42 protein-coding genes, 2 rRNA genes and 3 pseudogenes (1 of these 47 cut by a window edge) are annotated in these 57,671 nt (G+C 58.7%); 10 read left to right on the top strand and 37 right to left on the bottom strand.

The window, feature by feature from the left end; all coding sequences use genetic code 11:
- Window positions 1-245 precede the first annotated feature (245 nt).
- Window positions 246-563, top strand: a complete 318-nt coding sequence (locus tag AB4O45_RS17010; protein ID WP_460160346.1) for a hypothetical protein — start codon at window positions 246-248, stop codon at window positions 561-563.
- 89 nt (window positions 564-652) lie between these two features.
- Here the strand turns inward: AB4O45_RS17010 and AB4O45_RS17005 are convergent.
- From AB4O45_RS17005 to AB4O45_RS16940, 14 genes and pseudogenes are all read right to left on the bottom strand, one after another.
- Window positions 653-886, bottom strand: a pseudogene (locus tag AB4O45_RS17005) (transposase domain-containing protein); the annotation flags it as partial.
- Window positions 887-955: 69 nt separating this feature from the next.
- A complete protein-coding gene (locus AB4O45_RS17000) occupies window positions 956-2,938 on the bottom strand; it encodes a DUF3732 domain-containing protein (protein ID WP_460160345.1) in 1,983 nt (660 codons plus the stop codon).
- Entirely contained in the window at window positions 2,922-3,425 is a 504-nt protein-coding gene (locus tag AB4O45_RS16995) for a three component ABC system middle component (protein ID WP_460160344.1), read from the bottom strand. The genes AB4O45_RS17000 and AB4O45_RS16995 overlap by 17 nt, the downstream gene beginning before the upstream one ends.
- Window positions 3,422-4,612, bottom strand: a complete 1,191-nt coding sequence (locus AB4O45_RS16990; RefSeq protein WP_460160343.1) for an ABC-three component system protein — start codon at window positions 4,610-4,612, stop codon at window positions 3,422-3,424. The genes AB4O45_RS16995 and AB4O45_RS16990 overlap by 4 nt, the downstream gene beginning before the upstream one ends.
- A gap of 1,767 nt (window positions 4,613-6,379) precedes the next feature.
- Window positions 6,380-6,931 (bottom strand): annotated as a pseudogene (locus AB4O45_RS16985) (IS66 family transposase); the annotation flags it as partial.
- A 71-nt stretch (window positions 6,932-7,002) separates the two neighbouring features.
- The gene (locus tag AB4O45_RS16980) at window positions 7,003-8,370 is read right to left on the bottom strand and encodes a DNA-processing protein DprA (RefSeq protein WP_460161510.1); all 1,368 of its coding nucleotides are present in this window, start codon (window positions 8,368-8,370) and stop codon (window positions 7,003-7,005) included.
- Window positions 8,370-10,460: a DEAD/DEAH box helicase gene (locus AB4O45_RS16975; RefSeq protein ID WP_460160342.1), complete on the bottom strand. Its 2,091-nt coding sequence runs from the start codon at window positions 10,458-10,460 to the stop codon at window positions 8,370-8,372. Before AB4O45_RS16975 ends, AB4O45_RS16980 begins: the two co-directional genes overlap by 1 nt.
- Window positions 10,461-11,799: 1,339 nt before the next feature.
- Window positions 11,800-12,603, bottom strand: coding sequence for a glycine betaine ABC transporter substrate-binding protein (locus tag AB4O45_RS16970; RefSeq protein WP_460160341.1), 804 nt, complete (start codon window positions 12,601-12,603; stop codon window positions 11,800-11,802).
- Between the two features lie 54 nt (window positions 12,604-12,657).
- The gene (locus AB4O45_RS16965; RefSeq protein ID WP_041477903.1) at window positions 12,658-13,326 is read right to left on the bottom strand and encodes an ABC transporter permease; all 669 of its coding nucleotides are present in this window, start codon (window positions 13,324-13,326) and stop codon (window positions 12,658-12,660) included.
- A gap of 2 nt (window positions 13,327-13,328) precedes the next feature.
- Window positions 13,329-14,327 (bottom strand): ABC transporter ATP-binding protein, encoded by a 999-nt coding sequence (locus AB4O45_RS16960; RefSeq protein WP_236169278.1) that lies wholly within the window; start codon window positions 14,325-14,327, stop codon window positions 13,329-13,331.
- The gene (locus tag AB4O45_RS16955; RefSeq protein WP_236169277.1) at window positions 14,324-15,013 is read right to left on the bottom strand and encodes an ABC transporter permease; all 690 of its coding nucleotides are present in this window, start codon (window positions 15,011-15,013) and stop codon (window positions 14,324-14,326) included. Before AB4O45_RS16955 ends, AB4O45_RS16960 begins: the two co-directional genes overlap by 4 nt.
- 323 nt (window positions 15,014-15,336) lie before the next feature.
- Complete coding sequence (locus AB4O45_RS16950) at window positions 15,337-16,248, bottom strand: GlxA family transcriptional regulator (protein ID WP_460160340.1); 912 nt, start codon at window positions 16,246-16,248, stop codon at window positions 15,337-15,339.
- 246 nt (window positions 16,249-16,494) lie between these two features.
- A complete protein-coding gene (locus AB4O45_RS16945) occupies window positions 16,495-17,469 on the bottom strand; it encodes an alpha/beta hydrolase (RefSeq protein ID WP_236169276.1) in 975 nt (324 codons plus the stop codon).
- Window positions 17,470-17,506: 37 nt separating this feature from the next.
- Entirely contained in the window at window positions 17,507-18,442 is a 936-nt protein-coding gene (locus AB4O45_RS16940; protein WP_236169275.1) for an amidohydrolase family protein, read from the bottom strand.
- A gap of 357 nt (window positions 18,443-18,799) precedes the next feature.
- On the opposite strand from AB4O45_RS16940, the gene AB4O45_RS16935 reads away from it, so the two are divergent.
- The 3 genes and pseudogenes from AB4O45_RS16935 to AB4O45_RS16925 all read left to right on the top strand — a co-directional run bounded on the left by AB4O45_RS16935 (window position 18,800) and on the right by AB4O45_RS16925 (window position 21,454).
- Window positions 18,800-19,387 carry a GNAT family N-acetyltransferase gene (locus AB4O45_RS16935; protein WP_460160339.1) on the top strand — a complete coding sequence of 196 codons (588 nt, stop codon included), beginning with the start codon at window positions 18,800-18,802 and terminating at the stop codon, window positions 19,385-19,387.
- A gap of 147 nt (window positions 19,388-19,534) precedes the next feature.
- Window positions 19,535-20,548, top strand: a pseudogene (locus tag AB4O45_RS16930) (methyl-accepting chemotaxis protein); the annotation flags it as partial.
- A 42-nt stretch (window positions 20,549-20,590) separates the two neighbouring features.
- Window positions 20,591-21,454 carry a methyl-accepting chemotaxis protein gene (locus AB4O45_RS16925; RefSeq protein WP_370593494.1) on the top strand — a complete coding sequence of 288 codons (864 nt, stop codon included), beginning with the start codon at window positions 20,591-20,593 and terminating at the stop codon, window positions 21,452-21,454.
- Between the two features lie 415 nt (window positions 21,455-21,869).
- On the opposite strand, the gene AB4O45_RS16920 is transcribed toward AB4O45_RS16925, so the two are convergent.
- The 5 genes from AB4O45_RS16920 to AB4O45_RS16900 all read right to left on the bottom strand — a co-directional run bounded on the left by AB4O45_RS16920 (window position 21,870) and on the right by AB4O45_RS16900 (window position 27,494).
- Window positions 21,870-22,289 (bottom strand): type II toxin-antitoxin system VapC family toxin, encoded by a 420-nt coding sequence (locus tag AB4O45_RS16920; RefSeq protein ID WP_150635999.1) that lies wholly within the window; start codon window positions 22,287-22,289, stop codon window positions 21,870-21,872.
- Window positions 22,286-22,531: a FitA-like ribbon-helix-helix domain-containing protein gene (locus AB4O45_RS16915; RefSeq protein ID WP_150635997.1), complete on the bottom strand. Its 246-nt coding sequence runs from the start codon at window positions 22,529-22,531 to the stop codon at window positions 22,286-22,288. Before AB4O45_RS16915 ends, AB4O45_RS16920 begins: the two co-directional genes overlap by 4 nt.
- Window positions 22,532-22,750: 219 nt before the next feature.
- Complete coding sequence (locus AB4O45_RS16910) at window positions 22,751-24,301, bottom strand: FGGY-family carbohydrate kinase (protein WP_460160338.1); 1,551 nt, start codon at window positions 24,299-24,301, stop codon at window positions 22,751-22,753.
- Window positions 24,298-25,893: a glycerol-3-phosphate dehydrogenase/oxidase gene (locus AB4O45_RS16905; RefSeq protein WP_460160337.1), complete on the bottom strand. Its 1,596-nt coding sequence runs from the start codon at window positions 25,891-25,893 to the stop codon at window positions 24,298-24,300. Before AB4O45_RS16905 ends, AB4O45_RS16910 begins: the two co-directional genes overlap by 4 nt.
- Complete coding sequence (locus tag AB4O45_RS16900; RefSeq protein ID WP_460160336.1) at window positions 25,890-27,494, bottom strand: FAD-binding oxidoreductase; 1,605 nt, start codon at window positions 27,492-27,494, stop codon at window positions 25,890-25,892. Before AB4O45_RS16900 ends, AB4O45_RS16905 begins: the two co-directional genes overlap by 4 nt.
- A gap of 188 nt (window positions 27,495-27,682) precedes the next feature.
- Here AB4O45_RS16900 and gliR point away from each other — a divergent pair, with 188 nt between their 5' ends.
- Together gliR and AB4O45_RS16890 are read left to right on the top strand one after the other, a co-directional pair.
- Window positions 27,683-28,699, top strand: a complete 1,017-nt coding sequence (gliR, locus tag AB4O45_RS16895) for an AraC family transcriptional regulator GliR (RefSeq protein WP_460160335.1) — start codon at window positions 27,683-27,685, stop codon at window positions 28,697-28,699.
- A 476-nt stretch (window positions 28,700-29,175) separates the two neighbouring features.
- Entirely contained in the window at window positions 29,176-29,541 is a 366-nt protein-coding gene (locus tag AB4O45_RS16890) for a DUF6124 family protein (RefSeq protein ID WP_252883149.1), read from the top strand.
- Window positions 29,542-29,793: 252 nt separating this feature from the next.
- Here AB4O45_RS16890 and AB4O45_RS16885 read toward each other — a convergent pair whose 3' ends face one another.
- The 7 genes from AB4O45_RS16885 to AB4O45_RS16855 form a co-directional block, all read right to left on the bottom strand.
- Entirely contained in the window at window positions 29,794-30,162 is a 369-nt protein-coding gene (locus AB4O45_RS16885; protein WP_016771789.1) for a glyoxalase superfamily protein, read from the bottom strand.
- A 198-nt stretch (window positions 30,163-30,360) separates the two neighbouring features.
- Window positions 30,361-31,818: an N-acyl-D-amino-acid deacylase family protein gene (locus tag AB4O45_RS16880; RefSeq protein WP_460160334.1), complete on the bottom strand. Its 1,458-nt coding sequence runs from the start codon at window positions 31,816-31,818 to the stop codon at window positions 30,361-30,363.
- A 1-nt stretch (window position 31,819) separates the two neighbouring features.
- Complete coding sequence (locus tag AB4O45_RS16875) at window positions 31,820-32,680, bottom strand: MurR/RpiR family transcriptional regulator (RefSeq protein ID WP_024011492.1); 861 nt, start codon at window positions 32,678-32,680, stop codon at window positions 31,820-31,822.
- A gap of 16 nt (window positions 32,681-32,696) precedes the next feature.
- On the bottom strand, window positions 32,697-34,046 hold the full coding sequence (locus tag AB4O45_RS16870) for a GntP family permease (RefSeq protein ID WP_460160333.1): 1,350 nt from the start codon (window positions 34,044-34,046) through the stop codon (window positions 32,697-32,699).
- A 364-nt stretch (window positions 34,047-34,410) separates the two neighbouring features.
- The gene (locus AB4O45_RS16865; protein WP_460160332.1) at window positions 34,411-35,304 is read right to left on the bottom strand and encodes an NAD-dependent epimerase/dehydratase family protein; all 894 of its coding nucleotides are present in this window, start codon (window positions 35,302-35,304) and stop codon (window positions 34,411-34,413) included.
- Between the two features lie 103 nt (window positions 35,305-35,407).
- A complete protein-coding gene (locus tag AB4O45_RS16860) occupies window positions 35,408-36,319 on the bottom strand; it encodes a LysR family transcriptional regulator (RefSeq protein ID WP_252887289.1) in 912 nt (303 codons plus the stop codon).
- Window positions 36,320-36,427: 108 nt separating this feature from the next.
- On the bottom strand, window positions 36,428-37,018 hold the full coding sequence (locus AB4O45_RS16855) for an NADPH:quinone oxidoreductase MdaB (RefSeq protein WP_095180328.1): 591 nt from the start codon (window positions 37,016-37,018) through the stop codon (window positions 36,428-36,430).
- 181 nt (window positions 37,019-37,199) lie between these two features.
- Between AB4O45_RS16855 and AB4O45_RS16850 the strand changes: the two genes are divergently transcribed.
- Window positions 37,200-37,514 carry a putative quinol monooxygenase gene (locus AB4O45_RS16850; RefSeq protein ID WP_095180327.1) on the top strand — a complete coding sequence of 105 codons (315 nt, stop codon included), beginning with the start codon at window positions 37,200-37,202 and terminating at the stop codon, window positions 37,512-37,514.
- On the opposite strand, the gene AB4O45_RS16845 is transcribed toward AB4O45_RS16850, so the two are convergent.
- Window positions 37,504-38,268, bottom strand: a complete 765-nt coding sequence (locus AB4O45_RS16845) for a sulfite exporter TauE/SafE family protein (RefSeq protein WP_460160331.1) — start codon at window positions 38,266-38,268, stop codon at window positions 37,504-37,506. The genes AB4O45_RS16850 and AB4O45_RS16845 overlap by 11 nt on opposite strands.
- 216 nt (window positions 38,269-38,484) lie before the next feature.
- Here AB4O45_RS16845 and AB4O45_RS16840 point away from each other — a divergent pair, with 216 nt between their 5' ends.
- Window positions 38,485-39,423 carry a LysR substrate-binding domain-containing protein gene (locus AB4O45_RS16840; RefSeq protein ID WP_460160330.1) on the top strand — a complete coding sequence of 313 codons (939 nt, stop codon included), beginning with the start codon at window positions 38,485-38,487 and terminating at the stop codon, window positions 39,421-39,423.
- Between the two features lie 42 nt (window positions 39,424-39,465).
- A complete protein-coding gene (locus tag AB4O45_RS16835) occupies window positions 39,466-39,816 on the top strand; it encodes a cupin domain-containing protein (protein ID WP_016770579.1) in 351 nt (116 codons plus the stop codon).
- A gap of 201 nt (window positions 39,817-40,017) precedes the next feature.
- Here the strand turns inward: AB4O45_RS16835 and mmsB are convergent, their stop codons facing one another.
- Both mmsB and AB4O45_RS16825 read right to left on the bottom strand, forming a co-directional pair.
- On the bottom strand, window positions 40,018-40,905 hold the full coding sequence (mmsB, locus tag AB4O45_RS16830) for a 3-hydroxyisobutyrate dehydrogenase (protein WP_042608810.1): 888 nt from the start codon (window positions 40,903-40,905) through the stop codon (window positions 40,018-40,020).
- Window positions 40,906-40,915: 10 nt separating this feature from the next.
- A complete protein-coding gene (locus tag AB4O45_RS16825; RefSeq protein ID WP_460160329.1) occupies window positions 40,916-42,442 on the bottom strand; it encodes a CoA-acylating methylmalonate-semialdehyde dehydrogenase in 1,527 nt (508 codons plus the stop codon).
- Between the two features lie 149 nt (window positions 42,443-42,591).
- Between AB4O45_RS16825 and AB4O45_RS16820 the strand changes: the two genes are divergently transcribed.
- Window positions 42,592-43,539 (top strand): LysR family transcriptional regulator, encoded by a 948-nt coding sequence (locus AB4O45_RS16820; protein ID WP_016771799.1) that lies wholly within the window; start codon window positions 42,592-42,594, stop codon window positions 43,537-43,539.
- Here AB4O45_RS16820 and AB4O45_RS16815 read toward each other — a convergent pair.
- The 8 genes from AB4O45_RS16815 to AB4O45_RS16780 all read right to left on the bottom strand — a co-directional run.
- Window positions 43,536-44,036: an OmpA family protein gene (locus AB4O45_RS16815; protein WP_252879390.1), complete on the bottom strand. Its 501-nt coding sequence runs from the start codon at window positions 44,034-44,036 to the stop codon at window positions 43,536-43,538. The two genes, AB4O45_RS16820 and AB4O45_RS16815, sit on opposite strands and share 4 nt — an antisense overlap.
- Window positions 44,036-45,304, bottom strand: a complete 1,269-nt coding sequence (locus tag AB4O45_RS16810) for a diguanylate cyclase domain-containing protein (protein WP_236169248.1) — start codon at window positions 45,302-45,304, stop codon at window positions 44,036-44,038. The genes AB4O45_RS16815 and AB4O45_RS16810 overlap by 1 nt, the downstream gene beginning before the upstream one ends.
- Window positions 45,301-45,870 (bottom strand): YfiR family protein, encoded by a 570-nt coding sequence (locus AB4O45_RS16805; RefSeq protein WP_041477864.1) that lies wholly within the window; start codon window positions 45,868-45,870, stop codon window positions 45,301-45,303. Before AB4O45_RS16805 ends, AB4O45_RS16810 begins: the two co-directional genes overlap by 4 nt.
- 119 nt (window positions 45,871-45,989) lie before the next feature.
- A complete protein-coding gene (recD, locus tag AB4O45_RS16800; RefSeq protein WP_460160328.1) occupies window positions 45,990-48,098 on the bottom strand; it encodes an exodeoxyribonuclease V subunit alpha in 2,109 nt (702 codons plus the stop codon).
- Window positions 48,095-51,781 carry an exodeoxyribonuclease V subunit beta gene (gene recB / locus AB4O45_RS16795; protein ID WP_460160327.1) on the bottom strand — a complete coding sequence of 1,229 codons (3,687 nt, stop codon included), beginning with the start codon at window positions 51,779-51,781 and terminating at the stop codon, window positions 48,095-48,097. Before recB ends, recD begins: the two co-directional genes overlap by 4 nt.
- Window positions 51,778-55,230: an exodeoxyribonuclease V subunit gamma gene (recC, locus tag AB4O45_RS16790; protein WP_460160326.1), complete on the bottom strand. Its 3,453-nt coding sequence runs from the start codon at window positions 55,228-55,230 to the stop codon at window positions 51,778-51,780. Before recC ends, recB begins: the two co-directional genes overlap by 4 nt.
- Before the next feature lie 152 nt (window positions 55,231-55,382).
- A 5S ribosomal RNA gene (rrf, locus tag AB4O45_RS16785) occupies window positions 55,383-55,498 on the bottom strand.
- A 154-nt stretch (window positions 55,499-55,652) separates the two neighbouring features.
- Window positions 55,653-57,671, bottom strand: a 23S ribosomal RNA gene (locus tag AB4O45_RS16780) (it continues 875 nt past the right edge of the window).

Raw genomic sequence — 57,671 nt, 5'->3', positions numbered from 1 at the left:
ATTACCGGATTGACAGCAAAAGGCCTCAGGGGCATTTTTGCTATGCATCTGGCTGATTCGTTCAGCACCCCAGCCGTCAGGATCTTCAAGACGGCGCTGCGGTTCTCCGCAGGATCCACCAAATGACCGCATAGCTTCCGGCAGCGCGGACAGTCGACTTGAATGTCGATGGAAGCATGACTTTCCCACCCACGACGGGCCTTTCCCGTCGTGGGGAAGGCCTTTTTTTGTTTTAGGAGGCCTTAATGAAAATGGAACTGGCAATGTATCAGGCACTGCGCGCAATCGACGTACCTGAGCTCAAAGCCGAAGCTGTTATCCAAGCATTGGAATCTGACATGCTCACACTACTCGCAACGAAAAGTGATCTCATCAATTTAGAGCAGCGACTCACTACTGAGTTGGCCAAGACTGATCATCGGCTGACGTCCGAAATAGCCAAAATTGATCATCGGTTGACTGCAGAGATCGCTAAATCTGATCTCAAATTGTCCATTCGCATGGCTTCCATGCTCGCCGTAACTATCGGCATCTTGATCGGAGCGATGAAAGTTTTCGTATAGTTTCTTTACGATTACTGAGACCACGAAAATCACCTGTCCTTCGACAGGTGATTTTTTTGTAAGCGCATGTCCAACTCACCGTGACAAAATCAGGCCGGTAGCCACTGATGCGGTAACCATTGCCCCATTTTACTCGCTTTTTGTATCGGCAAACGAGTCAGCATATCTCTCAGATAGGAATACGGTTCATGCCCGTTCATGAGTCCCGACTCGATTAAACTCACGGTAGCCGCCTTTTTGACACTGCGAAACGCCCCGGCGAACAATCAGGTTGAGCGCTAATCTGCCCATGGCCGGATCTGGCGCTCCACTTGGTTGTTGTCGAATGAATCGAAGATCCAGGTCAAAATTAAAGGGATCAAAGTCTCTGAAATGAGGCTAGTCTGTGACGATTAAGTCCAGGAAGCCGGGATCAAACCATCACCTTTGACGCTCCAGTTCTCTACGGAGTGGGTGAGTGGGATGTCTTTCCAGATCTCCTTGCCAGCGTGTTCCAAAACAATGATCTGGAGGTGGGACTTTGAACGCGCGATCCCCTGGGACAGGACGTTGAAAATGCGCTGTGTCGCAATCACATCTGTAGGTCGTTTTCTCTTGAGCTCCTGAACATCCTCGTCAAGGCTGTTGTCTCCGCTGTGGCTGCTTGGGAAATACACCTGGCTTGGCTGGTCGATCACCAAGAAGCTGAAGGGCGGCAACTGTTTGTTCTCGTCAAGCGACAGGTACTCGTGGATCGCGAGGAAGGCTGCAATGTGATAGCCCATCCAGTTGGCGCCGCTACCTACCTCCCACAGGTAATCTTTCCGGTTCCCATGGCTGTCAAAGCGGAGCGTCAACTCCTTTCTGTCGAGCTTGATTTGTGATCCCTCGGGTGCTTCGAGACCTCCGAAGGAATCGGCGTAGTCCCCTATCAACTCTCCAATTGTATAGTCGACCCTGCGTTCTTGCTCGGTGCGGTCTGTCAGGCCCAGGGTGTTATCGAAACCCCGGATGATCCTATCCAGTTCCTTTAGACGCGCAAGGATATTGGCATCCGCGGAAGTTGAGCCGATGCGCTTGAGCAGTCCTGAGATATCACCGGCGAGAAAGTAGATCTGACCAATCGCGTTTTTCAGCCTTTCGTCCCTGTTCAGAATTTCATTTTTTTCAGTACGCAGCTTGGAGAGCGTTTTTTCCTCTGCAGAGAGTTTGCGTTTGAGGCTGGAGAGACGGTTGTCGACTACCGGGTTTTCCTGCAGTACATCCGATATCTGAGTGATCTTGTTGACCTTTGCCTCAAGCTTGTCAATGACAGCGGGAAGAACTGAAGTGGTCGAGCCGCACGCCACACACTCACCCTTGGACTGAACGTTCTTTTTAAGCCACTCAAGCCCGATTACGTGGGATTTTTCAGTGTCGATCGCATCAATAAATTTCTTGCTACTTTGCGAAAGGCTGCTGTAGCCGCTGATGTCGGTAGCGAGGTTTTCCACGATTTCCTGCTGAGCGACCTCCTTGGCCAACGCGGTCTCGAACGTTTGGTTAACGTGCAGGCGATGGGGTTGTAGGAGCGTATGTTCGAGCCTTTTCTCGTTATAGGCATCGACCACAGACTGCAGTTGAGCAATTTTCCCCTCAATGGATGCGGACATTTGGGCGGGCAGCAAACCGATTTCGATGCAGCTGTGCAGCATCCTGTTCACTTCGTAATGCCAGTTGTTTTTTGTTCGCTCAATAACTGCAAGCTCCTTCTGGAGGGCCTCCCTTTCCTTGGCTGCTTCCTCACGTCGACGCTCGGTCATGACGTAGTCTGCATTCACGATGCCAAGAGCGTAAGGCATCGCTCGCGTAAGGCGCTCCTTGTGCGTCCAGGAGTCAGTTTTGAAGAACAAAGTGTTTGGGTTGGCGACGATGTGCTGTGGAAGATAGTTAAAGGCAGCCATGTCCCGGAACGAGCTCCTACTGTCCAGTTGAGAAGGCTTGTCTTCATCCGAATGTGGCAGGTCGCTCATCCTGACCAGACCGTTAAATTTGTCCTTGAACGCAGTCACGTTCAAGTTGCAAGGCAAGATTTGTGGCAGCACTCCGATGAATGGGGCGAGGTAGTAATCGCTGGATGTTTGTTTTGCCCCTGGCGTTCTTCTCGCGACTATCCAGGTTTCGTTGCGAATAGTGATTTTCAGTCCAAACCATTCAACCTTGTTCCGGATGAAGCCGATCGGGATCTGGCACTTACTTGAGCCGAGCGCGTAGTCGATGATGTGGACAATTGATGACTTACCGGTGCCGCTCAGGCCATGAATGATGTTGATCTTGCCGGGCACGAATTCGATTTCCCGGATGGGATTCGTCTGGTTCTGTGGCCACAGCAGTACGGCATTAATCTCGAATTTCATTGGGAATCCCGAACAACAGCTTATAGATTTGGGGTGTAGAGACGCTGGCTAGCCAGCTGGATAGCTGCTTGGTGGTTTTGAGCATCTCAGCAGGTATCGACGCTTTGGTGCCCTTCGGCCATCGGATGACGAGACTGGTAAACACATCCCCGTCTTCACTAGGCTCCTTCTCTACCAGTTTGGCTGCGACTGCCAGGTTCAACCCCTGCAAGGTTGAGGCCGTGTATTCCTGAACACGACGTTCCAGATCAATCTTCAGAATCGGGGTGTCACGAAGGACGTTGTCTATGGCTGAGCTAGTGTTTCGCTTGGAGAGGGCAGCACTGCTCGCCGGGTTCCAAACGATAGGAAGCACGAGCAAAAGTTTGGGGAGATCGATAGGATGATCGTTCCCTGAAGATTCATATTCCGATATGAAGTAAGCGAGCAAAAAGCAGGCGAGTGAGCTGTTGTGGATCAGGTGTCGATCCATATAGGGGGCGCTCATTCATCACTCTCCTTAGCTGTGTGCCAATGAATCGGGTGATCCGTGTCGACTCCATTTGCCTGATGGTGGTAGGTGCCCATGAACAAATAGCGGAAGTTTGATTTGACGCGACCGATGCTCAGGGAAAAGCTTGGAGGGGTCGATGTCTGCAAGTAGATCGCCTTGAAGTCGTCCTCTCCAAACTCCTCAGGTTCTTTGCCTGACCTAATGCAATGCGCGTCGCAATTCGCCTTCCACCTGTCACTCAATTCGGACTCAACCTCACACAGGTCGCTGGGTAGGATCCGGTTGGCTTTCAGCAGTCGAGTACGCTCGGAGTAAGCGGCCCAATAGTGGCCCAGCTCCGTCTGGATAGGCCTTTGCGGAATATTTAGTTTTTCAAGCTGATCTATGAACGACAGCCCCAGCGATCCGTATTCTTCGATCAACTGTACAAAGTTAGTCTGCTCTTGAGTCAGCGGTCTCCAAGCTTCCTCAAAGAACGCTTCAAAAAGCATGTGTTTTCGGGTGAAGAACGGCTTTGAGGTTGTCCAGAAGGGGATACCTTGTTTCCACGAGGCTTGGCAGTCAGCGAACAGTTGACCCAAAAGACTTTGATAAATAGTTTCGTGGCAATGTTCCAGCCCGTCTGGAAACTGAAGAGCGGCGTAGATCTCCTCCTTGAGCGTCTCGTCATCCATTGCGTCGGCAACGTGGAAGCGGGTGATGACGAAGGCGAGGTCTTCATCACTGAAGCCGGTCACCTCTGCGGCTATTTCTGCGACCGAGCCGGACATTCCACTGGCATGCTGACGCAAAGACTTGATTGCCTCGGCGACCGATGTAGGAGTGGTAGCCTTGGAAAGAGTGCTGACCAACGTTCCATCGGGCACTGTGCGGTTTGTCACCAGTACAAACTCAAGAGAGGCAAATTCACTTTTTGCCGCCGCGAATCCTTTGAGCCAGTTTCGAAGGGTGTTCCAGACGTTCTTACTGCTGTCCTGGAGTGAATGATTTTCGCCGGTGGTCAGCTTGTCCTGTTCCAGAATGACTTTTGTCCCACTGGAGAGCGGTATCTGCTCTTCGACGTCGTCAGCTGTTTCAATGCCAAAGCGCGTCTCTGTGTGAGTGCTATGAAAAATCCTGTGTAGCGCTCGCTCATACTGGTAGCCGAAGCCCGCTGCGCTTGCGCTCGCGTTGCTATTCATCGTTCCTTCTCTTGACGTTGTTCGCATTTAGCGAGATCGATGGCGCAGGATCGAAAGAGGATCCAATCCGCAGGGGCAATGAATTTACCTGTAATGATGTCGGGTGGCTACTACTGGCTCCGTGCTGCCCGATAGGGGCCGGGGTGGGCAAGCGGCCCGATCACCCGTACACTCTCTTGATTAGTAACGTTGCCAATGGAATGCTAGAACGTTGCTTCAACCGGCCCGTGAGCTGAACCTAATTCCATGGCGCGCCGGCGTCGCTTTAGAAATAAATTGCCTACCCATGATGTCCGCTTGCCGGCATCCGTGACGTGGGAATATTATCCAGTTGAATGCCCCACCTTCTAAGTTGCGGATCCGAGTGCGGGCTGACCGCACAGCGGCGCGCGCTCCGGCGCGGACAAATCTAGCGTGTCGAGGAAAAGGCGTTTCCACTTGAGCTGGTCGGCTGAGACGATGCGTTCGATTTCGCCATAGCTGTCTTCGTTGGACTTAAGCTTTTATTCACCCCTCTTATGGGTTCTCCTCGCTTTGACCTCGACGCTGCATCTTCAGCACTATCACCACATCGAGCACAGCTAGGTTTTCCACGGGGTAACCACCTTTTTTCCGTTTCGCGTTCTCCAATGCCGCTCTAAGAAGGAGTGCTTCCTCCAGATACTTGTAACCGGCGCTTGCTCCCCAAGGGCTGCTCGATCCGGTGGAGCGAAGCCATTTGGATACAGGGTCATTTGCTACGTGGTAACGATCAGGAAAGAACTGACAAAGCATCTCTGTGAATACAGACCTGCGTGTCTCTACCCTCTTTTCTGTAAGGCGATTGATCTCAATCACTACCACCTCGTCTCGATCCTGTGAGGAGGCCTCCAAGACCCGAACGAGCGACCTAGCAAACTCACGAAAGTCGCTTTGTTTACCCCGGCGCTCCCATCCATTTGCTTGTAAGCGGCTCCCGTCACCGAAGTCCCAAAGCTGTCGGAACTCCTGATAAAACGTTTCATTTTTGCTGTCAGACCAAATCCGGGCCCGTGCGGCAGATTTGAGCAGGTGCACCAACTCGGCTTGGTGATGTTCGAAGGTGAGTATCTGACTTCTGCGGAAATCCAAAGCACTACCTAGCTGGGCTACCGCTTTTAGCGAAGGTAGCTGCAAGTTAAAGACCCGGCTCGACATGTCCGGATCCTCTTTGGCGGAGGCTGACTTAATGGACTGTTTCGATTCTCGGTATCCGTTCAACCAACTTTGGTTGAGAATGACGCATGAGTCCTTCAGCCTTAATACCCACTGCTTCGCTGCGTCATAGGTTTTCTTGGAGATTTTTGAATAACCGTTCACCTCATGATTAGTGGCAAACGCTGCTTTTGAGAGGTTTGACGATCCCACCAACGCATAGCATCTTCCATCCGATTCACGCCAAAAGATGGCTTTCGGATGGAAACCGTCAATTAACTCAGCAACCAAAAACTGAGTGTGCCGGTACCTCGGTAGCCATTGAATGACCTTTTCGCAGGCGGCTTTCCTAGTGATCCCGAAATCTTTCCCCACGATGAAGGCAAATGATTTGCAACGGCGACCCAGCTCTAGATCAACGTCCCACTCAGTCAGGTAAGCGCTCAGAATATAAAGCTCTTCAGCCTGGCGAAATGCGCGGTGATAGATATCTTTTAGATCGCTGCCGCCGCTTTGCGGCAAAAGAACGAGATCCATGTAGTACATTTCCCTTTTAGCCTTCGTATGCGTCCAGCATCCCATGTTGCGTAACTGAACCGGTTGCCACCTATGCGGCAACAGCTCCGCAATATCACCCGCCCGCTGCGTCGGCAGACGCGTGAGAACGTCCCTCAAATAAGCATACGGATCATGCTCGTTGAGCCGCGCCGACTGGATCAAGCTTATGTTCGCCGCCGCCCGTTTGCTGCTGCGCAGCGAACCGGCAAAAAGCCAGCTTTTTCGACCTGCCACGGTTGAATTTTGTTCTGGCACCAAACATTGTCATTGGGTACGGCCCCATGATCGAGATCGCGCCGTCCAGCGTTTGAGGCCGTAATCCGTAGCTTTGATTTTCGCCGAACCGTCGTGCACAATTTGGTGCTTGACGATCATAAAAGCATGCAGAGCATCCAACACAGGTACAGCTTTTTCTTGCCGTATTCGGCGGCATAAATCCGTTTCAAAGTCTTGGTCTTCGCTTTCGATTTCGTAAAGCAGCTGGATGTAGCGCAAGGCCTATTCGGCGGGCTGGCTGTCGTTGGTGGCGTGCAATTCGAAGAACTTGCGACACGCCTGGGCCACGCAGCAGATCTCGGTGACGCCGAGAGGCGTAGGCCTCTTTTCGATGAGTTTTGCCGCGCAGTCGGCCTTATCGGAACGATTGACCACCTACAGCGCTACTTAAACAACTCAGATCGCTTAACGACGTAGCCCACAGGCTTCTTTTTCTTTTCGACAACACCCTCTTCAACGAGGCGCTGAAGCCATGCTTTTGCCTGCCCGCTCGTTACGTCTAAAGCAGCAGCAATATCAGCATCTTTTGTCGGGGTTATCAGTAGTTTTTTAATCAGTTCTCTTACCGTCGCAAAAAGTAAATCAGCATGATCCACCTGTACCTCAGGGAAGAAATCCATTACTTCAGACACAACTTTTACCGTCGGTTCAACAGCATCTCTGCCGACACTAGTATTTATAGGAAGTAAAGGTTCATAAGACGCTTCTAGCGACTTCTGCGACTCCGTCATTGACTCAGATACCGACAAGCTCTCTATTTCATCAGAGGGCGATAATGAGAGTTCTGGTTGCTGAGGCACGTCGGTGCTAGAAACTTTGATCGCGAATATTTGGTTAAAGGCTTCGGCATCCTGAGGATTCGGCCAAAGTATCGCCCCTCGATTACCCAAAGCATCAAGGCCGGCAGAGGGCTCACCCGTCGATCGAACAAATACAGGCACATACTGGAGCTTATCCAACTGCTCCACAGCACCAGCCCATGTCCCGCCTTTGTTATGGTCCGTATTAACAACCAAAGATGCATCGGCCAGCGCATAAATGAGTTTATTACGCTGCATAGCATGACCAACGTTGAAGCCGGCATTAGGATCATAAGCAGAAACGAGAACTAAGTTTCCATCACGCAAGGAATTCCTTTCCTCACGACTCATGGCAGTTCGCTCTAAGTTTTCCGCTAGAACACCAATAACCTTGCCACCAGACTGCAATGCACCACGCATTGCAGCCAGATCAACCCCCCTGGCCCCTCCCGATATAAGTGTTCTGTTGGCACAAGCTGCCAGCCCGCCGATCGACATGGTGTAGTCGACCAATGCATCGTCGATTTTCCTCGACCCGACGACAGCGAGCCCACCCGATTCAAGCAGCGAAATATCTCCACACCCGTAGAGCACTGCTGGCGCATCAGCACGAAGGCGAGCTTTAAGACGTCGCGGATACTCAGGGTCAGCTCGACTAACGACCCAGATAGCCCGCGTCTGCCATCGCTCGACGACCTGGCTCAACAAGAAGCCCCGTCCCAGCAGCCGTTGTAGTCGACTTTCATCAGCTATTGGCCGACATAAACGAAGGATCTCAGTGGATTCCGCGGTAAGAAGGTCGGCAGGTTGTTTTTGGATCTGATGTAAATGACTAGCTAAACGCCTGTATTCGGCAGGCGATAGTAGGTCTGGCGATTGCACGCCACGTCCAACAATTAGCGGTGCCGTAAGCAACAGTATCGCCTGCGTATTGGGTGAAAGAGGTGACATCATTCATCGTGGCCAGTTAGTGAAAGGGCCATAGGCCAAACCTCATCGCAACCGGCTTCTCGTAACAGCCAAGCTGCGACAGTTAGAGTCCATCGAGAGTTGACGATGTCGTCAACTAAGAGCACCGGTCCCGCGTGAATTATCTGATCGATTTTAAGCGACCCATCAATGTTGCGGGCCTGCTGAGTAGAATTTGCCATGGTTTTTTGCTCTGGCCTGTCCTCCGTCTTCGCGAGGACATTGTAAAAGGGTAGACCTAACGCACTGGCTAGCCTTTTTGCAAAATTGGGTACGATATCTGGATGCTTCAAAGACGGAATCGCAGCAACCCATTCTGGAGCGGGATTTGGCCCCCAGTTTTTAATCATTTCGACACATGCCTGAACAAGCTCATCGGAAAAATAGCCGTCAATATATCTATTATCTCGCACAATGTTGCCCCAACCGGCGTCTCCCCATACACAAAGAGCCCTACCGGGCTGGGCTTGACAATTGGCCGGAATCAGCCCCCTTACGCCATATAGCGGCATTCCGCCATCAGGCCACTTTTTGCGAGGTTCGATGGGAAGACTCGTACGCCGCAGGAAGGCGACCGCATCTTTGACCAAGCCAAGATTCACTGCACTGGGCAATGGAGGTAAAGCTGGCTTCTTGACCGTACCAGGAACTCCGTCCAGTGCATCAATCAAAAACGCCATATGTTGGCCGAATGGTAACCCGACATAGTCCCTCATCTGTTGGTGTTCGCCCTGTCGCAGCGAGGTCAGCCGCTCTGCGCGATCCCAAAAGCTTTGATTAAGGTTTGCCGCGGTAAGTTGCCACTTAGCACCTTGTTTAGCGATAGGCGCTGGAGCCTCCAGTGAAAGCAACGCCACAGTTTTTTCGACCCGCCCCTTACTCAGATTTACTTTGCTGAGCAGCTCCGGAATAGATAAGCCATCAGGTGCATCTTCAAGCGCACTTAAAACCTCCCCGACCTCCTCTTGCGTCGGGAAAGCGCTACGGATAAACCAATCGGTGATTTCAGTCTCCTCCTCACCACTGAGTAGCACACCGTAGGCAGCATCCAACGCACGCCCCGCACGACCAACTTGCTGGTAGTAAGCGACCACGGAACCTGGCATTTGATAATGGATCACAAACGCTAGATCGGGCTTGTCATAACCCATGCCCAACGCCTGTGTGGCGACAAGAGCCTTGACCTCATTGTTAGACAGGGCCAGCTCAAATTCCTCCCGACGATCACCAGTCTGCCCCGTATAGGCTTCGACGTTAAAGCCTTGAAATTTCAACCATCCCGCTACTAGGAGGGCATCTCGCACGGTCAATGTGTAAATGATGCCGTGCCCATCCAATGCGGCCAACCTTTCAGCAAGCCATGCAAGACGCTCTTCTTGGCGAGGAAGACGGATGGTTTGCAACGAAAGTGATGCACGATTGAGATCTCCACAAACAACCTCAATGTTGGGACCAAGCACCGCCTTTAAGTCATCCATAACCCGATTGTTTGCCGTAGCGGTGGTAGCAAGCAAACGAAGGTTGGGAGGCATAATTTTGACCATCCGCTCCAGCAATCGATAGTGTGGGCGGAAGTCGTGCCCCCAATCGGAGATGCAATGCGCCTCATCGATAACTAGCAGGGAGATTTGTGCAGCGATCAGCGCCAAAACCTGGGTACGGAAACGATCATTAGCGAGGCGTTCGGGCGATATCAGGAGGATATCAATGCCACCGGCAATAAGCCGGCGTTCAATCGCAGCCCAATCTTCCCTGTTGTCTGAGTTAATCGTGGCCGCTCGGACACCCATTCGCTCTGCCGCTACAACCTGATTTCGCATCAAAGCCAGCAATGGCGAGATCAGTAACGCAGGTCCAGCGCCAGCCTCCCTTAGCAGCTTCGTAGCAATGAAATATACGAAGCTCTTACCCCAGCCGGTTTTCTGAACGACTAACAAGCGTTCCTTACCCTCAACGATGTGGCGTATAGCTTCTTCTTGGCCATCCCGGAAGGTAGCATCGAGTCGTCCCGAACCTAAACGCAGGAGCTCCAAAGCACGCGCTGCATTATATTCCATGGTATTGCTCTCCATTTACCGTCAGATAGGTGATTGCTGATCCGTTGAGCAAGGTTCGAGTCATCCACTTTCCTCAACCCGTTAACTCGCAACGAACGGAGAGCAGGAGCCCCTCACCTCCTCGCATACCCTATCAGAGCGTGTCGGACAATGTAGGCCACTTCGAGCAGCTTTTTTTGCGAGGAGTACCTGGGGGGGAATGCGGTATCGAGCCTATGGCAGAAGGCGGCTGATCTCTCCCCCTAAAAAGCCCACAACCACTGGAAAAATTCATTGGAGGCGACGAAGGTTAAAGAGTGGGTCAAATTCTCAATCCGGAAAAATAACGTTTAAAGTCAAACAGTTATTTTAATATAAACCCAGCTACAAGCCGGCTCACCGCCAAGTAGGAGTCAAGTGACTGCGCCCGTAAGCTTGATTTGAGCTGCTATCATGGGAGCAAGCTTTGGATCGCCGCAAAAATAGGGATTTAGAAAGTTTTACAATCGGTATTCCAAAAAGTATTCCATGATTATTTTTTAACCGATAAATTATTTTCTAATTCAATAGGTTGAGTGATCGATTCAAATTACCCCGGCCTCTAAAGACGTCCACGGACGTCTATTTTTTGGCCTGGAATCCAGTAAATACGGGGATTTCAGGGCCATTGAGCTCCACAGCGCCTCATGCAGACCCATTTTGAAAGGTATTCCAAGCCCATGACCGGGAAAGTTTTGACTACACAAACAGCGATGGAATGCCTAGGGAAGCTCAAGTCACATGCCTTTCAGACGCGAAAATTCAAAGCCGCAAGCCCAAGGACTTGCTCCGCACGACGTCAGGCTCCAACCCGAATCATATTTGAGGTTTTGACAGCGGGGATTGGCTGATCTTCACTCAGACTTCAACAACCCTATGGTTCAAGGAGCGGCTATGACTTGGGAGCTGAGGCACGATCCAGAAGAGTACGTCTCAATCATCGCGGAAGTTTTCTATGACCCAGCCCGGCGCAAGAATGGTGTTCGACCAGCCAGCGGAGAGTCTTTTGCCCAGAACATGAAGATAGAGTGTTCTAGAGAAATCCGGGGCTATCCAGTAGGCACGAAGGTGCGCCTGAGGGTCGTGGAGACCAAAAAGGAGGACAGTCGGCCTTTCTTGTACAGCAGCTATAAGTGGGCACATGAGCTCGTCTAGCTGGTATCACTGGCCGGGCGGAATCCACTTTGACATTCACGGTTTGGCTAGATCCGTCCCGGACAACCTATAGCGAGATCATAGCTTCCCGCCACCGCCGCACACTAAAGCAAACCGCTTTGTTGCAGAAACGCTTTAGACACCCCCTCAATAGCCTCCCGCCCCACATCCACCCGCGAATTCAGCCCCCAATCGTCCCGTCATCCAGTTTGGAAGAAAGCGCATTCAGCAACTCCCCAACCTTCGGATTCGCCTCAAGCACCTCTGTCCGAACAACCGGCGTCAACGCATAGCCAGGAAAGAACCCTTTATCATCCTTCAACACCACAAACCCAAAAGCCGGTATCCGCCCATCAGTCGACAGCACCAACGCCAGATCCACCTGACCATCCCTAAGTGCCTGATAGGTCAACCCACCATCCATCCGCACAATATTCTTCCGCTCGAATTCAAACCCGTACTCCTCCTGAAGAGGACGCAGGCCATCGGGCCGGGAGAAGAACTCGGCATTCGACGCAAACTTGTACGATTTGCCCGCTTCAATGTTTTTTGCCAGATCGCTGATCGAGACGACGCCATCCTTTTCGGCGTCGACTTTGCGCATGGCCAGTGCGTAGGTGTTATTGGCCTTGGAAGGATTCAGCCAAGTGATGCCCTTTTGCGCGTCCAGTTCGCTGATCTTCTTGTAGGTTTCCTCTCCGCTGAGTTTGTCGGTGACTTTGTTGTAAGTAATCAGGGAGGTGCCGGTGTATTCCCAGTACACATCAACCTGACCGTTCTCTTGGGCCGCGCGCAGTACAGATGACCCTAGGTCCGCGCGTTTATCAACTTTGTAGCCGTTGGCGCGCAGCAGTTGTGTGGTCATTTCGGCGACCAGTTGCTGTTCGGTAAATTTCTTGCCGCCGACGACAATTGTGGTGTTGGCAGACGCGTTGCCGACAACACCGGCAACGAGACTAAAGCTGAAGATCAGACTGGCCAGCATTCGATTAATCATCGTGCACCTCATGTTATTGATTTAGGTGAAGGGTGTTCGGATTCATTGGCGGCCGGCCATGCGTAAGCCTCGGGAGACTGCAACGGTTTGAATCAAACCGCAGCCCAGATCGACGGCAATCGCCAGGAGCGCGGTCGATAGGGCGCCGGCGAGCATCATGCCGAAGTCGTTCAAGTCGATTCCGGTAAAGATCAGCTCGCCCAGTCCGCCGCCACCAACGAGGAAGGCCAGTGGCGCCGTGCCGACGTTGATCGCCAGTGCGGTGCGGATGCCGGCGAATATCACGTTGAGTGCATTGGGAATTTCGACTTTCCACAGCGTTTCTCGTGGCGTCATGCCCATGGCTTCGGCTGCTTCGACCAGATGCTGCGGCACCGCGCGCAAGCCTTCGTAAGTGTTGACCGCGACGGGGAGCAAGGTCGCGACAAACAAGCCGATGATGGCCGCCCCGCTGCCAACGCCGATCAAGCTCATGGCCAACGCCAACAGTGCGAGTTTGGGGATCGCCTGCCCCACGTTCAGCACCTGCATGCTGGCCATGGCATAACGCTGGTTCGCCGGGCGGCTCATCCACACACCCAACGGAAGCGCAATGGCGATGGCCAACACGCCGCTGACGGCGACGATCTGCAAATGCTGGACGGTCAGGTAGCTGATGTCACCCCAGTAGAACTGCAGCCCCTGCCAGAATCGGTTGAGTAAGTCCGCCATGGTCAGTGCACCGCCGGAGTGATGTTTTCAACCAGTCGCGCGAGGATGTCAGCCTGATGCACATAGCCGACAAAGCGTCCGTCGCTGTCGTTGCACAGCGCCCAGTCCTGTCCGCGCCCGAGCAGTTGCGAGAGCACCTGGCGCAGGTCATCGCCCGGTTTGACGATCAGGTGCGAGTGCGCGGTGATGGCGCTGTTGCTGCCGACGATCTGCATGTGTTCGCGCGGCGCGATCTTGCTGACGACGTCCGCCGCGCGCAGCAGGCGCAAGCGTTTCATGATCCGATCGCCGCCCATGAAGTTCGCCACGAAGTCGCTGTTGGGTCGGGCGAGCAAATCATCCGAGCTGCCGAATTGCTGGATTTTGCCGTTGTGGAACAGGGCGACGCAGTCGGCCATCTTCACCGCTTCATCAATGTCGTGACTGACGAACAACACGGTCTTGTTGACGAGGCGCTGGATGCGCATGAATTCGTCCTGGATCACTTCGCGGTTGATCGGGTCGATGGCGCCGAAGGGCTCGTCCATCAGCATCACCGGCGGATCCGCAGCCAGCGCCCGCGCTACGCCGATGCGCTGCTGTTGCCCACCGGACAGCTCACAGGGATAGCGCTTGAGAAATTTCGCCGGATCCAGCGCGACCACTTCCAGCAACTCGGCGACGCGTTTACGGCTTTTGCTCTTGTCCCAGCCCAACAGATTGGGCACGACGCAGATGTTTTCCTCGACGGTCATATTCGGGAACAGGCCGACTTGCTGGATCACATAGCCGATCGAGCGTTTGAGGGTGACGCTGTCCAGTTCGGAGGTGTCGCGACCATTGATTTTGATCGTGCCGGACGTCGGCGTGATCAGTCGGTTGATCATTTTCAGCGTCGTGGTTTTGCCACAGCCCGACGGCCCGAGCAGTACGCAGATCTGTCCCTCTTCGACATTGAATGAGACATCTTCTACCGCCGTGATAGCGCCGAATTGCTTGTTCAGGTTCTCGATCTGGATCACGTCGTCGCTTCCTTCATTCGGCCGGTGGCCAGTTTGTTCTTGTTCAAGCCGTTGGGCGTCAGCAGGCGCTGCAAGCCGTACAGCGCATAATCGGCGGCGATGGCGATGACACTGATGACGATCGCACCGGCCAGAAGCTGTCGAGTATCCGATTGCGCGATGCCGCGAATGATCAGGCTGCCGAGGCCGCCGGCGCCGATGTAAGCAGCGATGGCTGCAATGCCGATGTTGATCACGGTGGCCATCCTCACCCCGGCCATGATCAGCGGCACCGCAATCGGCAGCTCAACCTTGCGCAGTCGTTGCCCGGTCGACATGCCCATGCCGATGGCGGCTTCACGCAAGGCAGGGTCGATGTTGGCGATCGCCGTGGTGGTGTTGCGGATGATCGGCAACTGGGAGTAGAGAAACAGCGCAATGACCGCCGGCACCACGCCGATGCCGTAGCCGATCAGCGACAGCGCCGGAATCATCAGCCCGAACAGCGCGGCGGAGGGAATGGTCATCAGAACCGCGGCGAAGGCCAGGACCCAACGGCGTGTTCTGGGGTGCTGGGAAATGAAGATCCCCACGGGCACGCCGGTCAGAATTGCCAGCCCCACCGCCATCGCCACGATGAACAGGTGCTGGCCGAGTAGCAGACCGATCAGCCCAGCGTTTTCCAGAATGAAACTCAAGGTTTCCATGAGGGTTGTGCCTTCTGTACGTCATTGTTGTTTTTATCGGTCGCGCATCTGGAGTGAACGCCGTGTCTGGACGAAACAGTACCGCGCCCGTGCAAGCACTCTGAGCTTGGAGTTCGACGATTTCTATCGAAAAATCGACGTGACGCAACCAGCTCGCATGAAGCGCAGCACTTTGCAGTGATGGCAAATAGCTGTAAGCACGGTCGTCAAATGAACAGGCTCGCCGGAGCTCTTCGCTTGGCGGGCCGAGTCATTAGCTAGCTATGGGATTTCGCGGAGTGCGTGGTCCGGAGGATTTATGGAGGATGTTCCGAGTAAAGGAATCAGGAGTGAGCATCATCAAATTTCCGCCGCTCTTCTCCGGGCGTACAGCCCCAGACACGACGGTAAGCAGCACCCAGGTGGGATGCCGAAACGAACCCGCAGCTGTAGGCAATCGACGCAATGGGCTGGGTACTTTCACGCAGCAACCGCCGGGCTTCGTTCAATCGCAGCTCCAGATAGAACTTCTTCGGCGTCATGCCAAAGTGCTGATGCCACAGACGTTCGAGTTGCCGATGGGAGAGATTGCAGCGGTCGGCAATTTCTTCGATGCCAACGATGTTCTCCAGATTGTTTTCCATGAACGCGATGGCGGCGGTCAGCCGGCGATCGTGGATGCCGAACCGCCACTGGATCGACATTCGCTGATGCTCTTCCGGTGCACGTATCCGCGCGTGCAGAAATTGCTCGGCGATACTCGCCGCGAGCTGGTTACCGAAATCGAGCGCGATCTGCGCCAGCATCAGGTCGATGGCCGCCGTACCCCCAGCGCAAGTCCAGCGGTTGTCGTGGTTGACGTAGAGCTCTCGGGTGACTTCGATCGTCGGGAACTCTTCGGAAAACTGGCCGAAGGATTCCCAGTGCAACGTACAGCGCTTGCCTTCCAATAATCCGGCGCGGGCGAGGATAAAGGTGCCGGTGCTGAGTGCGCCTACAGTGATTCCGCGAGAAGCGGCACGCTGGAGGAAACGCAGGATTTTCGGTGGTTTCTGATGCTCGATGTCCAGGCTCGCCAGAACGAACACGCGATCCAGTTCCGGCGCTTGATCAACCGGCACGGTGTGGATTTCGATGCCGCTGCTGGAGCTGACCGGGCCGCCTGATTCAGTCAGCAGAGTCCACTCATAAAGCGTTTTGCCGGATAGCCGATTCGCCGCACGCAACGGCTCGCTGGCACCCGCCAGCGCCATCATGGAAAACTGCGGAAGAATGAGCAGCCCGATTCGCTTGGTCGTACAGTTATTCACAGACGTCGCTGAATCGATGGGGGCTGTCATCGCCAGATCCTTTCATGGGGGCCAGCCGTTAGAGCCAACGGCTTTCGACCCGCATGTTAGGGGCTGGGCACGCATTCAGCCAGACAGGAACAAGCGTCGCGAGGCTGGGGAATCGCTGCGAGACCTCGATACCCGAGGTCTCGCAGGACGATGGCGAGCGGATCAGGCCCGCGCGCGGATGGCTTGGTCGATGCTCTGGATCATCGATTTGAACACCGGGTGGTCGGCCTGATTCTGCTGACCATGTTGCATCTTCGAAATGATCAATGCATGCGGGCCGGCATCGCCCGGATAGTTTTGATGCAGACGCACGGACTCCGATGGCATGTGCAAAGTATTGTCAGCGCCATGGATGATCAGCGCCGGCGGGAAGCCTGTTGCGCCGTCGATGGATTGCTCCGGGTCATATTGCATATAGGACGTGTAGGACTTAGCCGTCACGTGGGTGCAGCCCGGCCAACGGTCCGCGCCGCCCGCTTCGGTGTAGCCGCCCAGTTGCTGGTCGACATAGGCTTGGGTTTCAGGATCCAGCGGGTAGTAACCGAGTCGGGTCTCATCGGTGCCGGTGTCGAACGGCGGGATCGGCGCGTCATCGGCCAGTTTGGCAATGCCCGCATCGGCCGCCGCCGGATCTGCGCGCAAGGCCTGCAGTTTGCGGATGTTGGTGTAGCTCATCGGCACCCAGAAGCGGATCTGTTCGGCGCCGGCCGCGGCGAGTTCAGCCACCGCACCAAGGCTTGCCACCGAGCCCATCGCCCACGATGCGACTACCGGCATCTCACCGAAATTTTCCCGCGCCCACGCAACGGCCCCCAACACTTCATCTTTCTGGTCTTCGAGAATGACGTTGGTGATGACTTTATCGCCGGACTCGATGGTGTTACGGATGTGCTTGTTGGAAAAGAAGCCTGCCACGTCGTACGTCATGACCCGATAACCAAGGGCCGCCAGGGCGCGACCGAACAGTTGGCCATACATCGTGACTCCGCCGGTGAAGCCGGAGTTGAAAATTACCGGTGGCAGTTTTTGCGATTGCGCGTCGTGTTGTTCCGGTTGAAAGACCGTGCCTTTGAGGCTGAGTGTTTCATCGCCGTAGTTGACGCTGAAGTTGATTTCTCTTGTTGTAATGTTCGTCATTTCTGAGTGATCTCGAAGTGAGAGGTGTGGGCGTAGATCAACTTGCCAACTGGCCAGACGCTCCTCGCAGAAGTTGGCCAACAGGAATTTCGCTTGCTTGGGAAACATGCCGTGCAACGGCATCTACAAAGTTGAACGCCTTGTTCGGATCGAACAGCTCGGAATACTTGACTCCCTCGTTGTCCGTTCCGACATGAGGCGCATCGGTTGCTTCCAGCAGGATCTTGTCTGCGCCGACGGCGCGGACGATTTGCGTCACGAAACGAGCGGTTTCTTCGGGACGGCTGCTGGTCCGATAGCCAGGCCCCTTGAACCACACGTTGCCGCGTACGCTGGCTTCGGCAAGCAGCGCGATCCAGGCAGGCTCGGTGATGCCGCGCTCGGGGTGGCAAGTGCCAAGGTGATCGATGATGACCCGCACATCGCGAGGGATCTGGCGCAACACGCACAAATTCGTCTCGGCTTCCTTCGCGTAAATGTGCAGATGCTGGTGCGCTTGCAGGCGTTGATAAAACGCCAGCCATTGCTCATTACTGAACTGGGTAGGAGAAACGCTCTCCGGCGGTGCATCGTGCAACACGATGCGGGCGCCAATCACTTGTGGATGCGAGAGCCGTTCTTTTGTGGCGTAAGCCGGGTCTGCCTTGATCGTTCCCACCAACCTAACGCCGCCGAAGCGCTGAAGGTCGGCTGCCTGGAGATTCTTGAGTTCGTCAAACGAGGCAAATACGTTATCCGAGTCCGGCAGAATACTGAGATGGACGTTATTGATCAGCGTCGGAGTAATACCGGCATCCATCAAGTTGTCCAGATAAGCCGTCAGCGAGTGCGACGCAGGTAATGCATAGGGCAGCGCAGCGGACACTCGGCACAGGTCTCGCGAAGTAAAAAAATGAACGTGACTGTCTGTTCTTTCAATCGACGGCAGCATGATTATTGTTTCCTGCTTTTGTGCGAAAACAGTAATCGTCATCAGCCCCTCGTCGCTCCCGCCAACTCGACGTCTAGTATCAAATTTTCGCCATGCGCCAATGTGTGAGCAAAGATGTTCTGAAACTCATCGCTTGATTTTGCAGGCATTGAAGCCTTTAGCGGTTTATGGATAGCGGCCCGTCAGAAAGCATGGCGAGAAATTGATGCGCCTGTTTCGACATGAATTTTTCTTCACCGCCCCCCACCCCGCGAACCGATAAAATCCCCCCGCTCATTCAAGAAACTACGGTTCGCCCGCGCTCCTAGCGGGCTTTTTTTTGTCTGCCATTCAGCACACCTTGCCGCTCCCCCCCATATGCGCGACTCTCCCTGCAGATCCCTCGCCAAGGAGCGCTCGATGCCGCTGTTATCCCTGCCCTGCCCGCGCCTGACGCTGGCGATCCTCTCTCCCGATCAAGCCGAGCTCGAAAGCGCGTTCTACCAGCGCAACCTCCGCCACCTGGCGCCGTGGTCGCCCATCCGCACCACCGACTACTTCTCCACCGCCAACATCCGCCGTCGCCTCGAGATCCAGGCCAGTGCTTTCGAAGCCGGGTTAGCCATGCATTTCGCGCTGCTGTCGTCGGACGGTCAGCAGATGATCGGTGCGTGCAATTTCAGCGGGATTATTCGTGGGGCGTTTCAGGCGTGTTATCTGGGTTATCACATCGATGAGGCGCATCAGGGGCAGGGTTTGATGCAGGAGGGGCTGGAGGCGGGGATTGGTTATATGTTCGATGTGCAGAATCTGCATCGGATCATGGCCAATTACATTCCGGGCAATGAGCGCAGTGCGCGTTTGCTTGACCGCTTGGGTTTTGAGCGCGAGGGGTATGCGAAGGCGTATCTGAATATCGCCGGGCGTTGGCAGGATCATGTGCTGACGGCGCTGGTCAATCCGGGGTTCGAGGCGCCGGATCAGCGCTGGTCGCGGCGCCTGGGTTGAGTTGCGCGAAATCTGTCCGACAAAAATCCTTTCAGCTCTCGGGTTTGCGGCCGATACAGACCTGCTAACACCCCTGCTGGCTCAAAAGAACAACAATCTTCCAGCTTAACTGACGACCAAGAAACCCAACGTTTCTGGAGGATTTGCATGAATAGCTGGTTCGGTAACATCAGCGTGAACATGAAACTCGGCCTGGGCTTCGGCCTGGTGCTGGCCCTGACCTGCGTTCTGGCGCTGACCGGCTGGACCAGCCTCGGCGGCCTGATCGACCGCAGCAACTGGATGAGCGACATCACCCAGCTCAACGCTGGCCTGACCAAACTGCGCGTGGTGCGCCTGCAATACATGCTGACCAATGGCGACGAAACCGCCGCGCAGAATGTGCAGACCACCCTGGAAAGCTTCGCTGCTCAGCAGCAGGCGTTGATCAGCAAATTCAAGAGTCCGGAGAACGTCAAACTGCTCAAGCAGCAGGCGGCGACCATCGCTGAATACCAGACCTCGCTGAACAAAATGCGCAACGCCTATCGCACCGGCAACAGCGCCCGCGACACCATGAGCGTCAATGCCCAGAACGCCTACAACCTGATCGAATCGATCAGCCAGCGCGTGCAGCAGATGGAGTTGAGCGATCAGCGTTTCGAGCAGTTCCAGGCGGTTACTGCAGCGAAGGAAGCCTTCATCCTCGCGCGCTATGAAGTGCGTGGTTACACCGCGACCAGCAATGCCGAAACCGAGCAGAAAGCCGTCGGCCAGATCGACGCGGCCATCGCCAGTCTCAAGCCACTGAATGCGCAATTTGCCGCGACTCAGCAGGATGCCCTGCGCCAATTGGAAACCGCGCTGACCAGCTATCGCAGTGCGTTGATGGCGTACAAGAACGCCAACACCGAGGCGGTGCAGGCGCGTAAGGAAATGACCGATCAGGGCACCACCATCGTCGCCCTGAGCGAACAGCTGTACCAGATCCAGCTTGATCGCCGTGACGCCGAAAGTGCCCAGGCGCGCACCTTCCAGTTGATCAGTACGTTGCTGGCGCTGCTGGTTGGCGTGATTGCGGCGGTAATCATCACCCGTCAGATCACCCGTCCGTTGCAGGAAACCCTCGCCGTGGTCGAGCGCATCGCCAGCGGCGACCTGACCCAGAATGTCACCGTTACCCGCCGCGACGAACTCGGCGTGTTGCAGCAAGGCATCGCGCGCATGGGCGTGACCCTGCGTGACTTGATCAGCGGCATCCGCGACGGCGTCACGCAGATTGCCAGCGCCGCTGAAGAGTTGTCGGCTGTAACCGAACAGACCAGCGCCGGTGTGAACAGCCAAAAAGTCGAGACCGATCAGGTCGCCACGGCCATGCACGAAATGACTGCCACTGTGCAGGAAGTTGCGCGTAATGCCGAGGAAGCGTCGCAAGCTGCCGCTGCTGCGGACGGCGAGGCCCGTGAAGGCGACAAGGTGGTGAATGAGGCCATCGCGCAGATCGAGCGTCTGGCCAGCGAAGTGGTGCGTTCGACCGAAGCGATGAGCGTGCTGCAACAGGAAAGCGACAAGATTGGTAGCGTCATGGACGTGATCAAGGCTGTCGCCGAACAGACCAACCTGCTCGCGCTCAACGCCGCGATCGAGGCAGCGCGTGCCGGTGAAGCCGGGCGTGGGTTTGCCGTGGTTGCCGATGAGGTGCGCGGTCTGGCTCAGCGTACGCAGAAGTCGACTGAGGAAATCGAAGGTCTGGTCGCCGGTCTGCAGAACGGCACCCAGCAGGTTTCGGCAGTGATGAACAACAGCCGCGCGCTGACCGACAGCAGCGTCGCCCTGACGCGCAAGGCCGGCGCCTCGCTGGAAAACATCACCCGTACAGTGTCGAACATCCAGTCGATGAACCAGCAGATCGCCGCCGCTGCCGAACAGCAAAGCGCCGTGGCCGAAGAGATCAGCCGCAGCATCATCAACGTGCGCGACGTGTCCGAGCAGACCGCAGCGGCGAGTGATGAGACGGCAGCGTCGAGTGTTGAACTGGCGCGGTTGGGTGGTCAGTTGCAGCAGATGGTCAGCCACTTCCGCGTTTGATTTTGGTTTTGCGCTGAAGCTGAAATCGAATCGCGGGCAAGCCCGCTCCCACAGGTTTTCGTGGTCGAGCACTGTTGATGTGTTCATCTCGATAACTGTGGGAGCGGGCTTGAACGCGAAATCGGTGGATCAGCCAAATTAACAGTGCCTGACACTCCGTCTTCGCGAGCAGGCTCGCTCCCACATTTGGATTTATGTGGGTCACAGGATTTGAGCACACCGCAGATCCCTTGTGGGAGCGGGCTTGCCCGCGAAGGCGGTGGGTCAATCAAATCAAAGTTGCCTGACACTGCGCCTTCGCGAGCAGGCTCGCTCCCACATTGGATTTGTGGGGCTCGCTGGATTTTGATCACACCGCAAAACCTTGTGGGAGCGAGCCTGCTCGCGAAAGCTGTTTAAATGACAGAGCAGATTTTCAGACCTGCCACGGATTGATCACTTTAACCCCGGAAAACTCGAAGTACCGGACGTTACGTGTAGCAATCGCGGCTCCACGATTTCGGCAGATCGCTGCGATTTGCGCATCGGCCATTGCAATCCCCCGCCCTTTCGCCTCTGCATCGGCTACCAGCGTCGCGTACTCGACGGCTGCGTGGGCATCGAATGGCAAAATCCGCCCGGCAAAATCCTCTTCAAACATTGCCAAAGCGTGGGCCTGGAGTTTTTGTTTGCGCTTGCCGGAAGGTAATCGAGCGATGCCGTGCAGTATCTCCGCCACGGTGATTGCGCTGATGACCAGGTCCATGGCCGGTTGCGCATCCACCCAAGCCAACACTTGAGCCTCGGGTTCGATACGCATGAATTCGGATAGAACGTTGGTATCGAGCACTATCATTCAGAAAAATCCACCCCGAGCGGTTTTTCTGCACGCGCAGGCAGATCGAGCTCGGCTCCGTCCTCGGCGCTGAAACGCTGGTGGATCCGACTGCCCAGCCCTCCGGCACGATCAACCGTGGTGAGCGCTCGGCCCAGAATCAGCCGAGCCTCTTCTTCCATGGAATGTCCGTTGTGTGCAGCGGTAATGCGCAACTGCTCCTTGAGCTTCTCGTCAAGGTTTCGAATGGTGATGCTGGCCACGTCGCCCTCCTGCAATCAATGAAATCATCGATTGCAGGCTAGCATATTCAGGTTCGATTGGAGTCAGGCCCGCCGAGCGGCATCGTCGGTAACGGCACACCGCAATACCCCTGTGGGAGCGAACCTGCTCGCGAAAGCGGTGGATCATTCAGATCATCATTGACTGACACTCCGCCTTCGCGAGCAGGCTCGCTCCCACTGGGGTGTATGGTGTGGGGACTATTCGGGATACCCGGTGATTTTGCGGATGCTTTGATACAGCGGTTTGAGCTGCCGGTACATGCGCAGGTAAACGTCTGTGTACAGTTGCTGGTAAATCTCCTGCGCCTCGGGTTGTGGGTTAAAGACCGCTCCAACCCGAGTCATCGCCGCAATGGCCGATGGGAAATCCTTGTGCAATCCCAACCCCACCGCGCAGCATATCGCCGCCCCCAACCCGGACGCTTCATACACATGCGGGCGTTCTGCCGGCAGGCCGAAGATGTTGGCGGTCAGTTGCATGGCGGCGTCGCTTTGTGAGCCGCCGCCGGCGACGCGCAGCCGTTTGATCGAGACTTTTGAGCGTCGCTCGATGTTCTCCATGCCCTGGCGCAGCGCGTAGGCCAGGCCTTCGAGAATGGCCCGGTAGATGTGCGCGCGGGTGTGTACGTCGCCGAAGCCGATCATCGCGCCTTTGGCCTCAACGCCCGGTTCGCGGATGCCCGGTGACCAGTAGGGTTGCAGCATCAGGCCCATCGAGCCCGGCGGCACTTCGTCGACCAGTGCGTCGAACAGTTGCTCCGGTTCGATGCCCTGCGCTTTCGCCTGTTGCATCTCGCGCAGGCCGAACTGATTCTTGAACCAGCTGACCATCCAGTAGCCGCGATAGATCATCACTTCGCAGTTGTACTGATCGGGCACGGCCGAGGGGTACGGCGGGATCAGCGGGACGATTTCCAGGTAGCGTGAGCGGGTGCTGGTGATGGTCGCGGTGGTGCCGTAGGACAGGCACACAGTGCGCGCATCGACCACGCCAGAGCCGATCACTTCGCAGGCCTTGTCCGCGCCCGCCGCGATCAGCGGTAGCCCTTCGGGAATGCCCGTGTGGCGGGCGGCTTCGGCGCTGATGTAGCCGAGGGTTTCGCCGGGTTTGTGCAGGCTCGGCAACTGCTCCGGGCGCACCGCCAGTGCCTGCCATTTCCAGTCGCGCGGCGCCGCCCATCCCAGCCGTTTGAAGTCGAAGGGCAGATAGCCGACGCAACAGCCGACCGAATCGACGAAGCGCCCGCACAAGCGATGGGTGAGAAAACCCGAGAGCAGCAAAAACTTGTCAGTCGCCGCCCACACATCGGGCTGATGCCGGGCGATCCAGTTGGCCTCGGCCTGGGCGCGAAAATAATCCACCGTCGCTTGGGCGCCGACCAGTTTGAACAGCCAGCCCCACGGCCCTTTGATGCTGCCCTCGACCTCAGCCTGACGTTGATCGAGCCAGACAATTGCCGGGCGCAGCGGTTTGCCCTTGGCGTCCACGTTGATCACTGTGCCGCGCTGGGTAGTCAGGGACACGCCGGCAATCTGCGCACGGTCGATGCCGGTCTGCTGCCAGAGTTGCTGGCAGGCCTCGCCGAGTTTCGCCCAGTAATATTCCGGATCCTGCTCGGCCCAACCGGGTTGCGTCGAGTAGTACGCCTGCAAGTCGACTTTGCCTTTGCCGAGCAGATTGCCCTGCAGATCGAAGAGCAGCGCGCGCACGCTCTGGGTGCCGTTGTCGATCGCCAGTAGGTATTTCATGGCGTGATCTCCGGCAAGCCGTGATCGCGCAGCCACAGCAAACGGTAGCGCTGGATTTCCGCCTGCCAGCGCTCATCGTCCCAGGCCAATCGTGGCTGGCACAGCGTGCGGATCGCCGGGAAAAAATCCTCGCCACCGCGCGGCAGCAACAGGCCCAAACGGGTGCGACGCAGCAGCAAATCATCCAGGTGCAGAATCATTTCCGCCTCGCAGGCGAACGCCAGCTCTGCCCACAAAGTATCGGTGACGCCAACCGTTTCCAGACCGAGTTCGCCGAGCAATTGCGCCAGCCTCGGCAGGTCTCGACCGTGACGTCCGGCCAGGCGTCGCCATTGATTGCCGCTCAGTCCCGCAATCGTCAGCGGCGGCACAGCGGCGAACACCGGCGCGCCGTCATCGATAAAGGAACGCCCAAGCATCGCCGCACAAGCCTTGAGCACTTCGATCGCTTGCGGGCGAAATGTGGTCAGTTTTCCACCGGCCAACGTCACGCAACCGGGCTCCTGCCACAGCACATGTTCGCGGGTTTCGTTCGATGGTTTGTCTTGATGCGCACCCGCCGCGCTTCCGACCACTGGACGCACGCCTGACCAGGTCGACAGCACATCGTCGACGCCTATTTCGGCGCCGGGAAATTGCTGCTGGCACGCGGCGAGCAGGTAGTCGAGTTCTTCGCTGGAAATGCGCGCGCTCTGGTCGAGATCGTCGCGGTGATCGAGGTCCGTGGTGCCGACCACCGTCGCGCCTTCCCAGGGAAAGACAAACACCGGGCGCCGATCGCGCTGATGCAGAAAAGTGAACGCCTGCGCCACTGGCAGACGCCAGCCCGGCAGCAACAGATGACTGCCGCGCAACGGGCGCAATTGCTTCGCTGACTCAACGGGACGCAGGCGCTCAGCCCACGCGCCTGTGGCCACGGCCAACACAGCGGAGCGCAATTGCAGCGTCGCGCCGACCTCGCCATCTTCGATCTGAACCCCGCACACGCGCCCGCCTTCACGCAGCAGTTGCGTGACCCGCACACCATTGAGCACCACCGCGCCATCGGCCCGAGCCTCGCGCAGTACGCGCATCACCAGCCGCGCATCATCGGTCAGGGCATCGACAAAACAGCTGCCGCCGAGCAGGCCGTTTTCCTTCACCCCCGGGGCGAGAAAACGCAGTTGCTGGGCGTCATGAAAAGCATGGTTGCGCCGCCCCGCCAGCGCGTCGTACACCGAGAGCAAGCCGCCCATGACGCGCGGCCCGGGAAAGCCGCCGCGATAGTGCGGCATCATGAAACTCATCGGCCGGACCAGCCCCGGCGCTTCATCAAGCAAACGCTGACGCTCGCGCACCGAATCGCGGGTCAGGCGCCACTGGCCCTTGGCGATGTAACGCAAACCGCCGTGGACCATTTTCGACGATCGGCTGGAGGTGCCCCAGGCAAAATCGCGCTGCTCCAGCAGCAGACAACGCCAGCCCCGGCGCGCCGCTTCGCGGACGATCCCGGCGCCGCTGATGCCGCCGCCGATGACGATCAGGTCCCAGGTTTCATCCGCCAGCGTCGGCAGCATCTGCTCGCGCCACTGCGCGTTCCATTCCGCCGTCATGGCCGCGACTCTGGCAACAGCGTGCCCGGGTTGAGGCGCCCCTCCGGGTCGAAATGTTCGCTCAGCGCCTGCAACGTCTGCATCGCCAGCGGGCCTTTTTCGCGCAGCAGATACGGCGCGTGATCCTTGCCGACGCCGTGCTGATGACTGATGGTGCCGTGGTTGTCGACGATGGTCTGGCTGGCCGCGTGTTTGAGCACCCGCCAGCGCGCCAGCGTCGCCGCATAGTCCGCTGCCGGGCGAAACACGTAAGTGGTGTAAATGCTCGAGCCTTCGCCGTAAACGTGCGAGAGATGAGTGAAGACATGCACCCGTTCGCCCTCGGCGGCCAGGGCGTCGCGCAGGCTGTTTTCGATGAGGCTGAGCAAGTGGTCGACGTTGCTCCAGTCGGTGGCCGTTTCGAGGGTGTCGACCACGTAACCGGCGTTCCACAGGTTCTCGCGCAGGTAGGGAAAGCGGAAGCGGTTCTGCGCCCACTTCTTGCCCAGCAGGGTGCCGGTGAACACGCCGCCGAAGGCTTTCAGATGCTGGCGCGCGTGTTTCAGTGACAGTGCGTTTTGCTGGCGATTGCCGGTGACGCCGAAGGTCAGCAGGCATTTGCCGTCGCCGGCGCCGCGCAGCTTGAGGTACTTCTCCAGCCAGGCGATCTGTTGCGGATGGCCGGCCAGCGCCAGTTGCGTTTCGGTTTCCACCGCGTTGGACAGGCGCAGCATCGACAGCGGTACGCGCGCCTGCGCCAGTTGCCGGATCGCTTGCAGCGCCTGCGGCCAGTCGGGCAGGAACACACCGTAAAAACGTTCGTCCGCCGGCAACGCGCTGACTCGCACTTTGACTTCGGAAATGATCCCGAAACGGCCCTCGCAACCGAGCACCATTTCACGCAGATCGGGACCTGCCGCCGACGCCGGGAACGTCGGAATCTGCAAAGGCCCGGCGAAGGTTTCCAGGGTGCCGCCAGCGAACAACTGCTCGATCCGCCCGTAGCGCAACGACTGCTGACCACTGGAACGACTGGCCACCCAACCACCCAGCGTCGACAGCTCCCATGACTGCGGGAAATGCCCCAGCGTGTAGCCGCGCGCGCGCAATTGGCTTTCGACTTGCGGCCCGCTGGCGCCGGGGCCGAATGTCGCCAGCAGGCTCTGTTCGTCGAGGTCGGTCAGGCGATTCATTCGCGCCAGCGACACCGTCAGCACCGGCCGCGCGGAGTTCGGCGGATTGATGTGCCCGGCCACCGATGTGCCGCCGCCATAGGGAATCAGGCACAGGTCCTGATCATGGGCGAGGGCCAGCAATTGGCGGATCTGCTCAGCGGTTTCGGGAAACGCCACGGCATCGGGATAAGTACCCAGCGCACCTTCGCGCAACGCCAGCCAGTCCGGCAGGCTCTGGCCGCGCGCGTGCAACAGGCGATCGTGAGTATCGACGCTGTACAAGCGATGCGGCACCAGACGCGAGGTCGGCACTTGCGCCAACGCCGCTGCCAGGGTCGCATCGGGCAATGCCCGGCCGGCGCCCAAGCGTTCGTCGAGAAATGTCGCGCCCTGGGCCGGCAGTTCGACCACCGTGCCTGCCTCTCCCCAGCCGTTCCAGCGTCGCATGCGTGTGTCCTTTTTCTGCCGTTGGATCAAGCTTGCATACTAGTCAGCGCTGGAGATCTGTCACGGTCGCATCCGGCCAGATCATGTAGCCAATGGCGCCAAACGTCCGGGCATTTACTTTCGCCGGGCAATCCACTTACCTTGCGGCATTCATTCGCTCACGCGCCGTCGATCAAAGGACCGCGACCATGCCATCGCTCGGCTTCACTTCCGTTCCGCCGCTGCTCAAATACCTGCGTCACGCCGAACAGTTGGGCATGGCCATCGAGCCTGCGTTGGCGGCGGCCGGGTTGCAGGCGCAGCAGTTGAGCGACAACACCTTGCGCCTGCCGGGTGAGGTTCACGAGCGCTTGCTGGATTATTTCTGCGAGCACTCGGGCGATGGGTTGTTCGGGCTGCATGCGGCGAATTTCGTCCTGCCCAATTCGTGGAGCGTGCTTGGTTACATCACCATGAATTGCGCGACGTTGGGCGATGCCATGAGCCGGATCATGCCGTTCGAAAAACTCGTCGGCGACATGGGCGTCAGCCGCGCCGAGGTGCAGGGCGAGCACGTGCATCTGATCTGGACGTGCCGCTACCAGCGGCCACGGATTCGTCGGCATCTGGTAGAAAACGTGCTCGGTTCGTGGCTGCACTACGCGCGCTGGATCGCCGACACGCAGCTGTCACCGGCCTGCGTATGGCTGGAGCATGCGCGGCCGGATGAGGTGACGCAGGCCGAGTACGAGGCGTTTTTCGGCTGCCCGGTGCGGTTCGATCAGGGGTATTCGGCGCTGGTGGTGCCGCTGGCGTATTTGCAGTTGCCGCTGCGCCAGGCCGATGCGCAATTGCTGCGAACCCTGGAAGAACACGCGATGGGTTTGCTGGCGACGCTGGAAGATGCGTCGCTGGCGCAGCAGGTGAAAAACATCCTGCGCGGTTTGCTCAAGGAGGGCTTGCCGCGCAAGGAGCAAGTGGCGGAGCAGCTCAGCGTCTCGGTGCGCACGTTGCAGCGGCAATTGCAGCAGGCCGGGACGTCGTATCAGCAGATTCTCGATGAGCTGCGTCAGGAACTGGCCGAGCATTATTTGCTCAACAGCACGTTGCCCATTCAGGACATTGCGCAGTATCTGGGCTTCACCGAACCGCGCTCGTTTCATCGCACGTTCAAGAGCTGGCGCGGGATGCCGCCGGGGGAGTTTCGGCTGCGGAATCGGCGGTGATGCTGATGGCCTCTTCGCGAGCAGGCTCGCTCCCACAGTAGTTCTCGGTTGCCTGCATTTCCGAGTTCACCGCAGCCCCCTTGTGGGAGCGAGCCTGCTCGCGAAGGCGTCATTTGCCACACCGATTAAACGCGTCTTGGCACAACTGTTTAAAGCCGCCAGACATTCAGCGAAACCACCCACAATTCCTTGCGCCGCTGCCTACGCCTGCGCCAGAATCCGCCGGCTTGTGCGCCCCAGACCTCATCGCTACTGTGATTGCGTCACTGCCTATCAGTGATCGGGTTTAGTAGCCCGGAGTATTTGGGGTGCATCGTTCATCAGACAGTCAGGCCTCGCCTGAGCTTTATGGTGGCTGTGCGCAGGGCGCTCTCGGGCGCGCCGGTTTCCCAGATCCCCGGTCTACTAACCTGCGCACAGCTGCCTCCACTTTCTTTAGTAGGAAAGCGGTGGCCAGCCAAAATGAGGATCTGGATATGTTCAAAGTAACCCCAAACCCGCCAACCACCGACCCGGCATCCCCCTACGAATCCGCCGACTCGAAGAAATTCCACGAAGCCGCCGACCGCGCCCTCGACCATTACCTCGGCCCATCCAGCGCCGAATTCATGGCCCCGCCCTACAAATCCAACACGCTGTACATGGCCAATCCCGAGGCCGACAACGAATCGCTGTTGGCCGACGCCTGCGAAACGTTGGGGTCGGCGACGGTGATGCTCAACGATCAGGCGGGGCTGGTGAACGGCTCGCAGCGCAAGACGTTGCAGGGCATTGCGCAGATTGTGATGGTGGCGGAGATGGCGGTGAATCGGGTGCTGGATCGGTTGGTGCCGACTGATTGAGGGTTTTTGGGGGATTTGGTGTGGGCTGATTTTGGTGGGGTGTCAGGGATTGCCCTCACCCCAGCCCTCTCCCAGAGGGAGAGGGGGCCGACCGTGCGATGCTCACGAAATACGCCGACCTGAAATGATCGCTGTGAATCCATATTCGACACGGTCGTTCAGGTAGACGTTTGAAGCACGGTCAACTCGGTCGGTCCCCTCTCCCTCCGGGAGAGGGCTAGGGTGAGGGGCTTTTGATCTTGGGCGCCAAGCTCAAAGACTGATCGCATTGGTAAACACCAACCGATTGCCAAACGGATCGGCAATGGTCATGTCCTGACTCCCCCAAGGCATCGCCTGAATCTGCGGATGCGAGAACTTGTAATCCTTGGCCATCAGTTGCTGCTGAAACGCCTCCAGCTCATCGGTCTCGATACGCAGCGCCGAACCCGGGCAGGCATCGCCGTGATGCTCGGACAGATGCAGCACACACTCGCCCCGCGACACCTGCAGATACAGCGGAAAATTCGCTTCGAAGCGATGCTGCCAGTCGATCTTGAAACCGAGAAAATCGACGTAAAACTCGACAGCCTTGGCCTCATCGAAGATCCGCAGGATCGGGGTGGTTTTGCCGAAGCTCATGGGGTGCTCCCTGACTGAATGGCCCCACAATGTAGACGGGGAGGATGTCAGCAAATCGGCTTGTGGATGGCTTTCTTTAATTGCACAGTGCCACCATGAGACATAGATCAAAAGATCGCAGCCTTCGGCAGCCCCTACATTGGAATGCGATCTCCTGTAGGAGCTGCCGAAGGCTGCGATCTTTTGGCGCCATCATCATCAATAAAATCCTTCGCGCAAATTACCTTCGCGAGCCAGAAACCGCCCTGCCCTGCTGCCATTCGCCTGCCCGTCGCGATAACTCAACACGCCGTTGACCCAAACCCCGTCAATCCCCTGCGCCGCCCGCTGCGGATCGTTGAAATCGGCCACGTCACGCACGGTTTGCGGATCAAACAACACCAGATCCGCCCAATGTCCTTCACGAATCTCGCCTCTTTCCTGCAAGCCAAAACGCGCCGCCGACAGGCCGGTCATTTTGTGCACGGCGGTGTGCAGCGGAAACAGGCCGACGTCGCGACTGAAGTGGCCCAGCACCCGTGGGAAAGCGCCCCACAGGCGCGGATGCGGGAACGGGTCTTCGGGCAGTCCGTCAGAACCGACCATCGAAAGCGGATGGGCGAGGATTCTTCTGACGTCGGCCTCGTCCATGCCGTAGTACACCGCGCCCGCCGGTTGTAGCCGTTTCGCGGTTTCTTCCAGCGACAGTTTCCATTCGCCAGCAATGTCGATCAGGTCGCGCCCGCTGACTTCCGGATGCGGTGTTGACCAGGTAATGGTGATGCGGTGCGCGTCGGTGACTTGCTTCAAATCCAGGGTCGAGGAACTCGCCGCATACGGGTAGCAATCGCAGCCGACCGGGTGGTTTTTCGCTGCCTCTTCCAGCGCTGCGAGCAATTGCGGACTGCGCCCCCAGTTACCGACGCCGGCGCATTTGAGATGGGAAATGATCACTGGCGATTGCGCGTGTCGGCCGATCTGAAATGCTTCGTCCATCGCCTCCAGCACCGGGGCGAATTCGCTGCGCAGATGGGTGGTGTACACCGCGCCGAACGCCGTCAGTTCTTCGGTCAGTTGCATTACTTCATCGGTGGACGCGTTGAAGGCGCTGGCGTAGGCCAGACCTGTGGATAAACCCAACGCGCCAGCCTCGAGACTGTCGCGCAACTGCTCGCGCATGGCGGCGATTTCGCCGGGCGTTGCGGTGCGGAACAAATCGTCGAGGTGATTGCTGCGCAGCGCCGTGTGGCCGACCAGTGCGGCGACGTTCAATGTGGGGTTGGCCGCTTCGACGGCGGCGCGGTAGTCGCTGAAACGCGGGTAGACGAACGCCGCTGCGCTGCCGAGCAGGTTCATCGGATCGGGTGGATTGCCCTTCAAGGTGACCGGCGAAGCACTGATGCCGCAATTGCCGACAATCACCGTGGTCACGCCTTGGCTAAGCTTGGGCAGCATCTCGGGTTGGCGAATGACCACGGTGTCGTCGTGGGTGTGCACGTCGATGAAACCCGGCGCCAGCACCCGGCCGGCGGCGTCGATTTCTTCGCTGGCGCGGGCGTCAGACAGGTCACCAATGCGCTCGATGCGGCCATTGAGAATTGCCACGTCTGCGCGGTAGCCCGGCGTGTTGTTGCCGTCGATAACCAGCGCGTTGCGGATCAGGGTGTCGTACTGCATGTCAGTCTCCCAGCGGCAGGTGATCGTCGCCGCCACGGTATTCGTCGAGGGCGAGTTTGATTCGCCGCAGACGTTCTTGATTGTCTTCAGGGCTGGCCAGCGCCAGTTCGGTGGCGAGCACGTCGATGGCCAACAGCATGCCGTAGCGCGCCGCCGTCGGTTTGTAGATGAACGAGGTTTCCGCGCCTTGCAGCGGCAGGACGACGTCGGCCAGTTCGGCCAACGGTGAATCGCCGCGAGTGATGGCGAGAATGCGCGCGCCGTAATTGCGCGCCAGCTCCACGGTTTCCAAAAGCTCCGGGGTGATGCCGGTCAGCGAGCAGGCAATCAGCACTTGCTCGGCGTTCAAACTGGCGGCGGTGACGCGCATCATCACCGCGTCGTGGCACACCGCGATCGGGTAACCGAGGCGCACCAGACGCACCTGCAATTCATCGCTGCACAGGGTCGAGCAACCGCCCATGCCGAACGCGTGAATCATCCGCGCCTGGCTGAGCAATTTCACTGCGTCGGCGAAGCGCGATTCATCGAAACCGGCCAGATGCTGGCGCAGCGTGGTTTCGATGTCGCCGACAATCTGCCCGTAGAACGCCGACTGCTCGGGCGTGCCCGCCGGGTCCAGAAAACGGCTGCCAACGCCGCTGGCCTGGGCCAGTTGCAGGCGCAGATCACGCAGGTCGCGGCAGCCGACCGTGCGGGCAAAGCGCGACAGCGTAGCGGTGCTGACCTCGGCGCGTTGTGCGAGGTCTTCGAGGCTGGCGCTGGCGGCAAAGCCGACATCGTCGAGCATCAACCGCGCAATGCGCCCCTCGCCGGCACTGAAGGAATCCTGGCGGGCGCGGATCTGGTAGAGGATATCCATGGGCGGCGGGCTCCGGTTACAGCAGGTAGGAAAGGCCGACGGTCAGCGCGAAAGCGACCAGCGAAATCAACGTCTCAAGCACGGTCCAGGTCTTGAACGTCTGCGCGACCGTCATGTTGAAGTATTCCTTGATCAACCAGAAGCCGCCGTCGTTGACGTGGGAAAAGATAACCGAGCCCGCGCCGGTCGCCAGCACCAAAAGCTCAGGGTGTGGATAACCCAGACCGATGGCCACCGGCGCGACAACGCCTGATGCGGTGGTCATCGCCACGGTGGCCGAGCCAGTGGCAACGCGCATCAGCGCAGCGAACAACCAGCCCATGATCAGCGGCGACAGATGAAATTCGTGAGCGAGGCCGACGATCTGATCGGTAACGCCGGCATCCACCAGAATCCGGTTCAAGCCGCCACCCGCGCCGACCAGCAAGGTGATGCTGGCGGTGGGCGCGAGGCATTCGTTGGTGAATTTGAGGATCGATTCGCGGTTGAAACCTTGGGCAATCCCTAGCGTCCAGAAGCTCAGCAAAGTCGCCAGCAACAGCGCGATCACCGAATTGCCGATGAACAGCAGGAACTGGTTGAACGCACTGCCGGGGGTGGAAATCAGATTGGCCCAGCCGCCGATCAACATCAGCACCACCGGCAGCAGAATGGTTGCCATGGTGATGCCGAAACCCGGCAATCTGTCGCGCGGCTCGCGCTCGAGAAATTGCTTTTCCAGCGGATTGTCCGCCGGCAATTGAATGCGCGGCACGATGAATTTCGCGTACAGCGGGCCGGCGATGATCGCGGTCGGAATGCCGATCGCGATGGCGAACAGCAAGGTCTGCCCGACCGACGCCTGATAGGCCTGCACCGCAAGCATCGCCGCCGGGTGCGGCGGCACCAGCGCATGCACCACCGAGAGGCCGGCGACCATCGGCAAACCGACCATCAGAATCGACACGCCAACCCGGCGCGCCACGGTGAAGGCGATTGGCACCAGCAAGACGAAACCGACTTCAAAGAACAGCGGCAAGCCGACCAGAAACGCGATGCAGACCATCGCCCAGTGCGCGTTCTTCTCACCGAATTTCTCGATCAGCGTGCGCGCCATCTGCTCGGCGCCGCCGGACTCGGCCATCATCTTGCCAAGCATCGTCCCCAACGCCACCACCAGCGCAATATGCCCCAACGTCTTGCCGACACCCGCCTCATACGCACCCACCACAGCCGACGGCGGCATCCCGGCCACCAGCGCCAGGCCCAGGGAAATCAGGGTGATGACAATGAACGGATTGAGCCGGTAACGGGCGATCAACACGATCAGCGCGATGATGGCCACAGCGGCGTAAACCAGCAGCCAATAGCCGAAGGAAGGCGTCATGCGGTACTCCTCGAAAGGGTCACGTTCGAATGGGTTGTGAAACTCATAAATCATTTCGAGATAGAGATTTCAAACCGCATGAAAGTAATTTTCGTGGAGAGACAAGAGGTGTCGTTGGTGGATATGTGTTGTCGTGTTTAATGAAAATCGGAGTGTGGGATTTTCATGGCTTCCTGGCCACCACAAGTCCCTGTGGGAGCTGGCTTGCCAGCGATGACGGCGCCACGTTCAACATGGGTGGCGACTGATCCACCGCTATCGCTGGCAAGCCAGCTCCCACAGGAATTACATTTTTCCAGGCAGAACGCGGTCACCTGTGGGAGCGAGCCTGCTCGCGAATGGCTTCACTCGGTGCGCGCTGGACTCACACCATTTCGTTACGAATCCATTCAACCACCGACGTGCGCTTCGGCGTCCAGCCCAGCAGTTCCCGGGCGTGTTTGCCGCGTACGCGGCTGTTGGAACCGAGGCCGTAGTTGGCCATTTCATAGCCCCATTCGGCTTCGGCGTCTTGCAGTGGCCAGTCTTGCGGTTTGCCCAGGTTCAGGGCGTCGGCCATGGCGGTGGTCATGTCGATGAACGACGCTTCACCGCTTTCAACGAAGTAGAAAGTGCCCGGCACATTCCTGGTCAGCGCCAGCAGATACAAGGCGACGACGTCTTCGATATGCACGTTGGACCAGATGTTCTGGCCGCTGCCAACGTGGCGCACCACGCCGCTCTTGCGCGCCTGCTTGAGCAGTCGCGGCAATTGCACGCTGTCGCGTTTGACGCCAAGGCTGTGGCCGTAAATCAAGGTGTTGCAGATCACCGCCGAGTTCACGCCATCCTTCGCCGCCGCGAGTACGAGGTTGTCGATGGCTACGCGATCGGCCTTATCGACAGTCGGTTGCGGCAGGTGGTCTTCGTAATAAATGACATCGCTGGATTTGCCGCCGGAGGCATCGCCGACGATGCTCGAACCGCTGGTGTGCAGAAAGACTTTATTCGAGCCGCGCAAAGCGTCGAGTAACGCTTCCACCGCACCGCGATGATCGCTGCTAGCAGCGTTGATGACGGCATCGGCAGCACGCGCCCGTTGCGCCAGCAATTGGCTGTCATCGAGGGTGCCGATTACCGCGTTCATGCCCAATGCTTTCAGCTCATCAGCCTGCTCCGCGCTGCGCACCAGGCCGGTGACGTTGTGCCCGGCCTGCACCAGGCCGGTGGCGATGGACCCACCGATAAATCCGGCCGCGCCGGTAACGAATACGTTCATGGAGAAACTCCCTGCGTGAATAAGTGATGCAGCGAGTATCGGCCGATGAAACCCGGCGAAAAACCCGCCCTCGGCCAATTCACTCTTGCGCAGGGATCACGAATCAGCCCTTGAATTCGGCGCTGGCGTAGGCGGCGAGTTTGCCCTGGATAAAGTCGAGGAAACACTGAATGCGCAACGCCAGTTGCGAGTTGCGGTAGTACACGGCGTTGATCGGCTGGCGATAGCCACTGTTGAATTCACCGAGCAGGACTTTCAGGCGTCCGGCGCGGATGTCGTCGATGGTCATGAAATGCGACAGACAGGCAATGCCCTGCCCTTCCAGTGCCAAATGGCGCACGGTCTCGCCGCTGGAAGCGCTGATTGCCGGGGTGATCGGCCAGCGGTCGCCATGCACATAGCGCAGCGGCCATTGGTTGAGGCCTTCGTTCTGGGTAAAGCCGAGCAACGTGTGTTCGCTCAAATCCGCCACTTGTCGTGGCGCACCGTGCTTTTTCAAATAGGCGGGGCTGGCAACAATCATCAACGGACTGCAACCGAGCGAACGCGCGTGCAGCGTCGAATCGGCGAGGGTGCCGATGCGGATGGCGACGTCGGTGCTTTGTTCCAGCAGGTCAATGATCAGGTCATTGCTGTTGAGTTCGAGCAGGATGTCCGGGTACAGCTGCCGGAATTCGTCGATGTAGGGAACGATGGCGTGGAGCATGAACGGCGAGGCAGCGTTGATGCGCAGGCGCCCGGATGGGGTCTGCTGGCGCGAGGACAGGCGTTCTTCGAGTTGATCCATCTGGTCGAGAATCAACTTGGCCTGTTCGAAGAAATACTTGCCCTCCTCGGTCAGGTCCATGCGTCGCGTGGTGCGGTTGATCAGCGTGGTGTCGAGCTTGGCTTCGAGCTTCGACAGCGTGCGACTGACGGCCGACGGCGTCTGGCCGACCTGCTCGGCGGCGGCGGAAATCGAACCGCACTCGATCACGCAGACGAAAATCTGCAACTCATCGGATCTGGCTTTCACGGGTGTCCTCTTTGGAATCGCCAAGATCGCAACCAATCGCCATGCCCTCTGCAGGAGCTGCCGAAGGCTGCGATCTTTTGCTGTGACCCCGATATTAGCCTGAAAGCCTCAAGCCTTGAGGCCAAACACCTCAGTCAGATGCTGCTCATAACGCGCCACATCGTTTTCGATATTCGGACGCTTCATTACGTCGACGCAGAGGAAGGTCGGCAGCGCGGTCATGCCCAGAAACTCGTTGGCCTTGTGGAACGGGAAGTACACCGCGTCCACGCCTTTGGCTTCGAAGAAATCCGTCGGGTCATCGAAGGCTTGCTGCGGCGCGTTCCAGGTCAGCGACAGCATGTATTGCTTGCCCTGAATCAGACCGCCACTGCCGTACTTCTGCGAGGCATCGGAACGGGTGCGGCCGTCGCTGGCGTAGAGGCTGCCGTGACCTTCGGTGAAGACTTCGTCGAGGTACTTTTTCACCGTCCACGGCGCGCCCATCCACCAGCCCGGCATCTGATAAATGATCACGTCGGCCCAGAGGAATTTCGCCACTTCTTCGGCAACGTCATAGCCCTCGTCGATAAACGTGGTCTTGACGTCGACACCGCCGCGATCGAGCACGCTCAGCGCGGTTTCGTGCAGGGTGGTGTTATAGCGGCCATCGGAATGGGCGAATTTTTTACCGCCATTGAGCAACAGCACTTTCTTCATCGGAAAACCTCGGCGCAGCCTTCAAGGCTGGATTGAAACAGGAATTGGAATGGCGGCAGATTAACCATCGATCTCGCGCTGAAACAGCCACATCGACGCAAAATACATTTGATCAAAACGCACGAATCGATCGGCAATTGTTGCCGTAGCATCGCCGCTTTCTGCTTTTGAGGAAGTTGTGATGAGTGAACGCCAGGGTTTCATCCTGCACGCCAAGACCCACCCGGAAAAAGCCGCCGAGTTCGAAGCGCTGTTCCGCGCTTACGTCGAGCCAAGCCGCGCCGAACCGGGCTGCATCGAGTACCACATGCTGCGCGACAAGGAAGATCCGACGCTGTTTATCTTCTACGAGATCTGGGCCAGCCAGGCGCATCTGGATGTGCACTCGGCGTTGCCGCACATGAAAGCGTTTTTCGCCAGGCGCATGGACTATCTTGAGCGCGATTTCGATATCCGCGCGATCGACATGCTCAGCGAATCGTCGGCTAGCCGCTGATCAGCAAATGGGCGCCGAGCGCGCCCAGTCCGATAAAGAACACCCGCTTGAACAGCACCGCACTGATGCGCTGACGCAACCACTGACCGAGCCACATGCCAAGCATGGCCGGGATCAGCGCCAGCAGCGAGGCGCTCAATTCGCCACCGCCGAGTGCGCCGTGCCAGAGCAGCCCAGCGGCCAGCGCCAGGGTCGAGACGGTGAAGGACAGGCCGAGCGCCTGCACCAGCTCATCGCGGCTCAGCCCCAGCGCTTGCAGGTACGGCACCGCCGGAATCACGAAGACGCCGGTGGCGGAGGTGATGACGCCGGTGATCAGGCCACTCAGCGGGCCGAGCCACGATTCATGCGCGGATTTGACGTGTAGCGTGGGCAAGAACAATCCGCTCAATGCATACAGCAACAGCGCCGCGCCAAGTCCGCGCACCACCCAATGTCCGCTGGACATGCCGAGCCAGAGGGTGCCGATGCCGGTGCCGAGGAAGATCATCAGCAGCATGGGCCAGAGGCGTTTGATCAAGCTTTTCAGGTGGCCACCGAAGGCCAGTTGCCAGAGGTTGGTCAGGGTCGCGGGGACGATCAACAAAGCGGCTGCCTGCGCCGGCGCCATAGCCAGACCGAGCAGGCCCATCGCGACAGTGGGCAGGCCGAGGCCGATCACGCCTTTGACCGTGCCGGCGAGGAGGAAGGTGGCGATGACCAGTAGAGAAAGGGTCAGGCCGAGGGTTTGGTAGAAGTCGGTCAGTGTGTGCATTGGGGTAATGTGCACTGATCCGGGCTGGGGGAAAATCTGCCATATACTTAGGCAGCCTCTTCCTTTGCAAGAGGCTGACATCGGCTTTGAGGCATCTGACCTCTTCGCGAGCAGGCTCGCTCCCACACGGGATCTGCGCTGTACATAAGTCCCTGTGGGAGCGAGCCTGCTCGCGAAAGGGCCAGCCCAGCCACCGCGAAACCACAGGCAAACCCCATGCACTTCGACCTCACCGACCTGCGCCTCTACCTGCATATCCTCGACACCGGCAACATCACCGCCGGCGCCGCCCGCAGCCACTTGTCCCTCGCCGCCGCCAGCGCCCGAATCCGCGCGATGGAAGCCTCGCTGGGCGCCGAATTCCTCGAACGTGGTCGGCGCGGCGTCACCCCGACCCCGGCCGGTAAAGCCCTCGCCCGCCACGCGCGCATTCTTTTGCAACAAGCCGAACGCATGCAGCAGGATCTGGCCGATTACGCGCAAGGCGTCAAAGGTCAGGTGCGGCTGTTATGCAACACCACGGCGATCACCGAGCACCTTCCGGAAGTGCTCGCGGATTTCCTGCGCAGCCATCCCAATCTCGACATTGATCTACAGGAACTGCCCAGTGCGCGGATCACTCATGCCTTGCGCGAAGGCGCAGCGGACTTGGGCATCGTCTCCGACGCGGTCGACACCAACGGCCTGCAGACCCAGGCGTTTCGTGATGATCCGCTGGTGCTGATTCTGCCGCTTGATCACCCGTTGTCTGACGTTGCCGAGGTCAGTTTCAGCGACGCGTTGCAGCACGACTTTGTCGGACTCAGCGCCGACAGCGCATTGGCGATTTATCTGGAAGAACAGGCGCTGCACAGCGGCGCGCGGATGCAGGTGCGCATTCGCGCCGATGGCTTTGATGGCGCGATGCGTATGGTCGCCCATGGCGCCGGCCTGGCCATCGTGCCCTTGGCCGCTGTCGAACGCGCGACGGTCGAACGCTTCAAATGTGTGGCGCTCAATGAACCGTGGGCGCGCCGCACGTTATTGCTCTGCGCGAGAGATTTCGCCGCGCTGCCGGGTTATGCCAACGCATTGTTACAAGCGCTCACCGCTGCGCGCGTTTCTGAGCACTCCGATGTCGACCCCAGACAACTGAGCGGCGACCGGCCGCTATAGGGTGCGACTTCAATTCTCAAGTCCACTTGCCCGGAGTCCCTCATGACCGCGACCGCCCCTATCACCGTTCTGCGCGACACCCACCCGCTGCCAGTGCTCGACGCCTGCAAATGGGAAAAACTCGAAGGCGACCCGCACACCGTCAACCTCAATGCCTACACCAGCGAAGACGGCAGCAAGATCATGGGCACCTGGATCTGCACACCGGGCAAGTGGCGCGTCGATTATGTGAAGTGGGAGTACTGCCATTTCCAGGAAGGCTACTGCGTGATCACCCCGGACGGCATGGCGCCGATTCATCTGCGCGCGGGCGATATCTTCGTGGTTGAGCCGGGTATGAAAGGCACGTGGGAAGTGGTCGAGACCGTGCGCAAATACTTCGTCTTCGCCTGATGCAAAAAAGCCGGGAAATCACCCGACATGATTTCCCGGCAAATATCCCGGCGTTGCTAAAAACCTGTGGCGAGGGGATTTATCCCCGCTCGACTGCGCAGCAGTCGCAAACCCTGAGCACTCGGTTTGCCTGACACAATGTAGGGGGCTGCTGCGCAACCCAACGGGGATAAACCCCCTCCCCACAAAGGGCTGATCGCGTTACTGCGGCTTGCGATAGCTGTTGATGATCGCCGAGAAGTCTTTCCCACCGTCACCGCGCTGACTCATCGCCTGATACAACTGCTGTGCCACCGCGCCGAGCACCACCGGTTGATGCGCCTGCCGCGCCGCTTCCGTCGCCAGCCCGAGATCCTTGAGCATCAGTTCTGCACCGAACCCGCCGGTATAACCGCGCGAGGCCGGCGCCGTTTCGACGATGCCCGGCCACGGGTTGTACATCTCCGAACTCCAGCAGCGGCCGGTGGAGCTGTTGATGATCCCGGCCAACACGCCGGTGTCGATCCCCAGCGCATCGCCCAACGCCATCGCCTCACTGACGCCGACCATCGAAATCGCCAGCAGCAGGTTGTTGCAGATCTTGGCGATCTGGCCGGTGCCGACTTCACCGCAATGCACAATGTTGCGGCCCATCTGCGCCAGCACCGGTTGCAGGGTGGCGAACAGTTCCGGGGTAGCGCCGACCATAAAGGTCAGCGTCCCAGCCGTCGCACCGCCAGTGCCGCCGGAGACCGGCGCATCGGCCATGGCCACGCCTTGTTTGGCGGCGGCCGCTGCGACGTCGCGGGCGGTCTGCGGATCGATGGTGCTGCAATCCACCGCCGGCACGCCTTGGCGAATGCCGGCGAGCACGCCCTCTTCACCCAGCCAGACACTGCGCACATGCACCGCGGCCGGGAGCATGGTGATCACCAGTTCGGCATCTTCCGCCGCCTCGCGGGCCGAAGCGCGGATGGTGCCGCCCAGTTGCTCGAGTTCCGCCAGCACGGTTTTGTTCAGGTCGACCAGATTCAGCGAGTGGCCGGCCTTGATCAGGTTGCGCGCCATCGGCGCGCCCATGTTGCCCAGCCCGATAAATGCGATTTTCATGATCGAATCCTCAGCGCAGGTTGATGGTGGTGTTCACGCCGTCGTTGACGCTGTCGTCATCGAACCAGCGCGCCGTGACCGTTTTGGTCTGCGTGTAGAACTGCACCACTTGCTTGCCGTACGGGCCGAGGTCGCCGAGTTTCGAACCGCGCGAACCGGTGAAGCTGAAGAACGGTACCGGCACCGGAATCGGAATGTTGATGCCGACCTGACCGACGTCGATTTCAGTCTGGAATTTACGCGCCGCCGCGCCGCTCTGGGTGAACAGGCCGGTGCCGTTGCCGAACGGGTTGGCGTTGACCAGCGCAATCGCCTGATCGAGGGTGTCGACTTCCAGCACCACCAGCACCGGGCCGAAGATTTCCTGGGTGTAGATCTGCATGTCGGTGGTCACACCGGAGAACAGGGTCGGGCCGACAAAATTGCCTTGTTCATAACCCGGCACGCTGATGTCACGACCATCGAGTTCAAGCTTGGCGCCTTCCTTGATGCCGCTTTCGATCAGTTCGAGAATCCGCGCCTTGGCCTTTTTCGAAATCACCGGACCGACATCGGTGCCTGGCTCGCTGCCGGCGTTGACCTTGAGTTTTTGCGCCAGTGCTTTCAGGTCTGGCAGCCACTGTTTTGCGGCACCGACCAGCACCACCACCGACGTGGCCATGCAACGTTGCCCGGCCGCACCGAAACCGGCGCCGACCAAGGCATTCAGCGCTTGCTCGCGATTGGCGTCCGGCAGTACCACGGCGTGGTTTTTTGCGCCCATCATCGACTGCACGCGCTTGCCGTGTTTGCCGGCCAGGTCATAAACGTGGGTGCCGACAGCGGTCGGACCGACGAACGACACGGCTTTGATGTCCTTGTGCGTGCACAGACCATCGACCACATCCTTGCCGCCGTGCACGACGTTGAGCACGCCCGCCGGAACGCCAGCCTCAATGGCCAGTTCCACCAGCAGCATGGTCGACAGCGGATCCTGTTCCGACGGCTTGAGCACGAAGGTGTTGCCGCAGGCGATCGCCATCGGGAACATCCACAGCGGAATCATCGCCGGGAAGTTGAACGGCGTGATGCCGGCGCACACACCGATCGGCTGGCGCAGGGTGTAAGTGTCGACGCCGCCGGCGACGTTCTCGGCGAATTCACCCATTTGCAGGGTGCCGATCGAGCACGCGTGCTCGACCACTTCCAGGCCACGGAAAATATCGCCTTCGGCATCAGCAATGGTCTTGCCCTGCTCGGCGCTGAGGACCACTGCGATGCGCTTGGAGTGCTCGCGGATCAGCGCTTGCAACTTGAGCATGATGCGCATCCGCGCGCCGATCGGGGTCAGTTTCCAGGTCTGGAACGCGCGCTGGGCGGCGCTGACAGCGGCATCGACCTCAGCGGCGGTGGCGAACGGAACCTTGGCCAGCACTTGCTGGGTGGCCGGGTTGACGATGTCGTGCCACTCGGTGGTCTGCGACTCGACCCATTCGCCGTCGATCAGCAGTTTGACCTTTTGCAGCGTGGTGTCGTTGGGCGTAAGCGATGCGTTCATGCTGGTCTCCAGAACTTGTTTTTATCGTAGGAGCCAAGGCGAAAGGTTCGCCTTGAGATGAGGCGTGTGTCACGAATTGGTTGTCGGACTGTTTTTGGAGTATAGATGTGCAAACTTCTAATAAGAACGCACATATAAGCCCGACCATCATGCAAAAAAACATCACCTCGCTAGGCTCGCTGAACTGGGACGACCTGAAGTTTTTCCTTGAAGTCGCCCGCACCCGCAAGGCCAGCACCGCCGCCAAACGCCTGGCCGTGGACTACACCACGGTGTCGCGACGGATCAGTTCGCTGGAAGCGGCGCTCGGCACATTACTGTTCGAGAAATCCCGCACCAGCGGCTTCGTCCTGACCACTGAAGGCCAGCGCTTGCTCGGTTATGCCGAGTCGATCGAAAGCACATTGCACATGGCTTGCGAGCAGGTTTCGGGCTCGGGCGTGGCCCTGTCCGGCCATGTGCGCATGGGCTGCACCGAAGGCTTCGGCAGTTTTTTCATCACCCCGCAACTGAGCCATTTCGTCGACGCCTACCCGGCAATCTCGGTGGACATCCTGCCGCTGCCGCACTTCATCAGCCTGTCCAAGCGCGAGGCCGACATCGTCATCGCCCTCGAGCGGCCGGAGCACGGGCCGTACGTCTGCTGCAAACTCTGCGACTACCGTTTGCAGCTGTACGCAACCCAGGACTATCTGGACAAACACCCACCGATCCGCCGCCCGGCCGATTTGAGCAAGCATCAATTCATCAGTTATGTGGACGACCTGGCGTTCAGCTCGGAGCTGCTCTACCTGGCCAACGTGCTGCCCGGCGCCAGCGCAAACTTGCGCAGCACCAGCGTGATCGCGCAATACGTTGCCGCGCAGCAGGGCCGCTCGCTGGCAATCCTGCCGTGCTTCCTCGCCGCGCAGGATCCACGATTGCTGCCGGTGTTGCCGGAGGAAATCGACATCACCCGGCAGTTCTGGATGTACTGCCGCGAGGATCTGCGCAAGTTGAAGCGGATCACCTTGTTGTGGGATTACATCCGTGAGGTGACTGAGCGCAATCAGGCGTTGTTGATGGGTGAAACGCGGGAGATGCGCTTTGCCGATTAGTCGGCGCTGACCACGATCGACACCCGGCGATTTTCCGTGCGCCCCGCTGCGGTGTCGTTGGAAGCCACGGGTTCGCTGCTGCCCAGGCCTTGCAGCTGGATGTTTTCCTGCTTCATGCCGACCGTGCCGAGGACGTTGGCAACGCTCTTGGCCCGGCGCAGCGACAGTTGCTGATTGTAGGTTTCCTTGCCCGACGCATCGGTGTGGCCATCGACGCGCACCCGCTCGATTCCCACGCTGAGCAACGCCTTGCCGATGCGTTCGACGATTTCCGTGCTGGCTGCGTTCAGGCTTTCGACGTCGCTGCCAAAAAGCACTTTGCCCGACAGGCCGAATTCCCAGCCGTCGTCGGTCAACTCGAAACCCTGCTGTTTGAGCACGGCGACCTGCGCCGGTGTCAGGCCTTTCTGTGGGGCGGTCTGGCAACCGCTCAGGGTCAGCGCGGCGATCATCAGCAATGCGGAAAAAAGTCGAACGGGAAGAGTGAACACGGACATCAGCTCCTGGTGTGAACGGAATCGACCGGGCGCTCCGACCCGGCGGTGAATTGCGCGCCGCGCGACAGGCGCTTGGCCTGGTACATTGCCGCGTCGGCTGCGTTGAGCAAGGCACCCGGCGTGGCGCCATGATCGGGGTAAACGGCGATGCCGATACTGAGCGAGGTCACCACACTGCTGTCGCCGGGCAGGGTGATCGGCATGTCCATGCTGGCGAGAATCTTGTCAGCGATGTGCTCAGCGTCTTCGACCGTGTGCAGTGGCGCAAGCAGCACGGCGAACTCGTCGCCACCCAGCCGCGCGACCAGATCATCCTCGCGCAATTGCGCTCGCACGCGATTGGCGATGGCCACCAGCACTGCGTCGCCCGAGGCGTGGCCGAAGTTATCGTTGATGCCTTTGAAGCGGTCGCTGTCGAGAAACAGCACGGCGACCCGCTCATCGTGTTTTTTGCCGTTGCGCAAGGCGCGGATCAAGCGGCCTTCAAAAAACGCACGGTTGGGCAAACCGGTGAGGCTGTCGTGGGTCGCTTGGTGAGCGAGAGTTTCGTTTTCGTTTTGCAGATGGGTTTGCCACGACTCGAGTTCGCCGAGCAAGGCATTGAAGTCGTTGCCCAGATTATCCAGTTCAGCGATTTGCGCCGGCGGCACGCGCCGATCCAGCGCTCGCTCACTGCGCGCGGCGTGGGCGACGGAGGCGAGGCTGTGCAATGGGCCAATGATTGCGCGCAGCTGCCGCCGCGCCAGATAGAGCGCGACCCAGGCGCTGATCGCGGTGCAGAGCACAATCCCGGCCAGGCCGCTGAGCAGGAAGCGCATCAGGCTGCCGCCGTGGCCGATGAGCAGGACGCGACCAATTTCACGGTCCTGATGCTCGATCGGCAGGCTGACCGGTTTTTCCAGAAGAGCGCGGGTGATCTGCATTTCCAGCTCGGAGAACAAGCCGGTCTCGACGCGCTGCCATTGCGCAATCAATTGGCCTTGCGCGTCGAGCACTCGGGCATCCGCTACTTCCTCGGTGGCGGCGATGATCGCCAGCGCCTCGGTTGCCGCCGCTTTGTCATTGAACACGACGGCCGCTTCGACGGTGTAGCTGATCGAACGGGCGATCAAATGCAGGTTGTGATCGGCATACACCCGCAGCGCGAGCACGCCCAGCAAGGTCAGCGAAACACTGGCCATCGCTACCGCCACCAGCGCGACAATCAAATGCCCACGGCCAATGACCGAGCCCAGGGTCGGGCGAGCCTTCCAACTGAACAGCTTCATGGCGCCGCCGCTTTGCGACGGGACAACTGCAACACGCTGGGGTGAATGCGCACACCACTGCGAGCCACGGAGTCGAGATTGACCTCGAACGACACTTGTTCATCGCCGACGCGCAGGCAGAACAGACTGCCGACGGTGCATTGATCGTCGGCTTCACTGATGCTCAGCACTGGATGCCCGATCAACGATGCGAACAGGCGACTGCGTTCGTCGGCGGTCAGCTTGCCGATGTACACCGCATCGCATTCGCTGACGATGGCCGGGTTGTCTGCCAGCAGGCGCCGCACAGCCACCGGTCGCCCCGTGGCTTGGGTGGTGCCTTTGACCAGGTCATCGGTGTATTCGGTGGGGCCGACGATGCACAGACGCAATTGCGCTGGTTCCACCGGCCAGCGTGCATAACTGAGGATGCCAAGAACCACTTGTGTGACCGCTTTGGCCCGTTGCTCGGCCGGCCCGGTTTGCGCTTGGGCGATGGCGCTGCCCGTGAACAACCAGAGCAAAACGATCAGCAATGCGTGCTGGCAGGCCACCACACGCTGTGTCGCCCAGACGGCCACCTTCATGGAGGGATTCTCTTGGAGCGTAACGAAATGATGCCGCAACGATAGCACAGCGCCAGAACACCAGCGAGGCGCCTGCCTCTGACCGGTTGGTCAGTACTCGTTGTCGGTCATTCAGCGCTTCATCCCGGAGGCTCGGTGCCGTCTTCCAGTTCCAGCATCAGCCCGCTCAGACGCTTGACCTTGCGCTGCACCGCCTCTTCAAACACGCCGGCACGCGGCTCGATCAAGGTGAACCAGTGCCGGGCGCGAGTAATCCCGGTGTAGATCAACTCCTTGGTCAGTACCGGATTCAGCGCATCCGGCAGGATCAGCGCCGTGTGGGCGAACTCCGAACCCTGGGACTTGTGCACCGTCATGGCGTACACGGTTTCGACATCATTGAGTCGACTCGGCAACACGAAGCGCACGCCGCCCTGACCATCGTTACGCGGAAAGGCCACGCGCAGAACCGTTTTGCCGATTTCTGCGCCTTCACGCTCGGGCAGTTTCAGGGCGATGCCGATGTCGCCGTTCATCAGCCCCAGACCATAGTCGTTACGAGTCATCAGCACCGGCCGACCTTCATACCACTGCTGATCGCTCTCGATCAGACGCGCCTTGAGCAACGCAGTGGTAATGCGCTGGTTCAGACCTTCAACGCCCCATGGCCCTTTGCGCACCGCGCACAGCAACTGGAATGTGTCGAACGCCTGCAAGACTTCCCGCGCCCAATCGGTCCAGGCCGAATGCTCAAGGGGCCGCGTCGACGGTGGACGCTGATCGCGCAGTACGCTCAGGTAATGGCGATAACCTTGCGGGCCGTTGCCGTGACCTTCGAGCAGCAGACGTTCGAGCTTGAGATCGTGCTCGCCTTTGAGCGGTAGCGAATACACGTCGTCGTAGCTGCCGACCGCGAGCAACTGCCGCGCTTCATCGGCCAATTGCTGATTGACCCGGCGCGCGAGTTGACCGATACCGCTGCCCTCGCCGAAGCGGCGCGAGTGACGCAGCATCACCACTTGCTGCGCCAGCGGGTGGGTGCCGTCGCGATCTTCATGCAAACCGCTGCCCTGCAACGACTCGCCACTGACAGACTCCAGCCATTGTCGCGTTTGCGGGCTGTACCAACCGCCCTCGGCGTCACGGCACAGATCGCCCAACACCGCACCGGCCTCGACCGAGGCCAACTGATCCTTGTCGCCCAACAGTACCAGCCGCGCATGGGCCGGCATGGCGTCGAGCAAGTTGGCCATCATTTCCAGGTCGATCATCGAAGCTTCGTCGACCACCAGCACATCCAGCGGCAGGCGGTTGCCGGCATGGTGACGGAAATGCCGGGTGCCCGGTCGACTGCCGAGCAGACGGTGCACGGTGGTCACATCGCTGGGGATCGCCGCGCGCACCGCTTCGGCGACCTGCAGTGATTGCACTTGCTGACTGATCGACTCGGTCAGACGCGCAGCGGCCTTGCCGGTCGGTGCCGCCAGACGAATGCGCAGCGGATGGCCAGCCTCGACGGCCGGTGCCTGCAGCAACGCGAGCAAGCGCACCACCGTGGTGGTTTTCCCGGTGCCCGGGCCGCCAGTGATGATGCTGAAGGCGCTGCGCGTAGCGATGGCGCAGGCGAGTTTTTGCCAATCGATGACAGCTGCGGATTCCGCGCCGCCGAACAATTCGTTCAGACGCTGCGGCAGATCATCCAGCGTCGGCTCCTGCTGCATCAAGCGTTGGCGCAACGCTGCATCGATGCGGCGTTCGTAGGTCCAGTAGCGGCGCAGGTACAGGCGTTTCGAGGACAGCACCAGCGGACGTGTCTGCGCTGTTTCACTCGGGTCAGCGGCCAGGGCCACCAATGGACTACTTGCCAGCACTTTGCACCAATGAGCTCCATCGAGCGTTTCGAGAAATTGCGAGGGCAGCAACAACACACCGCCCTGCACATCGCCTTCGGGCGGCAATGACAGGGCTAAATCCGGCGCCTTGAGGGTTTCAAACAGGTCCAGACACACATGACCATGGCCGAGTTGGTGACTGGTCAACGCCGCCGCCAGCAGCACCAACGGGTCGGTCTCGGGCTCGAGTTCATGCAGGAACGCGACAAAGGCGCGGTCCAGCGCGCGCAGCCAGCCGCGCTCGACCCAACGGCTCAGCAACAACAGCAAATCATCGGCGCGGGTCAGCGGCGAGAGTTTCGACAGGCTGTCCGCTTCCAGCGGCGTCGGCAGCAGATCGGCGAATGTGCGGCTCATAGCAGGACTCCCTGTTCCCAGGCGGGTTCGGACTTGGGTTCGGGTTTGCCCTGGAACATCCGGTCGAGGCGTTCGATCAATTCCCGTGGCGGACGCACGAAGTACACGCCGCGACTATCCGCACGCGTACCGCGTAGAAACAGATACAGCGCCCCGCCGATGTGACGGTCGTAATCGTAATCCGCCAGCCGCGCCTTCAACTGGCGATGCAGTGCCAGCAGATACAGCACGTATTGCAGGTCGTAACGATTGTCGAGGATCGACTGCTCCATCGCCTGCACGGTGTAGGCCTGATCATCCACGCCGAGCCAATTGGATTTGTAATCGGCGACGTAATAGCGGCCAGCGTGCTCGAAGGTCAGGTCGATAAAGCCCTTGAACATGCCGTTGAGTTGAACCGGTTCTGCCGCAACACGAGCGACGCCATTGTGGGTGTGCTGGCGCACCTGTTCGTCGAGCTTGAGCACGTCGACTTTGTGGCTGGCAAACCAGAACTCCATCTCGACGCGGTATTGCTTCAACTGCTCAAGAACCACCGGCGGTTGCCCGCCAGCGATCGGCAACGGTGACTTGAGCAAATGCTGCAGCCAGTCAGTCAGCGTGGTGATCCAGCCTTGCCAGCCGCGCAGGTTGCAGCGCCGGGCAATTGCATCTTCCAGCGCTTCGCGGGTAACCGAAAAACCTTCAGCGCCCGCCCATTCGAGCAAGCCATGCAAAAACGTGCCGGGATTCGGTCCGCGAGGAAAACGGTGGATATCGGCGCCACCGCTGCTGATTTCATGTGGCGCGTCGGGATCGAGGCGCTCGTCGTCGAAGAGCTTTTGCGCCTGCGGACTGTCCGGTGCTTCATCGCTGCCGACGCTCAATATGTCGCTGATGCGCAAAGCGCTATAGGAAGCGATCCACCAGTTTTCACTGGCTTTGCGCTTGGGCCGTAGCGTGGCTCGCAGGACTGCTTCATTGCGCGGCGGCTGGTAATGCTCGTCAGTGGGCTGAGGCATTTCGCCGATGCCGATGGCCGGGCAGTCTTGCTGCAGATCCCGCAGCCAGCGGTTCAATTCGCTGGACTCGCCCAAAGCGGCACCGCCCCCCAGCAAGTAACCCAGCGCTGACAGGTGCAGCACCGAGCTGTTGTTATTGCCGCGCTTGAGATCAGTGACGCCCAGCCAGCAGGCATGCTGCGCGCGGGTTAACGCGACATACAGAAGACGCAGATCTTCGGCCAGACGCTCATCGTCAGCCAGGGCTATCAACTCGGGGGTAGGCTTGAGGCTGATCTGCGCCTTGCCCGCAGCGTCGTGGTAATGCAGCGGCAAACGGCTGCCATCCACCGGTTTCGCCGAGCAAATGAATGGCAGGAACACCAGCGGATATTCCAGACCCTTGGATTTGTGGATGGTCACCACTTTGACCAGTTGCTCGTCGCTTTCCAGACGCAGAATCTGCTCTTCACCGGCCTGACCGGACAGCGCCAGCAACTCGGCCAGATGGCGGATCAACGCTTGCTCCCCGTCCAGTTCAGCGGCGGCTTGCTGCATCAGTTCCGAGAGGTGCAAAAGGTTGGTCAGCACGCGTTCGCCGTCACTGCGCTGCATCAGGGTTTGCGGCAGGTGGAAGTCGTGAAGCAGGCGGCGCAACATCGGCAACACGCCCTGTTTGCGCCAGAGCTCTCGATAGCCACGGAACTGCATGACCCGGGCTTCCCAGACCATTTCGTCCTGGTTCAACCGCTCCAGCTCGGTCAGCGGCAGGTTCAATGTGGTGCAAGCCAGCGCAGCCTTGAGCGAGCGTTCGACATCGGGTTCGGCGCAAGCCTTCAGCCAGGCCAGCAGATCGTGCGCCTCTTGCGCGGCGAACACGGAATCCTTGTCTGACAGATAAACACTGCGCACCCCTCTGGCGGCGAGTTCGGCGCGTACGGCTTGGGCTTCCTTACCGTCGCGGACGAGGATCGCTATGTCCGAAGGGCGTAAACCTTTGAAGTCGTCTGCTTGAAAGAAACCAGCGCTGCCGGTTTGCCCGCCATTGAGCAGTGCGGTGATTTGACTGGCGCAGGCGGCGGCCATTTGCTGGCGATAGACCGCGCCGGACAGCGGCTGATCGCTGGGCAGTAGCCAGACATTCAGTGCTGCGACGTCTTGCCCGGCAATCCGCAGCGTTTCCTTGCGTCCCTGAGACTCGACCGGGAGGAACGGTACCGGGTTTTCGCCGGTTTTCTCGCGAAACAAAAACGCGCCGCGTCCTTGCTCTCGGGACTCGGCGCGTTCGAATACGTGATTGACCGCTGTCACCATGCCGTGGCTGGAGCGGAAGTTGGTGCCTAGTGTATGCAAACGGCCGGTAGTGGCCTGACGTGCGCGCAGATAGGTGTAGATGTCGGCACCACGGAAGGCATAGATCGCCTGCTTGGGGTCGCCGATCAGGAACAGGCCGGTGTCAGGGTGATTGTCTTCGATGCGGTAAATGCTCTCGAAGATGCGGTACTGAACCGGGTCGGTGTCCTGGAATTCGTCGATCAGCGCGACCGGGAACTGCTCGCGGATCAGCGTTGCCAGACGCTCGCCGCCCTCCGATTGCAGCGCGGCATCCAGACGCAGCAACATGTCGTCGAACCCCATTTCTGCGCGACGGCGTTTCTCTTCTTCAAAACGCGCGCCGACCCACTTGGCAGCGTGTTGCAGAACAGCAGCATCGGGCGTCGGCAAGGTATCCAGGCTCGACTTGAGTCCGGACATGGCGTCCAGTCCCGGATGACTGGGCGCCGGGCCTTTCCAGGCCTCGGCCATGCCATCGGGCGTCAATCGGGTGAAGCCGGTGCCAATGTCCAGTTGCTCAAGCGACTCGTCTTCGGCCCAGGTCTTGAGCTTCTCGAACCACGGCTCGAAATAACGCGCCTGCATTTTGCGGCCATCGACGGTTTTGCTGGCGACGCCTTCATGGCAGAGAGCAAGCAGCTCGTCTGCCCAGTCACGCCAAGGCATTTTCAGTTCGACCAACGCCGCTCGCCGCTCCAGCAAACACTCCTCGATCAGCTCCGCAGGCGCCTTGCCTTCATCGGTGTCACGCTCGCTGGCAAACAAGCCGCGTACCCGAGGCAACAGCGCTGCGGGGCCACCCCAATTGCTGCGCACCCAGTTCAGCGCATCGCCCTGCATCGGGTAGCAGAACAGTCGCCAGTAATCGCGCAACACTTCGCCAAGCAGATCGCTGTGATCGGTTTCCAGGGATTGCGTGAACAGGCTGCCGCTGTCGAACGCATGCTCGCGCAGCATGCGCTGACACCAGCTGTGAATGGTCGAGACGGCGGCTTCGTCCATCCACTGCGCGGCGATATCGAGGCGGTTGGCACAGCCCGGCCATTGCAGCGGATCGAACTGATCGCGCAGCTCGGCAATCAGTCCGTCCGGGGCAACAATTTCGTCGCGGAAGAACCGCGCGGCCTCAGCCAAGCGTGTCCGAATGCGTTCACGCAGCTCTTTGGTAGCAGCGTCGGTAAACGTCACTACGAGGATTTGCGGCGGCAGCAGTTCGCGTGAAAAACCGCTTGTCTCGCCGCCATGGCCGAGAATCAACCGCAGATAAAGTGCCGAAATCGTGAAGGTTTTGCCGGTGCCTGCGCTTGCTTCGATCAACTGACTGCCGCGCAGCGGGAAGGCCAGAGCCAACGGTGTTTTGGTACTCATGCGCGCGCACCTTCGCTGGACAAGGAACGCCACGGCGCTTCGAATAATGGGCGGTACAACGCGTCGCACCAGCCGGTGAAGGTTTCGTCTGCCAACAATGCATCGAAGTCGGGATATTGCCGGAGCAGTGCCGGGCTTTCACGCCGCTCACCCTCGTTGGTCTGACCGTCGCCTTCATAGGCTTTTCGCGCAGCGGCTTCGGCTTTGACCGGGTCGGATTGCGACAGCCAGGCGAACGCGGTTTTTATCGCAATCGGCAAAGGTTGGCGCATGCCGGTTTGCCAGGCGAGCAGCAAGTCACCGAGCAATCGCAGCGCTCGGTCCCGCTCCATTGGCTCAAGCAACAGTGTGTCGTCACTGGCGACCAATGCCGTCGTCAACGCATGCTCGCTGGCGCAGGCGACCAGATGGGTGACCCACGGTTTGGTCAGCCGGTGCCACTTGCGCGTTTTGATCGAGCCGATGCTGTTGGGAATGGTCGTGACTGAAAGTAGTCCGCCATCGGCGCGTTGATGCAGGCTTGCAAGCCAGCCCTCCAGCCGCATACCTTGCAAGTCGAGACTGACCGGGATCGCACTGGTCAACGGCGTCGGCCATAACGTCAGCAACTGTTGATAACGCTGCAGAAGATCCGGTAGCGGTTCGATCAGTTCACGCTGTAGGCATTCGCCAAAACCGGCCATAGGCAGCAGACCACTATTTTGCAGGCGCAGCGCCCGGGCGTGCAGTGCCTGATCGACATCGTCCGGCTGACTGAGTGCGGCTTCCAGCAAACTGTCGCTCAGCGTGTAGCGCTGTAGCGCGTCCAGCACGAAAGGTTCTTCATCGGCCAACGGCGCTTGCGCAGCCTCGAAATAGACCTTGAGACGTTGTGTGAAAAAATGCCGAACCGGATTACGCAGAAAGTCCTGCAGCAATGCCAGCGTCAACGGTTCCTCTTGAACATATGGCGCGAGTAACGGTGCTTCGCTTTGCTGCGCTTTCTCTTGATGTAACACCTGCCACTCGCTGGCGTAGCTGAACAGTTGCTCGCCTTCGTGGAAATAGCGGGCACTGAAAGGTTGCAGGGGGTGTTCTTCGGTCAGCGCTTCCAATAGATCCTGGGTGGGGTCGATTGAACGCCAGCCGCTGGCGAGGTGATCGCGCAACTGGCCGATGAGCACCGAGGCGGGTCGTTCGCTGTTGTCGCGGATGCTGCGACCGACCCAACTGATATAGAGCTGAGTGCGTGCGGATAACAGCGCTTCAAGTAACAGATAGCGGTCGTCCTCACGTCGTGAGCGGTCGCCAGGCCGGTAATCACTGCCCATCAGATCGAAGTCCAGCGGCGGCTGCGCGCGCGGATAATCGCCGTCGTTCATGCCCAGCAGACAAACCAGTTTGAAAGGAATGGCACGCATCGGCATCAAGGTGCAGAAATTCACCGCACCGGCGAGGAATCGTTGCGACAATCGGCCCTGATCGAGCCCGGCGAGCCAGGCTTCGCGCACAACAGTCAGCGGCAGTTCGTCAGTCAGGCCGACCGCCTCGCAGGTTTCCAGCCAGGTCTCGCGAAGCTCTTCGAGCTGGGTCAGCAGGTAGTCGTCGTGCTCGTTGCTCGCCTGAAAGAACACCTGCATCAGCGCCTGCAAGCGCAGCCCCCACTCTTTCGGTTGAGCCGGTTGCGTGAGTTGCTGATGAGCGATTTCCAAGGCATCCAGCAGCGCAACCAATGGCCCGATCAGGGCAGCATCAAGTCCACCAATTTCGTCGTAAGGCTCGATACCTGCACATGCATCGGCACTGCCGACGGCGTAGCCCAGCAGCATTCGGCGTAGACCGAAATGCCAGCTGTTCTGCTCCAGTTCCTCAGGCAATCCGAGACCGGCCCGTTGTTCGGCACTCATGCCCCAACGCACGCCGGCACCCTCGATCCAGCGGTGCAGGGTTGGCAGGTCACGTTCCTCTACGCCAAAGCGAGCACGCAGAGCTGGAACATCGAGCAGGTCGAGAATCTCGCTGACCGGGAAACGGCTGTCCGGCAGCTTGAGCAGGTGCTCGACGGCGATTAGTAATGGATCACGTCCTCGCTGGCCCTGGTCCGCCAAAGTGAACGGAATGAAGCGCGGGTCAAATCGATCGAGCTGACCGAAAACCGCGCGGATATGCGGGGCATAGCTGTCGATATCCGGGACCATCACGATCACGTCCCGTGGGCGTAGAGCCGGGTCGGCGCTGAAACGCGCCAGGAGTTGATCGTGCAGGATTTCGACTTCACGCTGGGCACTGTGGGCGATGTGAAACCGGATCGATTGGTCCTGCGTCAGGTCGACAGCGGGCCAGAGCGCACGAGTCTCGTTGAGGGGGCGCAATTCGAGAATGTCGTCCTGAAGCTGGTTAAGCATGTTGTGCGGCTGGGCTTCGCTGAACAGGTCGATGCGGCCGTCACGAAAGGCTGCGCGGTAGCTGTTGGGATCGTCGTAGCTGTCGAGCAGGTTGATATAGTCGCGACCTTGCTTGCCCCAAGCGGCCAGCAACGGATGCGCGTGCTGATGCAGGGTTTCGGCATCAAGTACAACGGGCATCCCGCTTTTGCGTTGTTGGCGCTTGTATTGATGTCGCAGCAGATCCTTGTCGGCAACGATATCGGCCCAGTGATGGCGACAGGGGTTGTGTACGCAAAGCAGAACCTGACTGAAGCGCGCCAGACCGGCGAGCGCTTCAAGAACTTGTGCGGGCAATGAAGAAATGCCAAAGACGATAACGCGCGGCGGCAGTGAAGCCGGAGCCTCATCAAGGGTGTTGATGCGTTCCATGAAACGTTGATGGACGCCGGCACGGCTCTGCGCCATGCCTTGTTCGCCGACGTCATCCAGCAGCGCTCGCCACAACTCTGCCTGCCAGCAACTGGTCGCTGGCAGAGGCTTGATTTCACCTCGCACATTGCGCAGTTGGTGGCGGCCTTCCGCCCAATCTTCCAGCCAATCGGCCCGGTAGACCTGATATTGGTCGAACAGATCGGCCAGACGCTCTGACAATTGATAGCGCTTGCGCAGATCGCTGTCATGGGTGAGGAAGCGTTGCAGCGGCTCGAAATGTGGGCGGTCGATTACCTGTGGCAATAGGCGCATCAGGCGCCAGGTCAGCGGAGCCTTATCGAGCAGGGATTTCGCCGGAATCTCTTCTCGTCCCAATACCAAGCGATAGAGCTGCCACATGAAACTGCCGGGTAGTTGAACGTCAATCGCCGCAGCGATCCCGCAACCGCCAAGGTCATCGTCTTCAGGATCTTCGGCCAATGCCAGTTTGAGCCATTGGGCGATGCCGTTGCTTTGCACCAAAGCGATTTCGTTTTCCAGGGGTGCCAGTGGGTAGCGCCGCATGATGCTGACCACAAGACTGCGCAGCTCATCGAGACTGTTGCTCTGAACCACCATGAATGCAGCGTTGAGGGACTGGGCGTCCGACATATGGATTCCTTGGAAAATCGCTAAAGCCGAGGCAGAACCTTAGCATTGTCGGCCGACTGTGACAGCCGGACGAGGTCTGCGAAGCTTGTAAGAACTTTCTCGCAGGCAAAACAAAACCCCAACTGCTTTCGCAATTGGGGTTTCGAATTTAATCTTGACGATGACCTACTCTCACATGGGGAAACCCCACACTACCATCGGCGATGCATCGTTTCACTGCTGAGTTCGGGATGGGATCAGGTGGTTCCAACGCTCTATGGTCGTCAAGAAATTCGGGTACTGACTCGGGACCAGATGGCCTCGCTTCAGCAAATTGGGTATGTGACAGCTAGGTGTTTGTGAATTTCGAACTTTCGGTTCGTTTCGTCTTCACACACCGCAATCTGGTGCCTTTTCAGGTCAGCAAATTGCTTGGGTGTTATATGGTCAAGCCTCACGGGCAATTAGTATTGGTTAGCTCAACGCCTCACAGCGCTTACACACCCAACCTATCAACGTCGTAGTCTTCGACGGCCCTTCAGGGAACTCAAGGTTCCAGTGAGATCTCATCTTGAGGCAAGTTTCCCGCTTAGATGCTTTCAGCGGTTATCTTTCCCGAACATAGCTACCCGGCAATGCCACTGGCGTGACAACCGGAACACCAGAGGTTCGTCCACTCCGGTCCTCTCGTACTAGGAGCAGCCCCTCTCAAATCTCAAACGTCCACGGCAGATAGGGACCGAACTGTCTCACGACGTTCTAAACCCAGCTCGCGTACCACTTTAAATGGCGAACAGCCATACCCTTGGGACCGGCTTCAGCCCCAGGATGTGATGAGCCGACATCGAGGTGCCAAACACCGCCGTCGATATGAACTCTTGGGCGGTATCAGCCTGTTATCCCCGGAGTACCTTTTATCCGTTGAGCGATGGCCCTTCCATACAGAACCACCGGATCACTAAGACCTACTTTCGTACCTGCTCGACGTGTCTGTCTCGCAGTCAAGCGCGCTTTTGCCTTTATACTCTACGACCGATTTCCGACCGGTCTGAGCGCACCTTCGTACTCCTCCGTTACTCTTTAGGAGGAGACCGCCCCAGTCAAACTACCCACCATACACTGTCCTCGATCCGGATAACGGACCTGAGTTAGAACCTCAAAGTTGCCAGGGTGGTATTTCAAGGATGGCTCCACGCGAACTGGCGTCCACGCTTCAAAGCCTCCCACCTATCCTACACAAGCAAATTCAAAGTCCAGTGCAAAGCTATAGTAAAGGTTCACGGGGTCTTTCCGTCTAGCCGCGGATACACTGCATCTTCACAGCGATTTCAATTTCACTGAGTCTCGGGTGGAGACAGCGCCGCCATCGTTACGCCATTCGTGCAGGTCGGAACTTACCCGACAAGGAATTTCGCTACCTTAGGACCGTTATAGTTACGGCCGCCGTTTACCGGGGCTTCGATCAAGAGCTTCGCGTTAGCTAACCCCATCAATTAACCTTCCGGCACCGGGCAGGCGTCACACCCTATACGTCCACTTTCGTGTTTGCAGAGTGCTGTGTTTTTAATAAACAGTCGCAGCGGCCTGGTATCTTCGACCGGCATGAGCTTACGGAGCAAGTCCTTCACCCTCACCGGCGCACCTTCTCCCGAAGTTACGGTGCCATTTTGCCTAGTTCCTTCACCCGAGTTCTCTCAAGCGCCTTGGTATTCTCTACCCAACCACCTGTGTCGGTTTGGGGTACGGTTCCTGGTTACCTGAAGCTTAGAAGCTTTTCTTGGAAGCATGGCATCAACCACTTCGTCACCCAAAGGGTAACTCGTCATCAGCTCTCGGCCTTAAGATCCCGGATTTACCTAAGATCTCAGCCTACCACCTTAAACTTGGACAACCAACGCCAAGCTGGCCTAGCCTTCTCCGTCCCTCCATCGCAATAACCAGAAGTACAGGAATATTAACCTGTTTTCCATCGACTACGCTTTTCAGCCTCGCCTTAGGGACCGACTAACCCTGCGTCGATTAACGTTGCGCAGGAAACCTTGGTCTTTCGGCGTGGGTGTTTTTCACACCCATTGTCGTTACTCATGTCAGCATTCGCACTTCTGATACCTCCAGCAAGCTTCTCAACTCACCTTCACAGGCTTACAGAACGCTCCTCTACCGCATCACCCGAAGGTGATACCCGTAGCTTCGGTGTATGGTTTGAGCCCCGTTACATCTTCCGCGCAGGCCGACTCGACTAGTGAGCTATTACGCTTTCTTTAAAGGGTGGCTGCTTCTAAGCCAACCTCCTAGCTGTCTAAGCCTTCCCACATCGTTTCCCACTTAACCATAACTTTGGGACCTTAGCTGACGGTCTGGGTTGTTTCCCTTTTCACGACGGACGTTAGCACCCGCCGTGTGTCTCCCATGCTCGGCACTTGTAGGTATTCGGAGTTTGCATCGGTTTGGTAAGTCGGGAT

Source organism: Pseudomonas sp. S2_B10 (assembly GCF_054668425.1).
This window is presented reverse-complemented; position numbering and strand designations above follow the sequence as displayed.

Coding starts and splice junctions, on each gene's coding strand:
- AB4O45_RS16820 (WP_016771799.1), top strand. CDS start 42,592: ATGCAAAAAAACATCACCTCGCTAGGCTCGCTGAACTGGGACGACCTG.
- AB4O45_RS16905 (WP_460160337.1), bottom strand. CDS start 25,893: ATGACGGCGGAATGGAACGCGCAGTGGCGCGAGCAGATGCTGCCGACG.
- AB4O45_RS16865 (WP_460160332.1), bottom strand. CDS start 35,304: ATGAACGTATTCGTTACCGGCGCGGCCGGATTTATCGGTGGGTCCATC.
- AB4O45_RS16850 (WP_095180327.1), top strand. CDS start 37,200: ATGAGTGAACGCCAGGGTTTCATCCTGCACGCCAAGACCCACCCGGAA.
- AB4O45_RS16900 (WP_460160336.1), bottom strand. CDS start 27,494: ATGCGACGCTGGAACGGCTGGGGAGAGGCAGGCACGGTGGTCGAACTG.
- AB4O45_RS16890 (WP_252883149.1), top strand. CDS start 29,176: ATGTTCAAAGTAACCCCAAACCCGCCAACCACCGACCCGGCATCCCCC.
- AB4O45_RS16955 (WP_236169277.1), bottom strand. CDS start 15,013: ATGGAAACCTTGAGTTTCATTCTGGAAAACGCTGGGCTGATCGGTCTG.
- AB4O45_RS16935 (WP_460160339.1), top strand. CDS start 18,800: ATGCCGCTGTTATCCCTGCCCTGCCCGCGCCTGACGCTGGCGATCCTC.
- AB4O45_RS16965 (WP_041477903.1), bottom strand. CDS start 13,326: ATGGCGGACTTACTCAACCGATTCTGGCAGGGGCTGCAGTTCTACTGG.
- AB4O45_RS16950 (WP_460160340.1), bottom strand. CDS start 16,248: ATGATGGCGCTGGCGGGTGCCAGCGAGCCGTTGCGTGCGGCGAATCGG.
- AB4O45_RS16885 (WP_016771789.1), bottom strand. CDS start 30,162: ATGAGCTTCGGCAAAACCACCCCGATCCTGCGGATCTTCGATGAGGCC.
- AB4O45_RS16980 (WP_460161510.1), bottom strand. CDS start 8,370: ATGTCACCTCTTTCACCCAATACGCAGGCGATACTGTTGCTTACGGCA.
- AB4O45_RS17000 (WP_460160345.1), bottom strand. CDS start 2,938: ATGAAATTCGAGATTAATGCCGTACTGCTGTGGCCACAGAACCAGACG.
- AB4O45_RS16815 (WP_252879390.1), bottom strand. CDS start 44,036: ATGTCCGTGTTCACTCTTCCCGTTCGACTTTTTTCCGCATTGCTGATG.
- recD (WP_460160328.1), bottom strand. CDS start 48,098: ATGAGCCGCACATTCGCCGATCTGCTGCCGACGCCGCTGGAAGCGGAC.
- AB4O45_RS16825 (WP_460160329.1), bottom strand. CDS start 42,442: ATGAACGCATCGCTTACGCCCAACGACACCACGCTGCAAAAGGTCAAA.
- AB4O45_RS16880 (WP_460160334.1), bottom strand. CDS start 31,818: ATGCAGTACGACACCCTGATCCGCAACGCGCTGGTTATCGACGGCAAC.
- AB4O45_RS16925 (WP_370593494.1), top strand. CDS start 20,591: ATGGGCGTGACCCTGCGTGACTTGATCAGCGGCATCCGCGACGGCGTC.
- recC (WP_460160326.1), bottom strand. CDS start 55,230: ATGTCGGACGCCCAGTCCCTCAACGCTGCATTCATGGTGGTTCAGAGC.
- gliR (WP_460160335.1), top strand. CDS start 27,683: ATGCCATCGCTCGGCTTCACTTCCGTTCCGCCGCTGCTCAAATACCTG.
- AB4O45_RS16970 (WP_460160341.1), bottom strand. CDS start 12,603: ATGCTGGCCAGTCTGATCTTCAGCTTTAGTCTCGTTGCCGGTGTTGTC.
- AB4O45_RS16920 (WP_150635999.1), bottom strand. CDS start 22,289: ATGATAGTGCTCGATACCAACGTTCTATCCGAATTCATGCGTATCGAA.
- AB4O45_RS16945 (WP_236169276.1), bottom strand. CDS start 17,469: ATGACGAACATTACAACAAGAGAAATCAACTTCAGCGTCAACTACGGC.
- mmsB (WP_042608810.1), bottom strand. CDS start 40,905: ATGAAAATCGCATTTATCGGGCTGGGCAACATGGGCGCGCCGATGGCG.
- recB (WP_460160327.1), bottom strand. CDS start 51,781: ATGAGTACCAAAACACCGTTGGCTCTGGCCTTCCCGCTGCGCGGCAGT.
- AB4O45_RS16840 (WP_460160330.1), top strand. CDS start 38,485: ATGCACTTCGACCTCACCGACCTGCGCCTCTACCTGCATATCCTCGAC.
- AB4O45_RS16855 (WP_095180328.1), bottom strand. CDS start 37,018: ATGAAGAAAGTGCTGTTGCTCAATGGCGGTAAAAAATTCGCCCATTCC.
- AB4O45_RS17010 (WP_460160346.1), top strand. CDS start 246: ATGAAAATGGAACTGGCAATGTATCAGGCACTGCGCGCAATCGACGTA.
- AB4O45_RS16805 (WP_041477864.1), bottom strand. CDS start 45,870: ATGAAGGTGGCCGTCTGGGCGACACAGCGTGTGGTGGCCTGCCAGCAC.
- AB4O45_RS16870 (WP_460160333.1), bottom strand. CDS start 34,046: ATGACGCCTTCCTTCGGCTATTGGCTGCTGGTTTACGCCGCTGTGGCC.
- AB4O45_RS16910 (WP_460160338.1), bottom strand. CDS start 24,301: ATGAAATACCTACTGGCGATCGACAACGGCACCCAGAGCGTGCGCGCG.
- AB4O45_RS16995 (WP_460160344.1), bottom strand. CDS start 3,425: ATGAGCGCCCCCTATATGGATCGACACCTGATCCACAACAGCTCACTC.
- AB4O45_RS16990 (WP_460160343.1), bottom strand. CDS start 4,612: ATGAATAGCAACGCGAGCGCAAGCGCAGCGGGCTTCGGCTACCAGTAT.
- AB4O45_RS16975 (WP_460160342.1), bottom strand. CDS start 10,460: ATGGAGAGCAATACCATGGAATATAATGCAGCGCGTGCTTTGGAGCTC.
- AB4O45_RS16875 (WP_024011492.1), bottom strand. CDS start 32,680: ATGGATATCCTCTACCAGATCCGCGCCCGCCAGGATTCCTTCAGTGCC.
- AB4O45_RS16845 (WP_460160331.1), bottom strand. CDS start 38,268: ATGCACACACTGACCGACTTCTACCAAACCCTCGGCCTGACCCTTTCT.
- AB4O45_RS16835 (WP_016770579.1), top strand. CDS start 39,466: ATGACCGCGACCGCCCCTATCACCGTTCTGCGCGACACCCACCCGCTG.
- AB4O45_RS16810 (WP_236169248.1), bottom strand. CDS start 45,304: ATGAAGCTGTTCAGTTGGAAGGCTCGCCCGACCCTGGGCTCGGTCATT.
- AB4O45_RS16940 (WP_236169275.1), bottom strand. CDS start 18,442: ATGACGATTACTGTTTTCGCACAAAAGCAGGAAACAATAATCATGCTG.